Origin of the sequence: Sphingoaurantiacus capsulatus (genome assembly GCF_042648405.1) — a bacterium.
Classification (GTDB): domain Bacteria; phylum Pseudomonadota; class Alphaproteobacteria; order Sphingomonadales; family Sphingomonadaceae; genus Sphingoaurantiacus; species Sphingoaurantiacus capsulatus.
This window is the reverse complement of sequence record NZ_JBHRXV010000006.1, coordinates 53,823-109,853: the sequence shown is the minus strand read 5'-3', so window position 1 is coordinate 109,853 and position 56,031 is coordinate 53,823. Positions and strand designations below refer to the sequence as shown.

Here is a 56,031-nt window from a genome sequence, read left to right as displayed (position 1 = left end):
CCGAGATAGCCGACCGTCTCCACCTTCGGATGATTGCGCAGATAGTCGCAGACCGCCTTGGCGTTCTCGCCCGCGCGGCTCATGCGCAATTCCAGCGTCTCCAGTGATCGCAGCAGCATCCAGGCGGTGTGCGGGTCGGTGATGGTGCCGATGGTGTTGCGCATCATGCGGATCGGCAGGATCGACGCCTTGCTGCCCGTCACGCCGCCCGCCACGAGGTCGCTGTGCCCGCCGACGTACTTGGTCAGCGAATAGAGCACGAGGTCGGCGCCCTGCTTGCCCGGCTGCGCCCACAGCGGGCCGAGGAAGGTGTTGTCGATGATGATCTGCGGCAGGTGATCGCCGTCGCCGAGCACCGCGGCGCGCGCGGCATGCACCGCTTCGACGTCGACCAGCGCGTTGGTCGGGTTGGCCGGGCTTTCGAGGTAGATGGCGCCGACGCGACCCTTGGCCTTCGCCGCCTTCATCACCTCCTCGATTTCCGCCTGCGTCGCGCCGGCGGGGAAGTCGAGCCAGGTGATGCCGAACTTGCCGAGGATGCGGCCGATCAACGTCTCGGTCGCGGCATAGAGCGGCGCCGAATGGACGACGACGTCACCCGGCTGCAGCAGCGCGAGGAACACGGTGGCGATCGCCGACATGCCGCTCGAAAACACCAGCGCGTCCTCGACGTCTTCCCACAGCGCCAGCCGATCCTCGAGGATTTCCTGGTCGGGGCCGTTGAAGCGCGAATAGACGAGGCCCTCGGCACCGCCCGGGCGCACGCCGGTGATGCCCTCGAAGAAGCGCTTGCCGTGCGCCGCGCTCTCGAACACGAAAGTCGAGGTCAGGAAGATCGGCGGCTTCAGCGCGCCTTCCGACAGCGCCGGGTCATAGCCATAGCCCATCATCATCGTCGATGGGTGCAGCCTGCGCCCGCCGATCTCGGTGGACTGATGCTTCATGCGACGCGCCGGCGCGCCGGCCAGCTCGTTCTCGGTCTTGTCGGCGGACATGGAATACTTTCAGGTCAGGGGCCGGGCGTCTGACGCGCCCGCAATGGCCGATCCTTTAACCTAGTCGGCAGGCGCTGCCAAAGGCGGCTCCGACGGATGCAGGCGGTCGGCAATCGGGACCGCCACAGCGAGCGCGAGTACGAGAATGGCGAGCAGCTCGACCATCCTGCGTATGCCGGTGCGATGACGTTCCATGCGACATAGTGAAACGCCATCCGCGCAGCCCCGCCTAGGGGAGGCGCGACGAACACCCTCTGAACATCGACGAACCGAGCCCTATGCTCTGAGAGTCGCGCCGACTTTGCCCGCCGCCGCGACGATCTTCGCTGACAGCGCTTCCAGCTCCTCGTCGGTGAAGCTGCGCTCCACCGGCTGCAGGACCGCCGACACCGCGAGCGATTTGCGGCCGTCGCCCATCTCGAAGATGTCGAACAACGCTGCGTCGATGACCGCCGCCTTGTCCGCGCCGCGCACCGCGCGCAGCAGCGCGTCGGCCGAGGCACCGGCCTCGACGACGAAGGCGAAGTCGCGAGTCACCGGCTGCAGCGGGTTGGGCTGGTGTGCCGCGCGCGTGCGCTTACCGGCACCCCGCGCCGGCGGCAGTGCGTCGAGGAAGATTTCCGCGACGATGGCGCCGCCGCGCAGGTCGAAATGCTTCGCCACGCGCGGGTGCAGCTCGCCGAATTCCGCCAGCGCCTGCTTCGGGCCGAGGCAGAGCCGCGCCGAGCGGCCCGGATGATACCAAGGGCTGACATCGCCCATCACCTGCAGCCGCTCGACCGGCGCGCCGGCGGCGGCCAGCGCCGCCAGCACTTCGGCCTTGGCGTCGAACGCGTCGAACGGCGCGGCCTTGCCGGTGCGCCAGTCGCGACCCGTGCGCTCGCCGGCGAGCACGAGGCCCACCGTCGGCCGCTCGCCGTCGGCGAGATAGCGCCGCCCCACCTCGAACAGCCGCAGGCTCGACTGGCCGCGATCGAGGTTGCGTTTGGCGGCGCCGAGCAGTCCCGGCAGCAGCGACGGGCGCATGACGGCGAGGTCGGCGGAGATCGGGTTGTCGAGCGTCCAGGCGCCGCCACCGAAGGGTGCGGCCTCGTCTGGCGCGACGAAGCTCCACGTCACGGCCTCGTTGGCGCCGCGCGCCGCGATGGTGCGACGGACGCGCCGCTCGATCATCTGCGCCGCGGTCGCGGTCGGCTTGGCGACGCCCTCGGCGCGCGGCAGCGCGGTCGACGGCACATGGTCGAAGCCGTGGATGCGCGCGACCTCCTCGACGATGTCGGCCTCGCCATCGACATCGCGGCGCCAGCTCGGGACGCCGATCTGCCAGACCGCGCCCTTCTCGACACGGAAACCGAGGCTGGCGAGAATGTCGGCCTGCCGTGCCTCGTCGATCTCGACGCCGGCCAGACCCAGGGTGCGCGCCGGGCGGTAGCTGACGCTCTTGTCGGGCACCGGCGCCTTGCCGGCCTCGACCACCTCGGAGGCTTCGCCACCGCACAGATCAAGGATCATCTGCGTCGCCAGCGCGGTGCCGGCCTCGAGGAAGGCCGGGTCGACGCCGCGCTCGAAGCGGGCGCGCGCGTCCGAGTTGAGCCCGAGCGCGCGCCCGGTGGCGCCGATGCGCGCCGGGTCGAAATAGGCGCATTCGAGCAGCACGTCGGTCGTCGTCTCGGTCACCGAGCTATGCTCGCCGCCCATGATGCCGCCGATGTCGTGGACGGCCGCATCGTCGGCGATCACCGTCATGCTGGCATCGAGCGTGTAGGTCTTGCCGTTGAGCGTATCGACCGTCTCGCCGTCGCGCGCGCGGCGGGCGACCAGCGCACCGTTCAGCTTGGCCAGATCATAGACGTGCAACGGCCGGCCCCGGTCGAAGCTGATATAGTTGGTGATGTCGACCAGCGCCGAAATCGGGCGCAGCCCGATGGCGCGCAGGCGGCGCTGCATCCACGCCGGCGACGCGCCGTTCGACACGCCGCGGATGACGCGGCCGAAGAAGGCGGGGCAGCCTTCGGGATCGTCGGTGCGGATCTCGGTCGGGCAGGGGAACGTCCCCGCCACCAGTTCGACCGGCCGCGTCTTCAGCTTGCCGAGGCCCAGCGCGGCGAGATCGCGCGCGATGCCCGCGACGCCCATGCAATCCTGCCGGTTGGGCGTCACCGACACCTCGATCACCGGATCGTCGAGCCCGGCGAGCGTCGCATAGGGCGTGCCCACCGGCGCGTCGGCGGGCAGGTCGATGATGCCGTTATGCTCGTCGGACAGTTCCAGCTCGCGCTCGGAGCACATCATGCCGCGGCTCTCGACGCCGCGGATAGCGGCGACCTTCAAGGTCACGTCGATGCCCGGCACATAGGCGCCCGGCGCGCCGAACACGCCGATCAGGCCCGCACGCGCGTTGGGCGCGCCGCACACCACCTGCACGGGCTCGCCGCTGCCGGTGTCGACGGTCAGCACCTGCAGCTTGTCGGCCTGCGGATGCGGCGCCGCGGTCAGCACGCGCGCAATCGTGAAGGCCGCCAGCTTCGCCGCCGGATTGTCGACGCCCTCGACCTCAAGGCCGACGCGCGTCAGCCCCTCGACGATCACGTCCAGCGAGGCGTCGGTATCGAGATGATCCTTCAGCCAGGACAGGGTGAACTTCATGCGCCGACTCCCCCGCTCAGCGTGGGCACGTCGAGCGCCCGGAACCCGTAGTGGCGCAGCCAGCGCAGGTCGCCGTCGAAGAAGGCGCGCAGATCGTCCATGCCGTATTTCAGCATCGCGAGGCGGTCGACGCCGGTGCCGAAGGCGAAACCCTGCCACTCGTCGGGGTCGAGGCCGCAGGCGGCGATGACCTTCGGGTGGACCATGCCGGAGCCCAGCACCTCCATCCAGCCGTCCGACCCGCCGATGGCGCGCTGGCCGTTCTCGATGCGGTAGCCGACATCGACCTCCGCCGACGGCTCGGTGAAGGGGAAGTAGCTCGGACGCAGGCGCAACTGCACGTCGTCGCGCTCGAAGAAGGCCTTGAGGAAGGTCTCGAGCGTCCATTTGAGGTGGCCGAGCGTGATGCCGCGGTCGATCACCAGCCCCTCGATCTGGTGGAACATCGGCGTGTGGGTGGCGTCCGAATCGGAACGATAGACGCGGCCTGGCGCGATGATGCGGATCGGCGGCTTTTCGCTCAGCATCGTGCGGATCTGCACCGGCGAGGTGTGGGTGCGCAGCAGCATCCGGCCACCTTTTCCTCCCCCGATGGGGGAGGGGGACCGCGAAGCGGTGGAGGGGGCACCNAGGGGGACCGCGAAGCGGTGGAGGGGGCACCCAGCGCGGCACTGTCCCCTCCACCGCTCTGCGAGCGGTCCCCCTCCCCCATCGGGGGAGGAGAGGGGAAGTAGAAGGTGTCGTGCATCGCGCGCGCCGGGTGCGTCTCCGGGATGTTGAGCGCGTCGAAATTATGCCACTCGTCCTCGATCTCGGGACCGGTCGCCACCGCGAAGCCCATGTCGGCGAAGATCTCGGCGAGTTCGTCCATCACCTGGCTGATCGGGTGGACGCTGCCTTGCGCGCCGGTGCCGACGGGCAGCGACATATCCAGCCGCTCGGCGGCGAGGCGCGTGTCGAGCGCGGCATCCTCCAGCGCGGTCTTGCGGGTGGCGATGGCGGCGGCGAGGTCTTCGCGCAGCCCGTTGAGCGCCGGACCCTGCACCTGCCGCTCCTCGGGGGTCATCTTCCCCAGCGTCTTCAGCAGCTCGGTGACCGCGCCCGACTTGCCGAGCGCGGCGACCCGAAGGGAATCGAGAGTATTGAGATCGCGGGTGCCGTTGATCTCGTTCAGAAAGCGGTTTCGAATTTGCTCGATATCGCCGGACACTCGACGTTCCCCTTTTAGGTCCAGTGCCTCTTGGGGCATCTGGCAACCAACGCTGTGCGTGTTGCGTACACTATGCGCCGAAACGACGAGGGCGCGAGCCGCCGAAGCAGCCCGCGCCCTCGTTCCAATCGCCTGTAGGTGTTTAGGCGGCCTGGCCGAGCGCGGTCTGCGCCTGCGCGGCAATGGCCTTAAACGCCTCCGGCTCGTGCACGGCGAGGTCGGCGAGGACCTTGCGGTCCAGCTCGACGCCGGCAAGCTTCAGCCCGTGCATGAACACGCCATAGGTCAGGCCCTGCTCACGCGCGGCGGCGTTGATGCGCTGAATCCACAGCGCGCGGAAGTTCCGCTTCTTCACCTTGCGGTCGCGGTAGGCGTACTGGCCCGCCTTCTCGACAGCCTGGCGAGCGATGCGAATCGTGTTCTTGCGACGGCCGAAATAGCCCTTCGCCTGCTCAAGGACCCGCTTGTGACGGGCGCGTGCGGTTACACCGCGCTTGACGCGTGCCATGTCGGGGTCTCCTTACTTCAGGCCGTAGGGCGCCCAGGCCTTGACACGCGCGGTGTCGGCCTCGGCGAGCACGGTCGTGCCGCGGTTGGTGCGGATGTACTTGCTATTGTGGCTGATAAGGCGGTGGCGCTTGCCCGCCACACCGTGCTTGATCTTGCCGGTGGCGGTGAGCTTGAAGCGCTTCTTCACGCCGCTCTTCGTCTTGAGCTTGGGCATTTTCGGTCTCCTTGAGAGCGATTGCAGATCGCCACGGCAGCCCACACTGGCCGGGCGATCCCTCGATCGGAGCGGGGCGTATAGCTACGACCGCTTCAAAAGGCAACTGAGTCGCCCGCTTAGTGGTGTCTCATTTTGAAGTTGGCGCCTCGATAAGATTGGTCGGGCTGCCCAGCCGGTCCCACGCCTCTTCGTAGAGCGGCAGTGCGTAGGACTTGGGCGGCAGCCAATAGGATGCCGTTCCCGTACTTGGACTAACACCCCGATGCGCGGCAGCCTTTACCTCGCTTAGTGTGAGCACAAAGCACGTCGGCGAAGCGGTGTTTGCATTGATCGTGATGACCCACCACGGCGAGCGGAGATTATCTAGCGATCCGCCAAGCGGCACCGGCACCTTCTTCGATAGCGCCTTTGATTGGATCGGCAGGAGCCGTGTTTCGTCATCGCTGGCGGCGTACAGATCGGCGCCTCTCGCATTGCGGACGGTTGGCATGACATGCCAGCCTCGACGAGATAGCTCCCTCGCTACATGGTAGAGACCCGCGTTGCCGGTGAGCTGATGCCGCAAGTTATTTGCTCCTATGACGGGCACTTCTTGTATGGGCTGCGCGGTTTCCGCGCTCTGCGAATTACCGAGCAAGGAGCGGAGTTCGCCGCGTCCCGCCCAGGCCTAGCTTGAACCCATCGCTGAACAACAGCATGTGGACAAGGAGACCCGCCATGGCGACCCAGCCGATCTTTGCCGATGAAGCCGCCCGCTGGGCGGCGGTGCAGCGCCGCGACGCGGCCGCCGACGGCCAGTTCTTCTATTCGGTGAAAACCACGGGCGTCTATTGCCGTCCGTCCTGCGCCGCCCGCCCGGCGCGGCGCGAGAATGTCGCCTTCCATGCCGATCCGGCAGCGGCAGAGGCGGCGGGCTTCCGTGCCTGCAAGCGCTGCCGTCCTGACGGCGTCGCCCCCGCGCAGGCGCGCGCTGATGCCATCGCCAAGGCCTGCCGGCTGATCGAGGCAGCGGAGGAGCTGCCCGATCTCGATACGCTGGCGGCGGCGGCGGGCATGAGCCGCTTCCACTTCCACCGCAGCTTCAAGACGGTCACCGGCGTGACGCCCAAGGGCTATGCCGCGGCGCTCCGCACCGAGCGGGTGCAGGAGGCGCTGGCCGCCGGTTCGTCGGTCACCGCCGCCATCTACGACGCGGGCTACAACGCCAACAGCCGCTTCTACGCCGATTCGGCATCGCGGCTCGGCATGCGGCCGAGCGCCTATCGCGACGGCGGGCGCGGCATGGCGATCCGCTTCGCGGTCGGCGACTGCTCATTGGGCACCGTCTTGGTCGCCGCCACCGACAAGGGCGTCTGCTCGATCCTGCTCGGCGACGACCCCGATACGCTGGTCCGCGACCTGCAGGACCGCTTCGGCGCGGCCGAGCTGGTTGGCGGCGACGCCGACTTCGAAAAGACCGTCGCGCAAGTGGTCGGCCTGATCGACGCGCCGGGCGCCGGCCTGTCGCTGCCGCTCGACGTTCGCGGCACCGCCTTCCAGCAGCAGGTGTGGGAAGCGCTCCGCCGCATCCCCGCCGGTCGTACCGCCAGCTATGCCGAGATCGCACTGGCGATCGGCCGCCCGGCGGCGGTGCGCGCGGTGGCGCAGGCCTGCGGCGCCAACTCGCTCGCCATCGCCATCCCCTGCCACCGCGTGGTGCGCTCGGACGGCGACCTCTCCGGCTATCGTTGGGGCGTCGAGCGCAAGCGCGAATTGCTGAGCCGCGAGCGGGCGGCGGCGTGACGGCCCTCGATTGGGCGCGCATCGAGGGCGACCTCGATGCGCAGGGCCATGCGCTGACCGGGCCGCTGCTGACGCCTGAGACCTGCGAGGCGGTCGTCGCAATGTACGACGGCGACGACCGCTTCCGCTCGCGGGTGGTGATGGCGCGGCACGGCTTCGGGCGCGGCGAGTATAAATATTTCGCCTATCCGCTGCCCGACCTGATCCAGCGGCTGCGCACCGCGCTCTATCCGCGCCTCGCGCTGATCGCCAACCGCTGGAACGCCGCGATGGGGATCGGCGTGCGCTTCCCCGATACGCACGCCGAGTTCCTCGATCGCTGCCACGCCGCCGGGCAGCTTCGCCCGACGCCGCTTCTCCTACGCTACGGCCCCGGCGACTATAATTGCCTGCATCAGGACCTCTACGGCGAGCATGTCTTCCCGCTGCAGGCGGCCATCCTGCTGTCGCGGCCCGGCGAAGACTTCGAAGGCGGCGAGTTCGTGCTGACCGAGCAGCGCCCGCGCATGCAGTCGCGCGCCGACGTGGTGCCGCTCACCCAAGGCCAGGCAGTGATCTTCGCGGTCAACCAGCGGCCGGTACAGGGTACGCGCGGCACTTACCGAGTGGCGCTCCGCCACGGGGTCAGCAAGCTGCGCTCAGGCACTCGCCACACGCTCGGGATCATCTTCCACGACGCGACCTGAGTCAGACGGGGGGGAACAGCAACCATGTCGTTGCCGTTCCTACCCGAATGGCAAGCGACCCGACGACCGTTCCGGCTGAGACGCCGCCCCCGCCGCCCCGCGAAAAGCGCGACTGGCGGGAAAGCCTTACTTGGCCGGTAAAGCTGCTGCTCGGCATCCTGCTGGCGATCTTCATTGCCTGGCTGGTGCTCTACATTACCAAGGGCCGCTTCCTGAAGGACACGTTCGTCAGCATCGCCTCGGACTATACCGAGCGGCAGGTGCGCGTCGGCGGCGACTTCAACCTCTACCTGAACCCCTTCCACATCCAGTTCCTCGCCGAGGACATCACGGTGTCGAACCCGGCGTGGGCGAAGGACAAGCAGCTGTTCGACGCCGACCGCGTCGCGCTGCAGCTCAACATCTGGCGGCTGATCTTCGGCCAGCGGCGCTTCAACTATCTCGACCTGCAGGGCGCCGAGATCGGGCTGGAGCGGCAGGAGACGCGCAACACCTGGACCTTCCGGTCGGACAGCAACGAGCCGTTCGAGCTGCCCGACATCGTCCGCGCCGCGATCACCGGCACGCGCATCCACTATATCGACCGGCCGCTGGCGCTCGACGCCAACATCGCGGTCGGCGACGTGGCGGCGGCAAAGAGCGTGTTGCAGCCGCGTATCCCGTTCAAAGGCGGTGGCACCTCGCACGGCGCCCGCTTCACGACGAGCGGCGCGCTGACCTCGCCCAACGAGACGCTCGCCGGCGGCGCCAACAAGCTCAACCTCACCGTCAACGTCGGCGACAGCCGCATCGACGTCGTCGGCACCCTGCCGGGCGCGACGGTGCTGGAGAACGCCAAGCTCGACCTGACCGCGCAGGGCGGCAACCTCAACACGCCCTTCTCGCTGCTCGGCGTCGTCATCCCCGATACCCGCAAGTTTCGCGTCACCTCAAAAGTCACGCCGGTCGGCGACGAATGGCGCTTCACGCAGATCAACGGCCGCTTCGGCGATTCCGATCTGCATGGCCGCATGACCATCAAGATGAACGCCGACGAGCGGCTGTTCATCGACGCCGACCTCAACAGCAACAGCCTCGACATTCTCGATGCCGGGCCGTGGATCGGCTATTCGCCGGATCGCCTCGATGCGATGGGCGGCAAGGGCGCGATCACGCAGGAAGGCGGCCGCCCGCGCGTGCTGCCCGATGCGCCGCTCGCGTCCGAAAGCCTCGGCCGGTTCGATGCCAAGGTCCGCTTCAAGGCGAAGGCCGTCCGCACCGGCACCATCCCGATCAGCAATCTCGAGATCGACCTCGGCCTCGACAAGAAGCTGCTGACCCTGAAGCCGGTGGCTTTCGACATTGCCGGCGGCCGCCTCACCGGCGATATCGATCTCAACGCGCGCAAGTCGCCGGTTATCACCGACTATGACATCCGCCTGACGCCGGTGCGCCTCGGCCGCCTGCTGCAGGGCTTCGACATCGAGGATTCGGGCACCACCGGCACCGTGAAGGGCCGCGTCCAGCTGCGCGGCTATGGCGATACCGTGCGTGAGTCGCTCGGCAGCTCGACGGGCCGTATCGCGATGATCCTGCCGGAAGGCACGTTCTGGATCCGCAATACCGAGCTCGTCGAGCTCGACATCTTCCAGTACGTCACCAAGGCGCTGGCCAAGCAGTTGAAGGACCCGACCGAGATCCGCTGCGGCCTGCTGGCCTTTACCGTCACCAAGGGCAACGCGGCGGCCGATCCGATCTTCATCGACACGCAGCGGTCGGTGATTCGCGGCAATGGCAGCTTCAACTTCGCCCAGGAATCGCTCGACCTGTCGATCGAGGCGGATTCGAAGAAGTTCAGCCTGTTCTCCGGCCAGTCGCCGATCGGCGTCGGCGGCTATTTCGCCGCGCCGAAGATCAACATCATCTCGCCCGAGCTCATCAAGCGCGGCGTCGCCGGCGTGGCGCTCGGTGCGGTGGCGGCGCCGATCGCGGCCATCGTCGCCTTCGTCGATGTCGGCGAGGAAAAGGACACCAACTGCGGGCCGATCCTCGCCGGTGCCCGCACCCCGGCGGTGCGCGCCGCCGACAAGGCCGCCGAGGGCAAGAAGACCGACGCGCAGAAGGAAGCCGAGAAGATGGCCGAGGAGCGCGCCGAGGCCCAGGAGAAGGCCGCGAAGAAGGCGAAGAAGGACGCCGAGGAGCGCGCCGAGAAGGCCCGCGAGGCGGCGAAGAAATAGGCTAGCCGTTCAGCAGCTTCAGCGCCGCCGGGATCAGCTCGGCGTCGCCCGCCGCGACGACGCTGCCGTCGCTGCGGCGGTCGAGCGGACGGCCCTGCCAGTCGACCATCCTGCCGCCCGCGCCCTCGATCACCGGCACCAGCGCCGCGAAATCGTAGAGTTGCAGCCCGGACTCGACGACGAGGTCGAGATGCCCCGCGGCCAGCACGCCGTAGTTGTAGCAGTCGCCGCCGTAGATCACGTCGCACACGTGCGGCCGTAGCCGCTCGAACGCCGCGAACGGCGCCTCGCCGAACGCCTGCGGCGAGGTGGTGCCCACCCGCGCCTCGGCAAGGCTCGCACAGGCGCGCGTCCGCACCGGCAGGCCGTTGAGCAACGTCGGCCGCCCCTCGGCGCCGACCCAGCGGTCGCCGATGATCGGTTGGTCGATGACGCCGAGCACCGGCTTGCCGTCGTCGAGCAGCGCGATCAGCGTGCCGAACAATGGCCGGCCGGTGATGAACGCGCGCGTCCCGTCGATCGGGTCGAACACCCAGACGTAGCGAGCATCCTCGCGCACCCGCCCGAACTCCTCGCCGATGATGCCGTCCTGTGGGCGCTCCGCCTCGATGATCGCGCGCATCGCCGTCTCGGCGGCGCGGTCGGCGGCGGTGACGGGGGACAGGTCGCCCTTGGTCTCGATGTCGAAGGGCTGGCGGAAATAGGGGCGGACGGCGGCGCCCGCCGCATCGGCCAGCCGCTCGGCGAGGATGAGGATGTCCGCGTCGATCACAGGCCCAGTTCCTTCAATATGGCGTCGCGATGCTCGTCGAGCCGCGGCGCCTTCGGCCGGGTCGTCGGGTCGGGATAGGCGGACAGCTTCACCGGGTTGCCCGCGGCGGTCAGCGGCGCGCCGTCGGGAAAGCCGGTCTGGATGACCATGTTGCGCGCCCGCACCTGCCGGTGGTTGAGCGCCTGCTCGGTATCCTGCAGCGGCCCGCTCGGGATGCCCGCCGCCTCGCACAGCGCCAGCGCCTCGCCCGCCGTCAGCCCCGCCAGCCGCGCCTCGATCACCGCCGCCACCTCCTCGGCATGGTCGGTGCGCGTGGCATTGGTCGCAAAGCGTGGATCGTCCTTCAATTCGGGCGCGCAGATCGCGTCGCAGAGTTTGCCCCACAGCGCGTCGTTGCCGGCCGCGATCACCACATGCCCGTCGGCGCAGGCATAGGCGGCGAAGGGCGTGATCGACGGATGCCGCGCGCCGAGCGGCCCCGGCGCCACCCCGGTCACCGCATAGCGCGCGATGGCGTTCTCGAGGATGGCGATCTGCCCGTCGAGCATCGCCACGTCGACGAACATCCCCTCGCCGGTCGCCGCGCGGTGGTGGACCGCCGACAGGATGCCGATCACGGTGAACAGCCCGGCGGTGATGTCGCCGACCGAGGTGCCGACCCGCGTCGGCGGCCCGCCGGGATGGCCGGTGATCGACATGATCCCGCCCATCGCCTGCACCACCATGTCATAGGCGGCCTTGTCGCGGTCGGGCCCGGTATGCCCGAAGCCCGAGGCGGCGGCGTAGATCAGCCGCGGAAAGCGCGCATGAAGCGCCGCCCAGCCATAGCCGAGCTTCTCCATCACCCCCGGCCGGTAATTCTCGACGACCACGTCGGCCTTCGCGAGCAGCGCCTCGAACGTCTCCCGGTGCGCGGCATCCTTCAGGTCGAGCGCGATCGATTGCTTGCCGCGGTTGATCGAGCTGAAATAGGCCGACTGGCCGGCGGCATTGAACGGGCCGATGTGGCGGCTGTCGTCGCCCTTGCCCGGCTGCTCGACCTTGATGACCCGCGCGCCGAGGTCGGCGAGCACCATCGTCGCGTACGGCCCGGCGAGCACGCGCGACAGGTCGACGATCAGCAGATCGGAAAGTGGACCCGCAGGCTTTGCCTCGCTACCACGGGCATCTGAATTTTCGGGGGAATCGCTCATGCAGCTCTACATGTCGCACACGTCGCCCTATGCGCGGAAGGTGCGGGTTTTCGGCCTGGAGCTGGGGCTGGAGGCGCAGCTCGACGAAGTACCCGTTGATCCGACCGAGGATCCCGAGGCGCTGGTGGCGGTCAATCCGGTGTCGAAGATTCCGGCGCTCGTCACTGACGACGGCATGAATATCCACGACAGCCGGGTGATCTTCGCCTATCTGGCGAGCCTCGTCCCGCCGACCGACCTCTACCCGCAGCCCGCCGACCCGCAGCGCTGGCCGGCGATGACGCTCGCCGCGCATTGCGACGCCATCCTCGACGCCGCGGTGGCGTGGCGGCTGGAACAGCTCCGCCAGCCCGGCGAACGCTCGATCTTTTGGCAAGGCCGCTGGAAGGCGCAGATCGAACGCGCGCTCGACGCGCTGCCCGACCGCATCGCCGCGCTGCCCGCCTACCGCCCCTATGCCGAACTGCTGACGGCGGTCGCCATCGGCTACCTCGAATTCCGCCACAAGAACCTGGGTTGGCGGGGCGGCCGCCCGGCGCTGGCTGAAATCTACGACCGCTGGTCGAAGCGCCCGTCCTTCATCGCGACCCGGCATCCGAGCGCCTAAGCTCCATCCGCACATCTTTCCGTCATACCGGCGAAAGCCGGTATCCAGTCCAACGGTCGGTCTGGATACCGGCTTCCGCCGGTATGACGGTGATGCTGGAGTGATCGAAACGCGTAGGCGGACGAACCGCCTCTACGAAACCGGCTCCGGCGGCTTCGGCTCCTCGGGCAGCGGGATGAACTCGCTCTCGCCCGGCACTTTCCCAAACCGCTGCGCCGCCCAATCCGCCTTCGCCTGCTCGATCCGCTCGGGCCGCGACGACACGAAATTCCACCAGAGGTGCCGCTCGCCGACCGGCGCGCCGCCGAGCATCATCACCCGCGCCGCCGTCACCGCCGTCCACGCCGCCTGTACGCCCGGCTCGACGATCAGCATCCGCCCGGCCTCGTACCGCTCGCCGCCAACCTCGATCTCGCCGACCGCGATATAAAGCGCGCGCTCCTTATGCTCGTCGGGCAGGTAGACCGTCGCCCCCGCCTCGGCATCGACGTCGATGTAGAACATCGGCGAATAGGTCTTCACCGGCGACACCGCATGGAAGGCGCTGCCGGCGATCAGCGTCCGCCGCGCCCCGTCGATGGTGATGCTCGGCAGCGTCTCGGCGGGATGATGGTGGAAGCTCGGCGCCACCTCCTCCGCCTCGTCGGGCAGCGCCACCCACGCCTGCACGCCGTGCATGCGCTGGCCGTTGGCCCGCGTCTCGTCCGATGACCGCTCCGAATGGACGATGCCTCGCCCCGCGGTCATCCAGTTCACCGCACCCGGGCGGATCGGCTGATGATAGCCGAGCGAGTCATGGTGCATGATCTCGCCCTCGAACAGATAGGTCACCGTCGCGAGGTTGATGTGCGGATGCGGCCGCACGTCGAAGCCGTGGCCGGCGGCATAGTCGACCGGCCCGAAATGGTCGAAGAAGATGAACGGCCCGACGGTGCGGCGGAACGGCGCCGGCAGCACGCGGGCGACGACGAAGCCGCCGCCCAGATCACGCCGCCGTCCCTCGATGATGCGTTCGATCATTTCAGCCTTTGCTTCAGCGTTTTCAGCGTGGTTGCGTTGTAGGGCGGCTTGAAGCCGGCCAGCTTGGCGATGTCCATCTTCGGCTGCTTGTAAACCGCCTTTATATGGCTGAACGCCTTGAAGCCGTCATGGCCATGGTAATTGCCCATGCCCGATGGCCCGACGCCGCCGAACGGCAGGTCTTCCGACGAGATGTGCATGATGACGTCGTTGACGGTGACGCCGCCCGAGATGGTGCGGTCGAGCACCTGCCGCTGCTCAGCCGCGTCCTCGCCGAAATAATAGAGGCCCAGGGGGCGGTCGCGGCCGTTCACATAATCGACCGCGTCGGTGAGATTCTTGTAGGTCTTCACCGGCAGCACGGGGCCGAAAATCTCGTCCTGCATCACCTTCATGTCGTCGGTGACCTTGCGGACGATGTGCAGCGGCATCTTGTGGGTGTTCTGCGCGCTGAAATCCTCGTTGCCCGGATTGACCACGATCACCTCGGCGCCCTTTTCGCGCGCGTCGGCGATGTAGCTTTCCAGCCGCTCGCGGTGCCGGCCGTTCACCACCGAGGTGTAGTCGGGGTTGGCCAGCAAGGTCGGGTAGAGCCTCGCCGCGCTCGCCTTCAGCCCCTCGACGATCTCGCCCTCCTTCTCCTCGGGGACGAGCATATAGTCGGGCGCGAGGCAGATCTGCCCGGCGTTCATCATCTTGCCGGTGGCGATGCGGTCGGCGGCCTGCGCGATGTCGGCGGAGCGGCTGACGATCGTCGGCGACTTGCCGCCGAGCTCGAGCGTCAGCGGCACCAGATTTTCGGCCGCCGCGCGCATCACATGCTTGGCGATCGAGGTCGCGCCGGTGAAGATCATGTGATCGAACGGCAGCTCGGTGAACGCCTGGCCGACCTCCGGCCCGCCGACGACGAACGCCAGTTCGGTCTCATCGAAATATTTCGCGGCAAGGCTCGCCATCAGCTCGCTGGTCGCCGGCGTGAACTCGGACGGCTTCACCATCGCGCGATTGCCGGCGGCGAACACCCCGGCGAGCGGCCCGAAGGTCAGATTCACCGGGAAATTCCACGGCGCGATCACGCCGATCACACCCTTCGGCTGATATTCGACCCAGGCCTTGGCGCCGAGCAGCCCCAGCGGGAAGTCGAGCTTGCGCTTCTCCGACCGCATCCAGCCTTCCAGATGCTTGATGCCGTGGTTGAGCGGCCCGACCGAGGCCATGATGTCGGTGAGCAGCGTCTGCTCGGTCGAGCGGTGGCCGAAATCGTCGGAGACGGCACGGGCGAGCGCATCGCGGTTGTCGAGCAGCAGGGTCTTCGCGCGCTGCAGCCGGTCCTTGCGGGCCGCGGCCGACACCGGCAGCTCCGCCTGGAACGCCGCGCGCTGCTTTTCCAGAAGCGCCTTCATGTCCTGCGCCGACGCCGGCGCCTCCTTCTTCTTCGTCGCCATCGCCGATCCTCCCCTGATCTTTGAGGGCCACTCTAATCCCGCTGAGTGACACCGCAAAGCTAGCGGGTTTCACGAGGGGACGGCTCTGCTAGGGTCGCGCCGGGACACGGGGAGCGGGACATGAAGATCAAGGCCTTGGCACTGCTGGCAGCGATGACGGCGACGACGGCGATGGCGCAGACGGCGCCGCACGAGCGGCAGGCGCGTGACATCTACGAAAAGGTCATCGCTTTCCGCACCGCCGCCGGCCACGGCCAGATGCCGAAGATGACCGACTATCTGGTCGGTGTGCTGAAGGCGGGCGGGGTTCCGCAAGCCGACATCGCCATCCTGCCGCTCGGCGAGACCAATGCGATGGTCGTGCGCTTTCCCGCTGCCGGCAAGCCGTCGAAGAAGCCGATCCTGTTCTCCGCGCACATGGATGTCGTCGACGCCCGGCCGGAGGACTGGACCCGCGATCCGTTCCGGCTGATCGAGGAGAACGGCTATTTCTTCGGCCGCGGCACCAGCGACAACAAAGCCGGCGTCACCGCGCTGGTGTCGACGATCGTCCGCCTGAAGGCCGAGGGCTTCAAGCCGAAGCGCGACCTCGTCTTCGCCTTCATCGGCGACGAGGAAACCTTGATGGCGACGACCAAGCTGGTCGCGGCGCACCCCTGGGTGAAGGACGCCGAGTTCGCCATCAACACCGACGCCGGCGGCGGTGCGCTCGACGAAAGCGGCAAGCCGGTCATCTATCTCGTGCAGGGCGCCGAGAAGACCTATGCGACCTTCGAGCTGACCGTCCCCAACCCCGGCGGCCACAGCTCGCGACCGCGCAGCGACAATGCGATCTACGATCTGGCCGCGGCGCTGGCCCGGCTGCAGGCCTATCGCTTCCCGGTGATGGCAAACGCGCTGACCCGCGACTATCTCGGCGCCGTCGGCAAATCGATGCCGGGCGAGGTGGGCGAAGGGCTGCGCGCCTTTGCGGCGAACCCGCAGGACCAGAAGGCCTCGGACTATCTCGCCACCCAGCCCGAGTTCGTCGGCACCACCCGCACCACCTGCGTCGCGACGATGCTCAATGCCGGCCATGCCGAAAACGCGCTGCCGCAAAAGGCGACGGCGACGGTCAACTGCCGCATCTTCCCCGACGTGAAGGTCGCCGACGTGCAGGCAGAACTGGCGCGCGTGGTCGCCAACCCCGCCATCCAGTTCAAGGTGCTCAACGACCCGCAGCCGAGCCCGGTGTCGGAAATGCGCCCCGACGTGATGGCGGCGATCACGCGGGCGATTCACGTCGATTATCCGGGCGTGCCGATCGTGCCCTATCTCGAATCGGGTGGCACCGACGGCAAGATCTACCGCATCGCCGGCATCCCGACCTTTGCCAGCTCGGGCCTGTTCACCAAGACGTCGGACATGTTCGCGCACGGGCTCAACGAGCGGCTGGCGGTGCCGGCGTTCTACAAGGGGCTCGGCCATATCTATCGGGTGACCAAGGATTTGGGCGGCCGCTGACGGCACTTAAGCGGGCGGCGGCGGTTATGGTTGGGCCATGCCGCTGCCGCAACAAGTGCCGAGGACCGATCCGGATGCGGCGCTTCTCGCGCTGCTCGGGGCCTTGCAAGGCCGTGGCTATCATTTCGTCACGCCGACGCCCGCAACCCACGCGCGGGTCATCGCCCGCCCGGGCCGGCGCGTGGCGCGTGGTCTGACGGACATTTTCGGCTGGAGCGTGCCGTTCGACGCGGGGCTGCTCGACGCCGACCTGCTCGACCTGCTGATCGCCGCCGACATGATCGAGGCGGCGGGGCCGCGCCAGCGCTCGCGCTGCCGGGTGTCGACCCTGCACGGCCGCTATTTCCTGCACGCTGCCTATCCGACCGATTACCGAGACGCGGTGTTCTTCGGGCCGGACAGCTACCGCTTCGCCGATTTCGTGCGTGACAATCTCGGCCCGTGCGGCGGGGCGCGCATCGTCGATATCGGCACCGGCGCGGGGGTCGGCGCGATCGTCGCCGCCGGAATGTGCCCGCAGGCGCGGGTCACGATGACCGACATCAACCCCCAGGCGCTGCGCTTCGCGCGGATCAACGCCGCGTTCGCCGGGGTCGATGCTGAGTTCGCCGAGGGCAACGGGCTGTCCGCCGTCGAGGGCGATATCGACGTCGCCATCGCCAATCCGCCCTACATCGTTGACCCGGAAGGCCGGGCCTATCGCGACGGCGGCGACATGCACGGCGGGCGGCTGTCGCTCGATCTCGCCTGCGAGGCCGCGCACCGCCTGAGCCCCGGCGGCCGCCTGCTTCTGTATACCGGCAGTGCCATCGTCGAGGGCCGGGACGCCCTGCGCGAGGCGCTGGCCGAGGCGATGCCGCGAGCGGGTTGCACGCTGACCTATCGCGAACTCGATCCCGATGTGTTCGGCGAGGAGATGGAGCAGCCCGGCTACGACGATGTCGATCGAATCGCGGTGGTCGGCGCGGTCGCGACCAGGGTGAACTGAACAAGCATGAGCATTGGCGCGTTGCTTACCTGAAACAATTAGGTGCACGCCATGCTTCGTCTCATCCTCGCCCTCGTCGTCCTTGCCGGGCTCGCTTTCCTCGCGCAGGCCACCGGCCTCGTCGCGTTCGGCACCAGCGGCGCCTTGCGGGCGCCCTCGGTCGACCTACGCGTCGATGGCGGCGAGGTGCCGAAGGTTCAGGTCGAAGCCGCCAAGGTGAAGGTCGGCGTCACCGAAAAGACCGTCGAGCTGCTCAATGTCGATGTCGGCATGCGCGAAAAGGCCGTCGCCATCCCCAAGGTCGAGCTGAACAAGGCGACCACCGACGACGGCAGCGCTACCCGCTAGCCGGCACCCGCTAACGCGTGCGCCGCTCGCCTCGTCGAAACCTCGGGAACGGTCTCCCCGCGGGCCCGGTTGGTCGGTCATTCGACCACAATGGGAGAGTGAGCGATGGCGAATGACGACGACCGCATCTCGGCGCGTGGTTTTGGATCGATGGACCCGGATCGGCATCGCGAGGTGTCGCGGCGCGGCGGCCAGATAAGCCGGGGCGGCGGGTTCGCCGCCAATCCCGAATTGGCGCGCGAAGCGGGGCGCAAGGGCGGCCTCGCCGGCAGTCATCGCCTGGATCGTGACGAAGAATAGCCGCTAGCTGAAGCGGCGGCGGACGGTACCCAGCAGCTTCACCACTTCATGACGAAGCTCGTGGCCAACGATGAACAGCATCGCCAGCCACAGCAGGATGCCGGCGCCGATCGCGCTCAGCATCTCGCCCACCGGCAGCGTTGCCGGCCAGCCCCGCCATTGCATCAGCAGCGCGGCAGGCAGGGCGGCCGCTGCCGCGACGGCGGCGCTCCCCGCATAGCAGCGATAGATGTCGGCGAAGCGCGACCCGATCGCGCCTCGGATTTCGCGCACGAACAGCAGATGCTGCGCCAGCGCCTCGGCGATGCGTGAGGCGGCAGCGGGGGCAAGGCCCTGGCTGGCGCCGGCGATGAACAGGCCGAGGCCGATGACGCCGCGCGTGCCTTCGAGACGGGGCAGCACCCGCTCATGCTTGGTGACGATCAGCACTTCCTGCCGCGCGACCAGTCCGGTCTGCACGATCGCGGCGAGGCAGAGCAGCGCCAGAACCGGCGCGGCGGCGGCCCAGCGCTCGCCATAGACCATGACGATCACCGGCGTCGCCAGCACGCCGAGCCCGGCATACATCGGCCAGAACAGCCCGGTCGCGGCGCGCACGGCGCGCAGATAGACATGGTCGATACGGCCGATCTGGTCACGGCTGTCGACCATCGCCTTCATGATGACGCGCTGCACGCCGTACATCACGCCGGTGTTGAAGCTTTCGATGATCCCCGAGGCGCGGCCATAGAGGCCGACCATCGCGACGCCCGCCAGCTTGCCAAGCGCGATATCGGGCAGGCGCGAGAAGATGTTGGCGAGCGCCATCGTCGCAAGGATGTTGGAGCCATAGGCCCAGACGGCGCGCCAGCGCGACAGCGTCGGGCGGACGGCGAGATCGCGCCCGGCGAGCAGGAAGGCCGCGGCAGTGGCGACCACCTGCCCGATCACCGAGCCCCAGGGCATGCTGGCATAGGAGAAGCCCGCATAGGCGAGCGCAACGGAGGCAATGGCGCTGACCAGCACGCGCGACAATGCCATCGCGGTCAGCAGGTCGAAGCGCCCGCGCTTCTGCAAATGCCCGCTCGCCAGCGTCTCGACCGGCACGAAGATCGCGTAGAGGCTGAGGATGCGTAGCGCATGGGTGATGCGCGGTTCGTCGAGGAAATCGGCGAGCAGCGGCGCGCCGGCATAGAGCAGCACCGCCAGGCCGAGCGCCTGCAGTACGGCCATGCTGTGCACGGTGCCGAGCGTCGCCCGGTCCATGTCCGTCTCGCGGATGATGAAGCTCTGGAAGCCGAGGTTCTGGAAGGCGGTGAGCAGGGTCAGCGCGGCCAGCGCGACGCCATAGACGCCCATCTCCACGGGCGTCAGCAGCCGCGCGACGATGACCGACGCGACGAACTGGACGACGAAGAAGCCGAAGCTGCCGGTCAGCGACCAGGCCATCGACTTGCGCACCGACATGCGCGGCAACTCCCCCTGTACAAGGCGGGCTTAGACGCCCGCCCTGGTAGGAGCAAGCATCAGCCGCCGACGATGGTGCCGCCGTTGGGGTGCAGGATCTGGCCGGTGAAGTAGCTGCCGTCGTCGCAGGCGAGGAACAGGAAGCTCGGCGCCACCTCCCAGGGTTCGCCGGGGCGGCCCATCGGGGTGTTCTCGCCAAAGGTCTTCAGCTTCTCCTTGCTGGCGCCGCCGCAGGGGTTGAGCGGCGTCCAGATCGGCCCCGGCGCCACGCCATTCACGCGTATGCCCTTCTCGGCGAGGTTGCCCGACAGCGCGCGGGTAAACGACGTGATCGCGCCCTTGGTCGACGAATAGTCGAGCAGCTCCTCCGAGCCTTCGAAGCTGGTGACCGAGGTGCAGTTGATGATCGAGCTGCCCTTCTTCAGATGCCCGACCGCCGCCTGCACCATGAAGAAATAGCCGTAGAAATTGGTCTGGAAGGTGCGCTTCAGCTGTTCCTCGGTAACGTCGCGGATGTCCTTGTCAGGATGCTGCTCGCCGGCGTTGTTGACCAGCACGTCGAGCCCGCCGAACGCCTCGACATGGCGGCGGACGATCTCCTCGCAGAATAGCTTGTCGCCGACATCGCCGCGCAGGATCAGGCAGCGCCGGCCCTCGTCCTCGACATGGTGCGCGGTGATCGCGGCGTCGTCATCCTCCTCGAGGTGGACGATGGTGACGTTGGCGCCCTCGCGGGCGAACAGGATGGCGACCGCGCGGCCGATGCCGCTGTCGCCGCCGGTGACGATCGCCGATTTGCCGGCCAAGCGGTCGGAGCCTTCGTAGCGCGGCATGAAATCGGGCTTCTCGTCCATCCGGCGCTCATGGCCGGGCAGCCCGTCCTCGTTGATCTTGGCATGTTCGACGCTCATGGCACGCTCCTGACTAAGGTACGTGCCGCCAACGATCCGAAGAACTTATAAGTTGCCGGGAAATCAGCCGATCGGGCGGGCGTCGGCCAGCTGGTTCACCGGCGAGCGCTGGCAATCGGCGACAATGACCGGATAATCGAGCATGGTGAGCTTCTCGAGCACCGCCGGCTGCGCGGCGCGGCAATCGGCGACCGTCTCGAACGGCACGGTGACGCGCTGCACGGTCTGGCACTGGCTGTTGTCGTCGGCGCAGCCGAGGATCGCCATGATGATCAGTGCTTCTTTCATCGGTACCCGCCTCGTGCCGGAGATACGGAGTCAACAGACGGATCGATGCAGGGTTCCTTAAACGGAACCGCGTTGCGACGAGCCGATTCAGGCCTATCTAGGGAGCACATGCAGCCCTCCCCGTCGTTCACCACTTTGCGTCGCTTCCTGCCCTATCTCTGGCCGGCGGAATCGCCGGGCCTGCGGGTGCGGGTGGCGGTCGCTTTGGTACTGGTGCTGCTCGCGAAGGCGATCACCTTGGTCATGCCCTTCGCCTACAAGGGCGCGATCGACGAGCTGGCGAAGGGCGTCGACGCCGGCATCGCGCTCGCGGTCGGGCTGGTGGTCGCCTACGCCGGCGCGCGCTTCGGCGGGGTGCTGTTCGACAATCTGCGCAACGCCGTGTTCGAGCGCGTCGGCCAGACCGCGGCGCGCAACCTCGCGCTCGACGTGTTCGCGCAGATCCACCGCCTTTCGCTGCGTTTCCACCTCGAGCGCCGCACCGGCTCGCTCACCCGCATCGTCGAGCGCGGGACCAAGAGCGTCGATACGATGCTCTACTTCCTCCTCTTCAACATCGCCCCGACGATCATCGAGCTGACCGCCGTCTGCATCATCTTCGGGGTGAAGCTCGGCTGGCCGCTGGTGGTCGCCACCCTGGTGATGGTCGCCGTCTATATCCTCTACACCCGCATCGTCACCGACTGGCGCAACCGGGTGCGGCGGCAGATGGTCGACCATGACAACAAGGCGACCGCGCGCGCCGTCGACAGCCTCCTCAACTATGAAACCGTCAAATATTTCAGCGCCGAGCAGGTCGAGCACGACCATTACCGCGGCGCGATCACCCGCTACCGCGACGCGGCGGTGAAGAACGAGACCAGCCTCGCTGCGCTCAACGTGGGCCAGTCGCTGATCACCAATTTGATGATGGGCGCCGCGATGGCGTGGACGGTGTGGGGCTTCGCGCAAGGGCGGCTGACCGTCGGCGATGTGGTGCTGGTCAACACCCTGCTCGCGCAGCTCTTCCGCCCGCTCGACATGCTCGGCTGGGTCTATCGCGAGATCAAGCAGGGCCTGATCGACATGGAGCAGATGTTCACCCTGCTCGATACCGAGGCCGAGATCGAGGATGCCCCCGGCGCGCCGCCGCTCGCCGTCAGCGGCGGCCATGTCCGCTTCGAGCATGTCGATTTCGCCTATGAGGCGCGGCGGCCGATCCTCCATGACCTCGACCTCGACGTGGCACCCGGCGCCACCCTCGCCATCGTCGGCCATTCGGGTGCGGGCAAATCGACGATCAGCCGCATCCTCTACCGCTTCTACGACATCGCCGGCGGCCGGGTGACGATCGACGGGCAGGATATTTCGCAGGTCACGCAAGCCAGCCTGCGCGCTGCCATCGGCATCGTCCCGCAGGACACCGTGCTGTTCAACGACAGCATCGCCTACAATATCGGCTACGGCCGCGCCGGCGCGTCGCAGGCCGAGATCGAGGTCGCCGCCCGGCAAGCGCAGATCCACGATTTCGTCATGTCGCTGCCCGACGGCTATGAAACGACGGTCGGCGAGCGCGGATTGAAGCTCTCGGGCGGCGAGAAGCAGCGCGTCGCCATCGCGCGCACCATCCTCAAGGACCCCGCCATCCTCATCCTCGACGAGGCGACCAGCGCGCTCGATTCCGCGACCGAGGCGGACATCCAGTCGGCGCTGAAGCGCGTCGCCGAGCATCGCACCACGCTCGTTATCGCCCACCGCCTCTCGACGGTGGTCGACGCCGACGAGATCATCGTCATGGATCAGGGCCGCATCGTCGAACGCGGCACCCACGCCCTGCTGCTGGCGCGCGACGGCCTCTACGCCGCGATGTGGCTGCGCCAGCAGGCGGAGGCAGAGGCCGAAGCGATGGAAGCGGCTGAATAGGGGCGGCCGCGAGATCGCAGCATTTGAGAAGCAAGCCGGCCCCGCCTATCATGCGCTGGGGGGCTCATCATGCGGTTGATGGCGATAGCATTGTTGACGGGGTTGCTGATCGCGGCGCCGGAGCCTGCGCACGCGCAGCGCCTGGATCCGTCGGCCATCGTAACGCCTGCCGAGCGAGAGCATCTGCCCGAGCTGTTGTCGATCATGGCGGAGTATAGCGGTGGCGACAGCGCCGCGCGGCTCCTTCCCCGCCTCGAAGCTGTGCTGGCCAAGCTCATCGCCCCGACGCCGCTGCGCGGCTACGTGCAGTTCACGCGCGCCGACATGCTGATGCAGGGCGACAGCGACAGCCTGCAAGTCATGACCACCGCCCGTCAGTCGATCGACGAGGCCATCCGGCTGCTGCCGGCGGAGGCGGTTCCGAAGTACCTTGGCGCGATAATCCATACCTATGGGGGCAATCCTGCGCGTGCCGCTGATCTCTGGCTGACGGTCAGCCGGGACGATCCTGCCCTGGCCGCAAGCTCCGACCGCGATCTCATCGAGGCCCTGGTGGGCCGGCTTCGCGACGGCGGCGATACGCGGCGGGCTGATCTTCTCGCCGCCCGCCTGTCCGAAATCGGCTTTGTGATGGGCGACGCTGGCGATCAGGCCGCGTTGGCGATGTCGAGCCTTCGCGCCAAGATGCGCGCCGGCGACGTCGCGGGGGCACAGGCGCTGGTGCCGTCGCTCTATCATCCCGATCAATTCGCCATGCTGCTCGTCGACAAGGAGTTCACGCGCCTCTGGCCTGCCATCGAGAACTGGGCGGGCGCGCGCCTTGAGCGGCAGTGGGCAATGTACGCCGCCGAACGGAAGCGCGATTGGGAAGCAAGCCGCGCACTCGGCGCGGCGCGAGGCTATGCGGGGTATCTTCGCGCGGCGGGCGATGACGCGGCGGTGATCGACCTTTTCCTGCCGATCCTCAGCGACCCCGCGCTCGATGATCCCGAGGATGATGCGCCGTCGCTCGCGCCCCTCGTCGCAACATCGCTGGCGGTCAACGGCCGCTTGGACGACGGGCTGGCCTTGCTCCGCAAGCTCGCCGAGCAACGGGTCGAAGGACGATGCCAGCCGGCTGAACTACACCGCGAACGGCGCCCGCCTCCTGTTGGATTTCGGACGCACGGAAGCCGCGCTGGCCGCCATCGAGCCGGTGATCGCGGAGGCCGAGGCTCTCGGCCCGGCGGTGAATGAGGGGGCCAGGGTGGCGATGCATGGTGTCAGGGCCTGCGCGCTTCACGAACTCGGTCGATCGCAAGATGCGTCTTCGGCTAATATCGTCACCGCCGCGCAACAGCGGCTGCCGGCATCTTACATGGCGCTTCTGGCTTGCACGGGCCGTCTCGCCGATGCGCGAAGCTTTCTCATGTCGCTGCTGGCTAATCGTGATCGCCGCAGCTTCCCGTTGATCTATCTACAACCGGTCAACCAGGTGCGCCGCGCCACGCCGAGCGTGCTCCGCACCCAGGCTTTCCGCGAGCGGCTGCGCAGCGACGACCAGTTGATGAAGGCCGTCGCGCGCCATGGTCGCGTGCTTGATTTCGTAGTCGAGGCTCCCGCGCCGGAGCGCCGCTAGAGCGCCGCCAGCAATTCCCGCACGATCATCACGCCGAGCGCCACCCACGATAGCGTGAACAGCAGGAAGCGCAGTGCCACCTTGTTGAACGTCGCCTGCACCAGCGAATGCAGCACGCGCAGGCCCAGATAGGCCCAGGCGCACCACACGTGCAGCTGGTCGGCATGACCGATCACCACGATATAGAAGGCCATCGCATAGAACAGCGTCGGCGCTTCCCAGAGGTGATTGTAATTGTCCGCCACCCGGCGCGCGTCGCTCGGCAGGCTGTTCAAGGAGCCCGGGTGCATCGCCGCCTGCGGATCGACCTTCGCCGCGTTCATCGCCGGGATGCGCTTGGCGTACATCCAGATGAACATGACGAGGCTGAGCACCGCCATGCCGAGCACGGCGTGCAGAACGGAGATATCATTGGGACTTAGGTTCACGGCATCCTCCCCCGATTAGCCAGAGGGCCGGATGCTGGACCCCTCCCGCCGCTTGTGCAAGCGGGAGGGGCCTATGCACTTCGCTAGATATTGCGCAGCGCGTACTCGCGGTTGCGGTTATATTCGTCGTTGCTGATGTTGCCGTTGTTGTCGGTGTCCATCAGCCGCTTCAGGTCGCGATCGGCCAGCTGGCCTTCGGCGCGATCCAGCGAGTTGTCGCGATTGGTGTCATAGCGGGCGATGACGCGCTGCTGCAGCGCGACATCGTTGCGGACGTCGCTGTCGATCTCCGCCCAGCCGGCGCCGCCATAGCCGCCCGCGGTGCGGCCGTTGCGGTCGCGCAGCACGCCGGTCGCGTCGGCGATCACGCCGACCGCGGCGCCGATCGCCGCGCCTTCGGCGGTCGACAGGCCCGGCACGACCGCGCCGATCGCGGCGCCGCCCGCCGCGCCGATGGCGCCGGCCCGGACGGTGCTGTTGTCGGCGATATTGCCAAGGCCGTTGTTGGTGTCGGCGCAGGCGGCGAGCGAAGCGCCGGCCATCGCTACCAGTATAAACTGCTTCATCGTTGTTCCTTCCCTCAATCGTCTCTGCGGGGTTGAACGAGTCCCATATGCGATGGTTCAATGTGAACGAGGGCTGAGGAGCGAGCGGGTTGCGGGAAAAAGAGCTTCGGCTGGCCTTGGTCTGCTACGGCGGCGTCAGCCTCGCGGTGTACATGCACGGCATCGTCAAGGAGGCGTGGAAGCTGCTGCGCGCCAGCCGATCGGTGCACGAACGCGGCGAGCCCGCCGATTCGCTCGACGACAGCGCCGTCGTCTACCGTGACCTGCTGCAGGCGATGGCGCCGCATGTGAATTTGCGCCTCGTCGTCGATATCGTCGCGGGCGCCAGCGCCGGCGGCATCAACGGCATCCAGCTCGCCCATGCCGTCGCCGGCGGCCACGACATGGAACCCTTACGCCACCTCTGGCTCGAAAACGCCGATATCGAAAAGCTGCTCGACCCCGACGCGGCCCCGGCCTCGGCGTGGAGCAAGCTCTACGCCCGCCCGCTGGTCTGGTTCGCCTCGCGCGACCGCGGCGACGACGTCGACCGCATCGCCGACCCCGTGGCGCGCGAGGAAGTGCGGCTGAAGCTGTCGCGCTTCATCCGCTCGCGCTGGTTCGAGCCACCCTTCTCGGGCGCCGGCTTCACCCGGCTGCTCTACGAGGCGCTGGAGGCGATGGAGCAGGGCAAGCGCACCCCGGCGCTGCTACCCCCCGGCCAGCCGCTCGACCTGTTCGTCACCACCACCGATTTCTACGGCTATCCCGAGCATCTGCCCTTGAATTCGCCGCCCTCGGTGATGGAAACCGAGCATCGCCTGCTGATCAGCTTCCGCGACGAGGGGCGCACCGCGCCGCGCGCCATCGGCACCCGCGCCGCGCTGACCTTCGCCGCGCGCGCCACCGCCTCCTTCCCGGGCGCCTTCCCGCCGTTCCGCGCCGGCGAACTCGACGAGGTGCTCGGCGAGATCGGCGATGTCTGGCCTGACCGCGACGCCTTCCTGCAGCGCGCCTTCGCCAAGCGGGTGGCGGCGGGGCTCGACCCGATGGACGCCTCGCTGATCGACGGCAGCGTGCTCGCCAACGCCCCGTTCCGCCCCGCCATCGACGCATTGCGGGCGCGCCCGGCCCACCGCGAGGTCGACCGGCGCTTTGTCTACATCGACCCCAAGCCCGGCGGGCATCTGTTCCGCATGAAGGGCGGGCGCAGCGACGAGCCGCCGGGCTTCTTCACCGCCATCCTGCATTCGCTGTCGAACATCCCGCGCGAACAGCCGATCCGCGACAATCTGGAATCGCTCGGCACGCTCTCAAGGCGCGTCCGCCGTCTCCGCCATATCGTCGCCGGCATGCGCGACGAGGTCGACGCCGCGATCGAGCGCGAGCTCGGCCGCACCTTGATGTTCTTCGGCCTCACCACCGCGCGGCTCACCGAATGGCGCTCGCGGGTGCAGACGGCCGCCGCGCGCGAGGCCGGCTATGCCTATGCCGCCTACGCGCACCTGAAGCTCAGCCATGTCGTCGAGCATATCGCCGAGATGCTGTCGCCCCTCGGCGACCATGTCGCGCGCGACGCCCGCGAGCGCGTCCGTTCCTCGCTGTGGCGCTGGGTCAACCGCAACGCCGTCAACGACGTCACGGCCAAACCGGGGCTGCTCGGCGGCACCACCGCCTGCATCGCCTTCCTGAAGCGCTTCGACATCCAGTACCGCATCCGCCGGCTGCGCTTCGTCATCCGCACCCTGAACCTGACGATGGCGGACCTGCCCGAAGGCCAGTCGCCCGCCGCGCTCGATCATATGAAGACCGGCCTCTACGAACTGCTGGCGCCCTATCTCGATCGCCGCACCCCCGGCTTCTTCGGCAGCGACGTGCGCGAGCCCGCGCGGGACCTGGCAGAAGACCCGCAGCCGGCGCTCGACGCGCTCGGCGACGCGCTCGGCCTGTCGGCGCTCGACGCGGCCGCCGACGCGCGGATGATCGAATTGCTGATGGCCGATGATATCAGCAAGCCGGTACGCCGCTCGCTGGTGCTCGCCTATCTCGGCTACCCCTTCTTCGACATCGCCACCTTGCCGCTCCTACAGACCGACGGCCTCGACGAGTTCGACGAGATCAAGGTCGACCGCATCTCCCCCGACGACGCCACCGCGATCCGCGAGGGCGGAGCGGCGGCGACCCTGAAAGGCATCCAGTTCAACGCCTTCGGCGCCTTCTTCTCGCGGGCGTGGCGGGAGAACGATTATCTGTGGGGGCGCCTCCACGCCGCCGAACGCCTCATCGACATCGTCGCCAGCTCCTTGCCGCGCGGCACCGCGCTGCCCGCCGGCCTTACCGACAAGCTCAAGCGCCGCGCCTTCCACGCCATTCTCGACGCCGAGCGCGAATATCTGACGCACTCTGGCGACCTGATCGATCGTTTGAAGAAGGAGGTCGATGACGCCGCCTGAACACAAGGCGTCAGCTGAACGTCGAGGCCGCATCGTCCGAGGCATCTGGGCCGCCTGCCTGCTGCTGGCCGGGCTGAACCACGCGCGCACTTTGCTGCAGCACGGAGTGCTGTGGGATTATCATGGGGTCGGTGGCGTTAGTGCCGCCTATTGGTCGAGCCTGACGGTCATCGACCCGCTTATCGCCGTCCTGCTGCTGGTTCGGCCGCGCATCGGCGTTCCGGCAGCGTTGTTGGTTATCTCGACGAATGTGGCTCACAACCTCGCCGTGACGACCCGCCGCCTGCCGGAAGGCGCGCTGTTCGGCTATGTGGCGTCGAGCCCTCAGCTTTTAAGCCAGATCGCCTTCCTGATCTTCGTTGTGGTAACATGGCGTTGGGCACGGATCGCGACCATCTCATGCAGTCGGGCGACCTGATCGACCGTCTGACGCAGCAGGTCGGGTGACGGGTGCGACGATATCGCATCGAGTCAGCGAACTTATCCACAGGCTATCCCCCGCGAAGTTCGGGTTCTACCGGAACGATCCCCAATGGGTTTTGGACCCGGCGCGGTTCAATGAGAGTAAGCTGGCATGGCGATCACACCCCTGCGTTCCGTAGCAAATGATTCGACGACTCCGCCGTCGCTTCCGCAGAACCTCGATACCGAGGCTGCGCTCCTTGGTGCGTTGCTGATCGACAACCGGCTCATCGAGGATGTGCAGTCGAAGCTGCGGCCGGAGCATTTCTTCAGCCCGCTCAACGGGCGCATCTATGAACTCATCCTGCGCGTCGCCGATCGCAATCAGATCGCCACGGCGGTCACGTTGCGGCCGATGCTGTTCGGCGACCCTGAGTTTGCCGATACGCCTTCGGACTATCTCATCCAGCTCATCAACGTGGACGGCGGCGCCAGCGCGCTGATTGCGGCGACCGACTTCGCCAATCAGATCTACGATCTCGCCCTGTTGCGCGAACTCGTCCGCGTGGGGCGAGAGATGGTGACGTCGGCAACCGATCTGAGCGAGGATATCGACCCGCAGGCGAAGGTGCAGGAAGCCGAGATGGCGCTGTACAAGGTCGCCGAGCAGGGCGAGGTCACCGGCAGCGTCAAGGATTTCAAGACCTCGGCGATGCTTGCGGTCGACATGGCGCAGCGGGCCATCAAGTCGGGCGGCTCGCTGTCAGGCATCACCACCGGACTTGAAGGTCTCAACGCCAAGATCGGCGGCCTGCACCGCTCCGACCTCGTTATTCTCGCTGGCCGTCCGGCGATGGGAAAGACCGCGCTTGCGACCAATATTGCCTTCTCGGCCGCGCAGCGGCTGATGAAAGACAAGGATTTCGGCACCTCGGCCACCGAATCCGCCGGCGCCGGCGTCGCCTTCTTCTCGCTCGAAATGTCGTCGGACCAGTTGGCGACGCGTATCCTCGCCGAGCAGTCGGGGCTGTCCTCGGAAGCGCTGCGCATGGGCAAGATCAGCCAGAATGATTTTCGCCACCTGGCCCGCGCCGCCGCCGATCTTGAAAATCTGCCGCTCTACATCGACGATACGCCCGGCCTCACCATCGCCGCGCTGCGCACCCGCGCCCGCCGTCTGAAGCGCCAGCGCGGCATCGGGCTGATCGTCGTCGATTACCTTCAGCTCTTGCAGGGCACCTCCAAATCCTCGGGCGACAACCGCGTGCAGGAAATCTCGGAGATCACCCGCGGCCTGAAGACGCTGGCCAAAGAACTGAACGTGCCGGTGCTGGCGCTCTCGCAGCTCAGCCGCGCCGTCGAGCAGCGCGAGGACAAGCGGCCCCTGCTCTCCGACCTTCGCGAATCGGGCACCATCGAGCAGGACGCCGATATCGTGATGTTCGTGTACCGCGAGGAATATTATCACGCCACGAAGAAGCCCGAGGACGGAACGGAGAAGTTCCAGGCCTGGCTGGACAAGGCCCACAAGGTCGAAGGCCGCGCCGAATGCATCGTCGCCAAGCAGCGCCACGGCTCCACCGGCATCGTCCCGATGATGTTCCACAAGATGACGACGAAGTTCAGCGACATCGTCGACGAGGGCTATCTGCCGGACCAGTACGAGTAGCGGGGCAGGGGCAGGGGCAGGGGCGGGGAAGCACCTGCATCCATCCGCTCCTGAGGCGCACTGCCCTTCCAGTAGCGCTCACCCCATTCTTAACACCGTCATCCCCGCGAAGGCGGGGATCCATTACCGCCGACGCTTCGGAGAATGGATCCCCGCCTTCGCGGGGATGACGATAGAGAGAGGGAAGGGAGCGCGCACTCGCCCTTCTACAAGCTCAGCACGGCACAACAAAAATACGCCATCTCGCTAAGACGAGGGTGAGCGCTACTATGACGGCAATGTCCGTCGCCGAGCCCGCCGCCGATTTGCCCTCGGCTTCTCACCCCGCTACTGCCGCGCCGATGCAGCCGCCGGCGCCTCTTCGCCTGACGATCGATCTCGACGCGCTCGCGCATAACTGGCGCTGGTTCGCGCGTGCCTCGGCGCCCGCCGCCTGCGGGGCGGCTGTGAAGGCCGATGCGTACGGGGTCGGGGCCAAGGCCGTCGTCGAGCGGCTGGCGGCGGAAGGCTGCCGCGATTTCTTCGTTGCCACCTGGTCGGAGGCCGCCGGGTTGCTGCCGCTGCCCGCCGGCGCGACGTTGCGTATCCTCCACGGCGTCCTGCCCGACGATCTCGCCTTCGCGGTGGCCAGCGACGCCATCCCCATGCTGGTCAGCGCCGAGCAGGTCGCCCGCTGGCGCGACGCCGCACCCGGCCGCCGCTGCGACGTGATGGTTGATACCGGCATGAATCGTCTTGGCCTCGGCCTCGACGAGCTAGCCGCGCTCGACGGGCTCGCCATCGACACCTTGCACAGCCACCTCGCCTGCGCCGACGAACCCGGCCATCCGATGAACGTGCGCCAGCTTGCCGCCTTTCGCGCGCTCGACGTGCCCGCCCGCCAGCGCAGCTTCGCCAATTCAGCGGGCGTCTGTGAGGGCGCCGCCTATCATTTCGATCTCACCCGCCCCGGCCTTGGCCTCTACGGCGGCGTGCCGCATCCCGCCGCCGCCGGCCAGCTCAGGCAGGTGGTGCGCGCCGAGGCGCAGGTGGTGCAGACGCGCACGCTGAAGGCCGGCGAGGCGATCGGCTACAACCGCACCTTCGCGGCCAAGGCCGACACCCAAGTCGCCATCCTCAACCTCGGCTATGCCGACGGCTATCTCCGCGCCTTCTCAGGCGTCGGGCAGGCGCTGGCCGGCGGCGCGGCACTCCCCGTCCTCGGGCGCGTCTCGATGGACCTCACCGCCATCGACGCGAGCGGTGCGGCGCTCACGGAAGGCGACTGGGTCGAGGTCGATTTCGACCTGCCGCGCGCCTCCGCCGCATCGGGGTTGTCGCAATATGAGTTGCTGACTTGTCTCGGCGCCCGCTATCAGCGCCGTTACCTATGATGCATCGCCTGCTCAAAGACCTGATCGGCTTCCTCGTCGGCATCGGCAGCTTCGTGCTCGGTGGCCTCGGCGCCGTCGGCCGGCTGGCGCAGTTCACCTGGCGCGCGATCAGCCGCGCGGTGCTGCCGCCCTATTATCCGTCGCGCATCATCGAACAGATGCTGACCATCGGCTATTTCTCGCTGCCGGTCGTCGGCCTGACCGCGCTGTTCACCGGCGCGGCGATGGCGCAGCAGATTTTCGTCGGCGGCGGCCGCTTCAATGCGGAGAGCACCGTCCCCGCCGTCACCGTCATCGCGGTGGTGCGTGAGCTCGGCCCGGTGCTGGGCGGCCTGATGGTGGCGGGCCGCGTCTCCTCGGCGATGGCGGCCGAACTCGGCACGATGCGCGTTACCGAGCAGATCGACGCGCTGACCACGCTGCGCACCGACCCCTACCAGTATCTGATCGCGCCGCGCCTGATCGCGGCGGTGCTGGTGCTGCCGGTGCTGGTGCTCGTCGCCAACATCATCGGCGTCTACGGCGGCTTCCTGATCGGCACCGAGCGGCTCGGCTTCAACAGCGCCAACTATCTGTCGATCACCAGCCAGTATCTCGAAACCGGCGACGTCGTGTCATCGATGGTCAAGGCGGGGGTGTTCGGCTTCATCATCGCATTGATGGGCTGCTACAACGGCTTCCACTCGTCGGGCGGCGCCGCGGGCGTCGGGCGCGCCACCACCAACGCGGTGGTGTCGGCGTTCATCCTTATCCTGCTGGCGAACCTCATCATCACCGTCGTGGTGTTCGGCTCATGACCCCGAAGATCGAACTTCGCGGCGTCTCGAAGCGCTTCGGCCGGAAGGTCGTGCTCGACAAGCTGAACCTGTCGATCGCGCCGGGCGAATCGCTCGTCGTCATCGGCGGCTCGGGCACCGGCAAGTCGGTGATGCTGAAGTGCATCCTCGGCCTGCTGCAGCCCGACGAGGGGCAGATTTTCGTCGATGGCGAGGACGTCACCCGCCTGCGCGGTCGTGCCCGCGCCGCGCACCGCGCGCGCTTCGGCATGCTGTTCCAGGGCGGCGCGCTGTTCGATTCGATGCCGGTGTGGCGCAACATCACCTTCGCGCTGACGCAGGGCCGCCGCGGCAACGCCAAGCTCCACGCCCTCGCGGTCGAGCTGCTGCAGAAGGTCGGGCTCGATCCCGCCGTTGCCGACCTCCGCCCCTCCGAACTGTCGGGCGGCATGCAGAAGCGCGTGGCGCTCGCCCGTGCCATTGCCGCGAAGCCGGAGATCATCTTCTTCGACGAGCCGACCACCGGCCTCGACCCGATCCGCGCCGACGTGATCAACGACCTGATCGTCAGCCTGGTGCGCGATCTGGGGGTCACCGCGCTGACCATCACGCACGATATGGCGTCGGCGCGAAAAATCGCGCATCGTGTGGCCATGCTGTACAACGGCAAGATCATCTGGGACGGCCCGCGGGATATTATCCACTCGAGCGGCAACCCTTATGTCGACCAGTTCGTGAACGGCCGCGCCGAAGGGCCGATCAAGACGGGCGTGCTCAATCGGTGACCCCCCGCGATGCCCTCGTCGATGCGCTGCAGCGCACCGCGAACGGCGACCGCGCGGCGCTAAAATACGTCTATGATTCGACTTCCGCGAAACTCTTTGGCGTCTGCCTCCGTATCTTGAACGACCGCGGCGAGGCCGAGGACGTGTTGCAGGACGTGTACCTGACGATCTGGCGCAAGGCGGCGGAGTTCGATCCGACCCGCGCAAGCCCGATCACCTGGGTGGCCACGATCGCGCGCAACAGGTCGATCGATCGGCTGCGGTCACGCGGGTCGCGCGACATGCGCCCCTTGGACGATGCGTTCGAGGTGGCGGATTCAAGCGACGGCGCAGACGTGATGGCGGAGCGTTCGGAGGATGCGCGGCGGATTGAAGCCGCGCTGGCCTCGATCGACCCCAAGGCGGCTGCGGCGATCCGCAGCGCCTTCTTCGAAGGTGCGACCTACCAGACCCTCGCAGCACGCGCCGGCGTGCCGGAGGGGACGATGAAGAGCTGGATCCGGCGAGGCATGTTGAGTTTGAGGAGCAAGCTGGAAGCGGCATGAGCGGCGACGGCGATCAGGACTGGACCGAGCAGGAGGCGCTGGCCGCCGAGTACGCCCTTGGCGTGCTCGACGCCGCCGAGCGTCGCACTGCCGAGGACCTGCTGGCGCGCGACCCCGCCTTCGCCGCGCTGGTCGCTCGCTGGCAGGCCGATATAGAGCCGATGGTCGAGACCGTCGCCGCCGTAGCACCCCCCGCCGACCTCTGGAGCCGCATCGATACCGCGATCGCCCCCGCCCCCCGCGCCGCCGAGCAGGTGAGCTACGCGCCCGTCGCGGCTGAAAAGACCGGCATCTGGTCGAGCCTCGCCTTCTGGCGCGGCCTCTCCTTCGCCACCGCCGGCGCCGCCGCGGTGTTCGCCGCCCTTCTGGTCTCGCCGCAGACCGCGCCAGTGCCGACGGCTGCGACGCCCGCGACCGGGTTCCAGCAGGCGGTGACCGAGCCGATGTCGGCCGCGCCGGTGACGATGGAAGGCGGCGCCGCGCTGCTCGCCGCGTCCTACGATCCGTCGAACCGCCGCTTCATCGTCACCCCGACCGGCGACTATGAGTTGAAGCCGACGCAGGTCCTCGAACTGTGGATCATCGTCGGTGACAAGGCGCCGCGGTCGCTCGGCGTCATCGATGCCGGCAATCCGAAGGCCTATGCGATGCCGGGCGATGTCCGCGCCGATCTTGCGGCCGGTGCGACGCTTGCGGTGTCGATCGAACCGACCGGCGGCTCGCCGACCGGCGGCCCCACCGGCGCCGTTATCGCCTCGGGCAAGCTCACCCAAATTTAGAAAAATTACCCGGGTAAAAATAATCTACGCGGATTTGCATCCGGGTAGAAATCCTCACCGTATCTGCTGCTGAGTATCGTGAGACGCCGGGGCGGAGCCGAACATGCCGGCCCGGCGGTTTACCCTCTCTCCCCCCTGCGGCGGGTTTTCGGAACGCCTGGTGCCCCCGGTTCCGAGCCCGCCGCACTTTCATTCAGAAGCGATAGGCGAGCGACACCTGGGCGACCGGATAGAATTTATAGTCGCTGATATCGTTCTGGATCAGCATCCGCTCGGTCTCCAGATCCGCCGCGAATCCCGCATCCCCCGACAGCGAGCCGCCTGACGAGGTCAGCGAGGTGATCTTCGGCGCGCCGTGATAGACGGCGCCCGCCTCCACCCCCAGCGACAGCTTCGGCGCGATCTCGCCCGAGTATCCGACCGTCAGGGTCGGCGCCCAGTCGCGGACGCGGTAGCTGGCGCGCAAGGTGCCAACCTGCATCGGCGTCACGCTGCGCGGGCCGATGGTCGTGTTGGTGGTCGGCGTGGCGCGCAAGGTCGCCTTGTTGCCGTTGATCCGGAAGCCGGCCGACACGCGGAAGCCATTGTTCGCCGGATAGAAATCGAGCATCGCACCGACCGAGCGGCTGCGCACCGCGCCGTCGAAGGGGATATCGTCCGACTGCGCGTCGATATCGACGATGCCGGTGCCGCCGACCATCGCGTTGGCGCGAACGCCGACCTTCGGCCCCAGCCGCACGCCGACCTCGGGGCCGACGCCCAGCGTGCCGGCGGTGATGCCGGTGGTGATCTCGGGGGTTTCCGCCGCGGCTGGCGCCGCAATCAGCGCCAGCCCGGCAGCACAGAACAGCTTACGCAACATCGACCTTACCCTGTCGAACGCAACTCACTTACGGCACCGATAGCGAACATGAACGGGAATCGTTCCGGCTACGGCGTTGCTCTCTCCGCAACACGGCGATATGTTCGCCTTCTGTTCGATTTTCCGGAGTGAAGATGGCCAAGGCCGCGACCCGCTATGTCTGCCAGTCCTGCGGGGCCGCCCATGCCAAATGGGCGGGCCAGTGCGTCGACTGCCAGGAATGGAACAGCATCCAGGCCGAGGCGACCGCGACGGTCACCGCCTTCTCCGCCAAGCACAGCCTCGCCAGCGGTGGCCGGCTGCTCGACATGACGCGGCTCGACGAGACGGTGGCGCTGCCGCCGCGGCTGCCGAGCGGCATCGCCGAATTGGACCGCGCGCTCGGCGGCGGCATCGTGCCGGCCTCAGCGATCCTGATCGGCGGCGACCCCGGCATCGGCAAGTCGACCTTGCTGCTGCAGGCTGCCGGCCGCATGGCGCAGGCGGGCAGGGGCGTCGCCTATATCACCGGCGAGGAATCGGCGGATCAGGTACGGCTGCGCGCGCAGCGGCTCGGGCTCGACAAGGCGCCGGTGGCGCTCGCCAGCGCTACGTCGGTGCGCGACATCCTGACGACGCTGGCGAAGGGCCCGCCGCCGGCGCTGCTGGTCATCGACTCCATCCAGACGATGCATTCGGACACGCTCGAAGGCGCGCCGGGGACGGTCAGCCAGGTGCGCGCCGCCGCGCAGGAACTGATCCGCTACGCCAAGACCTCGGGCTGCGCGCTGGTGCTGGTCGGCCATGTCACCAAGGACGGCCAGATCGCCGGCCCGCGCGTGCTCGAACATATGGTCGACACCGTCCTCTACTTCGAGGGCGAGCGCAGCCATCAGTATCGCATCCTGCGCGCGGTGAAGAACCGCTTCGGCGGCACCGACGAGATCGGTGTGTTCGCGATGGGCGCCGCCGGTCTCGACGAGGTCGCCAATCCCTCCTCGCTGTTCCTCACCGAGCGCGACCGGCCGGTGTCGGGATCGGTGGTGTTTCCCGCGCTTGAGGGCACGCGGCCGGTGATGGTCGAAATCCAGGCGCTGGTGGTGCGGATCGCCAGCGGTGCCACCCCGCGCCGCGCGGTGGTCGGCTGGGATTCGGCGCGCCTCGCGATGATCCTCGCGGTGCTGGAGGCGCGCTGCGGGCTCTCGCTGTCCACCTGCGAAGTCTATTTGAACGTCGCCGGCGGGCTGAAGGTCAGCGACCCGGCCGCCGATCTCGCGGTGGCCGCGGCGCTCATTTCGGCGCTCACCGAGCAGCCCTTCCCGACCGACACGGTGGCGATGGGCGAGATCGCGCTGTCGGGCGAAGTGCGCACCGCCAGCCACGCGGCGCTGCGGCTGAAAGAGGCGGCGAAGCTCGGCTTCCACGAGGCGCTGATGCCCGCCAACGGCAACGGCGTGCCCAAGGGGATGAAGGCGGCGCAGTTCGGTCGCCTCGGCCAACTCGTTGACCATCTGACCGGCCGCTCATAAGCCTGACATCATGACCGCGTTCGACATTCTCGTCATCCTGATGATCGGCTCCGCCGCCGTGCTCGGCGTGCTGCGCGGGTTCGTCACCGAAATCCTGTCGCTGATCGCCTGGGTGGCGGGCGTCGCGGCGCTGCGGCTGTTCTACGAGCCCGGCTCGGCGTTCGCGGCTGGCATCACCGGCACCGAGACCGGCGGCGCGATCCTCGCCTTCGTGTTCATCTTCCTCGTCACCTTCATCGGCTTCCGCCTGATCGCCCGCTTGCTCGGCGAGCGGACGCGGAAATCGATCGTCGGGCCGGTGGATCGGGTGCTCGGCCTGGGCTTCGGCGCGATCAAGGGCCTGATCGGCGCGGCCTTGCTGTTCCTGCTCATCAACCTGTTCTTCGACGTGACCTGGGGAAAGGACGAGCCCAAGCCCGACTGGCTGCGCTCGGCGAAGACCTATCCGCTGCTGAAGCTGTCGAGCGAGGCGATCGTCGACTGGGTCGAGGAGCAGCGCGCCGCGCCGGGCGTCGCCACCGCGACCGACGGCGGCGGCTATGAGGAAGCGGCCCGCGAAAGCCTCGACGCGCTGCTGAAGAGCGGCGGGCGCGAAGAGCCGGAGCAGCAATAGCTCCCACCCATTCCGTCATACCGGCGAAAGCCGGTATCCAGTTCGACGGGCCGGTCTGGATACCGGCTTTCGCCGGTATGACGGTTGTGGGGTGACAAGGGCGTCGCGCACCACGGGCAGGGATGACGCTGCTGGCCGAAACCGCTAAGCCCGCGCGCATGGACCTCCACCTCTACAATACGCTGACGCGTGAGAAGAAGCCTTTCAAGCCCGCCAATGAAAAGCGGGTGACGATGTATGTGTGCGGCCCCACCGTTTACAACCGCGCCCATATCGGCAACGCGCGCCCCGCTGTCGTCTTCGACGTGCTCGCGCGGCTGCTGCGCCATCGCTATGGCGCCGACAGCGTCGTCTACGCGCGCAACATCACCGACATCGAGGACAAGATCATCGCGTCCGCCGCCGCCGAAGGCGTGCCGATCGAGACGATCACCTCACGGTTTGCGCAGCATTATCTCGACGACATGGGCGCGCTCGGCGTCGCCCGGCCCGATATCGAGCCCTATGCCACCGCGCATGTCCCGCAGATGGTGGCGATGATCGAGCGGCTGATCGACGCCGGCCACGCCTATGCCGCCGAAGGCCATGTGCTGTTCGACGTGCCGAGCTGGCCCGATTATGGCCGGCTGTCGAAGCGGCCGATGGACGAGATGATCGCCGGCGCGCGCGTCGAGGTCGCCCCCTATAAGCGCTCGCCCGCCGATTTCGTGCTGTGGAAGCCGAGCGACGACAGCCAGCCCGGCTGGGACTCGCCCTGGGGCCGCGGCCGCCCCGGCTGGCATATCGAATGCTCGGCGATGATCGAGGCGCATCTCGGCGAGACCATCGACATCCACGCCGGCGGCATCGACCTGCAGTTCCCGCACCATGAGAATGAGGTGGCGCAGTCCGCCTGCTCGCACGGCGGCGCGCCGCTGGCGCGCGTGTGGCTGCACAACGGTTTCCTGTCGATGAACGCCGAGAAGATGTCGAAGTCGCTCGGCAATGTCATCACCGTCGACCGGCTGCTGGCGGCGGGCCACAAGGGCGAAGTGCTGCGGCTGGCGTTGCTGTCGGCACACTACCGCCAGCCGCTCGACTGGACCGACGCGCTGATCGAGCAGTACAAGAAGACGCTCGATCGCTGGTACGCGCGGTTGAACTGGCATCGCCTACGAGGGAAGAACCTCCCGCTTGCGCAGCCACCGGAAACGGTGATGGTGGCGCTTCGCGATGATTTAAACACGCCTAAGGCGATTTCCGAGGTGTCAGCCATCTTTAAGCGGGCCGGTAAGCTCATCGACGCGCAGAATGCTGAAGATGGCCGTGATCTTTCATCCGAAGCGGATTTCGTTGCAGACTACATGGACGAGATCGCCGTGCTCCTAGGTGGTGCGGTGGCCGCCGGTCGCCTGCTCGGTATTCTGCAAAGCGAACCGGAGGAGTGGCTTAAGGGGGCGACGATCGTCTCGGTCGATCCTGCAGATGCCGCTCAGCATCCACAGCTGATAACCATCGTTTCTGCACCGATCCTCCCGCACGATATCGAAGAGCATATTCAGGCCCGAAATGCAGCTCGGGCGGCCAAGGATTTCGCCGCCGCCGACCGCATCCGGCAGGAGCTGACCGACGCCGGGATCGTTCTGGAAGATGGCCCCGGAGGAACGACATGGAAACGCGCCTGAAGCTTGGCCTTGCCGCGATGCTGCTGCTGGCGGTCGCCGCCTGTGACAGCAGCACGCCCGAGGCGCCGAAGGCCGAGCAGCCTGCTGCCGAGGCGCCCGCCGCATCGGCGGTGATCCCGGCTAGCGATCTGCTGATCCGCGAGCAGAGCGAGGTGCTCGATTTCGGCTGGCGCATGGTGCCCGACGTTGCCGCCTTCCCGCCGCTGCTGGCCGCGCTCCGCAAGGAGGCGCAGGAGGCGCTTGAAGACGCGCGCGCGGGCGCCGAGGAGGAGCGCATGGCGCGCGGCCCCGATGCACCGTTCTTCGGCCATTATTGGCAACAGGACTGGAAGGTGGAGGCGGACACGCCGCGGCTGCTCAGCCTCGTCGCGAGCACCGACACCTTCACCGGCGGCGCGCACGGCATGCACTACGCGCGCGGCATCATCTGGGACAAGCAGATCGGCAAGCGCCTCGCGCTGCCCGACCTGTTCGCCGACTGGGCGAAGGCGAAGCCGGTGATCGAGAAGGCCTATTGCGAGGCGCTCGACCGCGAACGCAGCGAGCGGCGCGACGGCGTGAAGATCGGCGGCGAGTTCGACGCCTGCCCGCCGCTGCTCGAACAGACGGTGACGCTTGCCGGCTGGAACGAGAATGCGTCCGGCGGTTTGAAGGTCTATCTCGATCCCTACACCGCGGGCCCTTATGCCGAGGGCAGCTATGAGCTGTGGGTGTTCCCGCAGCCCGAAGTGTCGACGCTGGTGAAGCCCGAGTATCGCCCGGCGGAGTAGCCGCGCCTCTCGCGAGCGAGTAGAGGGCGGCAATGGCCGAGGCGCTCTACAATAATCATATCCTGCGCCTTGCCGCGGCGATCCCGCATCAGGCGCGGCTCGAGGGGCCGCAGGCGAGTGTGCAGCGGGTGAGCCCGATTTGCGGGAGCCGGATTATCGTCGATCTCGATCTCGATGAGGCGGGCCGCGTGGCGCGGTTCGGGCAGGAGGTGCGCGCCTGTGCGCTGGGGCAGGCATCCGCGGCCATCATGGGGGCGGAGGTGCTGGGCAAGACGCCGCTGGAGCTGGCCGCCGCGCGCGATGCGCTGGCCGCCTATCTGAAGGGCGAGGCGGAGACACCGGGGGACTGGCCGGGAATCGAGGCGCTGATGCCGGCCCGCCCGCACAAGGGCCGCCACGGGTCGATCCTGCTCGCCTTCCAGACCGCCGCCGATGCGGCGGCCGACGCGGCGGGGCGCTGATATGGCGGTCGCGCACGAACCGACCCTGCTGCGCGACGCCGTGGTCTATTTGGCCGCCGCGACGGTGGCGGTGCCGCTGTTTCACCGGCTGAAGCTTGGAGCGGTGCTCGGCTATCTTGCCGCCGGGCTGCTGATCGGGCCGCATCTGTTCGGCCTTGTCGCCAACCCGCAGTCGACGCTCGCCTTCTCCGAGTTCGGCATCGTGCTGCTGCTGTTCGTTATCGGGCTGGAGCTGCGCCCGGCGCGGCTGTGGCAGTTGCGCGTTGACATCTTCGGGCTGGGGCTGCTGCAGGTGGCATTGTGCGGCTTGGCCATCACCGGGCTGCTGCTGGCGGTGACCGGGCTCACCTGGCAGGCGGCGCTGGTCGTTGGCCTGCCGCTGGCGCTGTCCTCCACCGCGCTGGTCATCCAGCTCTTGTCGGAGCGGCAGCAGCTCAATACGCCGATGGGCGAGCGCAGCTTCTCGATGCTGCTGTTCCAGGACCTGTCGATTGTGCCGATGCTGACCATCGTCGCGGCGCTGAGCCGGACGCCCGATGCCGGCGCGACCTCGGGGTGGATGCAGGCGGTTTACACCGTTGCGGCGATCGGTGGGCTGGCGCTCGCCGGCCGCTATCTGATGAACCCGCTGTTCAGGGTGATCGCCGAGTTGGGCGCGCGCGAGGCGTTCGTGATCGCGGCGCTGCTGGCGGTGCTGGGCAGCGCCTTCCTGATGGCGAGCCTTGGCTTGTCGATGGCGCTCGGCGCCTTCGTCGCGGGCGTGATGCTCGCCGATTCCAACTACCGGCACGAGCTGGAAGCGGACATCGAGCCATTCAGGGGCCTGCTGCTCGGCCTGTTCTTCATCTCGGTCGGCATGACGCTCGACCTCACCATCCTTGCCGACCGCTGGGCGCTGATCGTCGCGCTGGCGGTGGGGGTGATGGCGGTGAAGACGGCCATCATCGTCGGGCTGGCGCGGCTGTTCGGATCGCCGTGGCGCGCGGCGCTGCCGATGGGGCTGCTGCTGTCGCAGGGCGGCGAGTTCGGCTTCGTGCTGTTCGGGGCGGCCGAGCGGGGCTTGCTGCTGTCGCCGGCGGCGGCCAGCCTGTTCGGCGCAGTGGTCACCGTATCGATGGCGCTGACGCCGCTGGTCATCCGACTGGGCGGGCTGGTGACGGCGCGCGAGGCGCCGGTGACGCTCGCCGGGCCAAGCGCCGCTGCCGGCTGCCGCGTCATCATCGTCGGCTATGGCCGCTTCGGGCAGGGCGTCGAGCGCATGCTGCGCGGGCGCGGCGTCGAGGTGACCTTGATCGACCTGAAACCCTCGCAGATCGAGCTGACCGGCCAGTTCGGCATCAAGGTCTATTATGGCGACGGCCGGCGCGTCGACGTGCTGCGCGCCGCCGGGGCCGACCATGTCGACATGATCGTGTTCGCCGCCGACGGCGGCTGGCTGGGGGCCGATGCGCTGCATAGCGTGCGCGAGGCGTTCCCGCAGGCGCAGCTGCTCGCCCGCGCGTTCGACCGCCGTCATCTGATCGCGCTGCGGCAGGCAGATGTCGAGCTGGTGGTGCGCGAGGTGTTCGAGTCGGCGGTGGCGATGGGGCGGCAGGCGCTAAAGGCGCTCGGCACCGACGATCCGACCATCGACGCCATCGAGACCGAGTATCGCCGCCTGGATGCGGAACGGCTCGCCGTGCAGATGTCGAGCGGCGACTTGCTCGCAGGGCGCCATCTCGTCTACCCGGCGCGCAAGACCATCAACGACGCCGTCGGCGAAATTCCCTTCGCCGGCGACGAGCAGGATGAGGCCCCGAGCAATGCGTAGCATCCATCATTTCATTTCCGGCTCTGCCGTCGCGTCCGCCTCGGGCCGCTTCGGCGACGTGTTCGACCCCAACACGGGCCAGGTGCAGGCGCGGGTGGGCCTCGGCACCGTCGAGGAGCTGGACCGCGCGGTCGCCGTCGCCGTGGAAGCGCAGCGCGGCTGGGCGGCGACCAACCCGCAGCGTCGCGCGCGGGTGATGTTCGAGTTCAAGCGGCTCTTGGAAGCCAATATGGACGAACTGGCGCATCTGCTGTCGTCGGAGCACGGCAAGGTGATCGCGGACTCCAAGGGCGACATCCAGCGCGGGCTCGAGGTCATCGAGTTCGCCTGCGGCATCCCGCATCTGTTGAAGGGCGAGTACACGCAGGGCGCGGGTCCGGGGATCGACGTCTATTCGATGCGCCAGCCGCTCGGTGTGGTCGCCGGCATCACCCCGTTCAACTTCCCGGCGATGATCCCGATGTGGATGTTCGGGGTGGCGATTGCGTGCGGCAACGCCTTCATCCTGAAGCCGAGCGAGCGTGATCCGAGCGTGCCGGTGCGCCTCGCCGAGCTGATGATGGAAGCGGGGCTGCCCGAGGGTGTCCTCAACGTCGTGCAGGGCGACAAGACGGTGGTCGACGCCATCCTCGATCATCAGGACATCAAGGCGGTGAGCTTTGTCGGGTCGAGCGATATCGCCCACTATGTCTACCAGCGCGGCGTTGCCGCGGGGAAGCGGGTGCAGGCGATGGGCGGCGCCAAGAACCACGGCATCGTGCTCCCCGACGCCGACCTCGACCAGACGGTGGCCGACCTCGTCGGCGCCGCCTTCGGCTCGGCGGGCGAGCGCTGCATGGCGCTGCCCGTGGTGGTCCCCGTGGGCGACCAGACCGCACAGGCCTTGAAGGATCGGCTGCTGCCCGAGATCGAGAAGCTGCGCCTCGGTGTCAGCACCGATGCGGATGCGCACTACGGCCCGGTGATCAACGCCGCCCATAAAGCGAAGGTCGAGAGCTATATCGAGATGGGGGTGCGAGAAGGCGCCGAGCTGGTGGTCGACGGCCGGGGCTTCAAGCTGCAGGGGCATGAGGACGGCTTCTTCGTCGGCCCGACCTTCTTCGACCGCGTTACCCCCGACATGCAGAGCTACAAGGAAGAGATCTTCGGCCCTGTCCTGCAGATGGTGCGCGCGCAGAGCTTCGAGGAGGCGCTCGCGCTGCCGACCAACCACCAGTACGGCAACGGCGTCGCCATCTTCACCCGCAACGGCGCCGCGGCGCGGGAGTTCGCCGCGAACGTCGAGGTCGGCATGGTCGGCATCAACGTGCCGATCCCGGTGCCGGTGGCCTACCACACTTTTGGCGGCTGGAAGCGCTCCGCCTTCGGCGACACCAACCAGCATGGCCCGGAAGGCATCCGCTTCTTCACCAAGGTCAAGACCATCACCCAGCGCTGGCCCGCAGGCGGACCCGTCACCGACAGCAGCTTCATCATCCCGACGATGCGCTAAACTGAAAGCCAAGAGACCATGAGCGAAACGCCCCCCGACCGTCTGTCGACCAACCCCAAGGACCCGCATTGCGACCCTGCGCTTCTCGAGCGCGGCGTCGGGATTCGCTTCAATGGCGTCGAAAAGACCAATGTGGAGGAATATTGCGTCAGCGAAGGCTGGATCCGCGTGGCCGCCGGCGCCAGCCGTGACCGTCATGGCAACCCCATGACATTGAAGCTGAAAGGCACGGTGGAACCCTATTTCAAGGACACCCCCAAAGCCGAAGAGTCGGCCGACTAACCTAGGCTATTTGGACACGAGAACGGCTTCATGTAGATGAACAGGACCGCCGGGGCGCTTATCGGCCCCGGCCGGCCTAGTTGTTGTCGCGCTGCCAGACGGAACACCCATGACTCCATTCGGACCCCGCTCGGTCTATGTGGTCGACGATGATGTCGCCGTGCGCGAGGCGACACATACGCTGTTGGCCACGGCCGGCTATGAACCCCAGGCCTTCGTGTCGGGCCGTGAGTTTCTCGACGAGGCCGACCTTCATGGCGGGGGCTGCGTCCTTCTCGACATCTGCATGCCGGGGCCGAACGGGCTCGACGTGCAAGCGATGATGGTGAAGCGCGGCTCCAACCTGTCGGTGATCATGGTGACCGGCCACGGCGACGTGGCGACGGCGGTGCTGGCGATGAAAACGGGCGCCACCGATTTCCTCGAAAAGCCCTATCGCCCGGTGGCGCTGCTCGACGCGGTGAAGCGCGGCCTGCGGGTGTCGGCGGCGCAGGTCACCGACATTCAGGATTCGAAGAAACGTATCGCGCGGCTGACCCCGCGCGAGAATGAGGTGCTGCACGGGCTGATGGCCGGCGGCTCGAACAAGAGTATCGCCCGCCAGTTGAACGTCAGCCCGCGCACCGTCGAGATGCACCGCGCCAATCTGATGGAGCGGCTGGGCGCCCGATCGCTGCCCGAGGCGCTGCGCGTGGCCCATGAGGCGGGATTCAGCGGGGCATAGGGCCTGCCTTCCGAGTTCGCGATGGCCGGGATCGCCGTCTGAGCCGCTTTGGGTAGGAGCGGGAGCGGCGGCGGGCCAAGTGGCCCGACGAGCGACGGCGACACCCCCAAAGCGGCTCAGACGGCGACCGCTCCGCGGCACGGCGTCATTCGCCGCCCGGACGTCGTCGTGTCGTCGGTCACGATGCTCAAGCATCGCTCTCCTCCTAACTCCTCGCCGGACAACGAAGCCCGCCGTGTCACGGCCGTCGCGAACTCGGAAGGCAGGCCCTTGGTTCGCTCGCTTACGGCTTCACCTTGGGCGCTGGCTTCGGCTATAGCCCCGACATGACCGATCAATTCGCCCTCACCGAGGACCAGCGCGCGATCCAGGAAATGGCGCAGCGCTTCACCGCCGACGCGATCACGCCCTTCGCGGCGGAGTGGGACGAGAAGGCTTTCTTCCCGCGCGACACCATCAAGGCCGCCGCCGAACTCGGCTTCGGCGCGATCTATGTGTCGGAAGGATCGGGCGGCATCGGGCTCGGGCGGCTCGAATCGGCGCTGATCATGGAGGCGATGGCCTATGGCTGCCCCTCCACCTCGGCGTTCATCTCGATCCACAACATGGCGAGCTGGATGATCGACTGCTTCGGCAGCGAGGCGGTGAAGGCGAAATATCTGCCGAGCCTCGTGACCATGGACAAGATCGCCAGCTATTGCCTGACCGAGCCGGGCTCGGGCTCCGACGCGGCGGCGCTGAAGACGCGCGCGGTGCGCGAGGGTGATCATTATGTGGTCAGCGGATCGAAGGCGTTCATCTCGGGCGGCGGCGCCAACGACGTCTATGTGACGATGGTGCGCACCGGTGAGGCGGGGCCGAAGGGCATCTCCTGTCTGGTCATCGACAAGGACACGCCGGGCGTCAGCTTCGGCGCCAACGAGCGCAAGATGGGCTGGAAGAACCAGCCGACCAGCCAGGTGAATTTCGACGGCGCGAAGGTCCCGGTCGAGAATCTGGTCGGCGCGGAAGGGCAGGGCTTCGCCATCGCGATGGCCGGCCTCGACGGCGGACGGCTCAACATCGGCGCCTGCTCGCTCGGCGGCGCGCAGCGCGCCATCGATGAGACGCTCGCCTACACGCGGCAGCGCAGCCAGTTCGGCAAGGCGATCGCCGACTTCCAGAACACCCAGTTCCGCCTCGCCGACATGGCGACCGAGCTGGAGGCGGCGCGCATCCTGCTCTACGCCGCCGCCGCCAAAGTGAGCGCCGGCGCGCCCGACAAGACCAAGTTCGCGGCGATGGCGAAGCGCCTCGCCACCGACACCGGCATGGCGGTGGTCGACCGGGCGCTGCAGCTGCACGGCGGCTACGGCTATCTGCAGGATTATCCGATCGAGAAGCTGTTCCGCGACCTGCGCGTCCACCAAATCCTCGAGGGCACCAACGAGATCATGCGGATGATCGTCGCCCGCGAGATGATGCGAACGGCAAACTGAAGCCGCTACTCGCCCTCGCCGCGCTGAACGGCCTGCTCGGCGTCCTCGTCGGCGCGTTCGGCGCGCATGGCATCACCGACCCGCAGGCGAAGGCGTGGATCGCCACCGGCGCCACCTATGGCCTCACCCATGCCGCCGCAGCGTTCGCGGTGGCGGGTCGGTCGCAAGGCAGCGCCTGGGCGATGACGGTGGGTGCGCTGATCTTCTCCGCGTCGCTCTACGTCATCGCACTGGCGGGCGTTCGCGCGCTCGGCATGCTGGCGCCGGTCGGCGGCACCTTGATGATGATCGGCTGGGCGTGGCTGATCTGGAGCGTGCTGCGCGCCAAATAGACGAAGGGCGGGGATCGCTCCCCGCCCTCAAGCTCTCCCAAGCTTTTTCGGTATCAGTTCTGCGGCTGCGGCTCGCCCGAGAAGCCGCCGCGGCGGCCGGTCTTGGGGATGGCTGAGACGCCCGACAGCGACGGCGGAATCGGCGTCGCCGAGCCGCCGCGGTCGATATGCTCGCCCGCGATCACGCGCTTGATCTCGTCGCCCGACAGCGTCTCATATTCGAGCAGCGCGCCGGCCAGCGTGTGGAGCTGGTCGACATTGTCGGTCAGCACCTGCTTGGCCTTATCATAGCCGCCGGTGACGATGCGCTTGATCTCCTCGTCGATCGTCTGCGCGGTGCGCTCCGAAACGTTCTGCTGGCGCGATACCGAGTGGCCGAGGAACACCTCTTCCTGGTTCTCGCTGTACTTCAGCGGGCCGAGCACGTCGGACATGCCCCATTGGGTGACCATGTTGCGCGCGAGGTCGGTCGCCATCTGGATGTCTCCGCTCGCGCCCGACGAGACCTTGTCGTAGCCGAACACCAATTCCTCGGCGACGCGGCCGCCCATCGCCACCGAGAGATTGGCGTGCATCTTGTCGCGATGGAGCGAATAGGCGTCACGCTCCGGCAGGCGCATCACCATGCCGAGCGCGCGGCCGCGTGGGATGATCGTCGCCTTGTGGATCGGGTCCGACGCCGGCTCGTGCAGCGCGACGATGGCGTGGCCAGCCTCGTGATAGGCGGTCATGCGCTTCTCGTCCTCGGTCATGACCATCGACTTGCGCTCGACGCCCATCATGACCTTGTCCTTCGCCTCCTCGAAGTCGATCATCGAGACGAGGCGCTTGCCCTTGCGGGCGGCCAGCAGCGCGGCTTCGTTGACGAGGTTGGCGAGGTCGGCACCCGAGAAGCCCGGCGTGCCGCGCGCGATGACGCGGGCGATGACGTCGGGGGCCAGCGGCACCTTGCGCATGTGCACCTGCAGGATGCGCTCGCGGCCTTCGATATCGGGACGGCCGACGACGACCTGACGGTCGAAACGGCCCGGACGCAGCAGCGCGGGGTCGAGCACGTCGGGGCGGTTGGTCGCCGCGACGATGATGATACCCTCGTTGGCGTCGAAGCCGTCCATCTCGACGAGAAGCTGGTTGAGCGTCTGCTCGCGCTCGTCGTTGCCGCCCCCAAGGCCCGCGCCGCGATGGCGGCCGACGGCGTCGATCTCGTCGATGAAGATGATGCAGGGCGCCGACTTCTTCGCCTGCTCGAACATGTCGCGCACGCGGCTGGCGCCGACGCCGACGAACATCTCGACGAAGTCCGAACCCGAAATGGTGAAGAAGGGGACGTTCGCCTCACCCGCGATGGCGCGGGCGAGCAGCGTCTTGCCGGTGCCGGGCGGGCCGACGAGCAGCGCGCCCTTCGGAATCTTGCCGCCCAGGCGGTGGAACTTGCCCGGGTCCTTCAGGAAGTCGACGATCTCCTGAAGCTCCTCGCGCGCCTCGTCGATGCCGGCGACATCGTCGAAGGTGACGCGGCCGTGCTTCTCGGTCAGCAGCTTGGCGCGGCTCTTGCCGAAGCCCATGGCGCCGCGGCCCGCGCCGTTCTGCATCTGGCGCATCACGAAGATCCAGATGCCGAGGACGAGCACGAAGGGCAGCATGTTGATGAGGATCGCCGAGAACAGCGAACGCTGCTCCTCCGGCTGCGCGCTGAAGCGCACGCCGCGCTCGCGCATCGTCGAGATCAGTTCGGGGTCGCCCATCGGCGGCACGGTGGTCTTGAATACCTGGTCGTTCGACAGCCGGCCCATGATCTGCTGGCCGCGCATCTCGACCTGCTTCACCGAGCCTTCCTCGACCTTGGCGAGGAAGTCCGAATAGACGAGGTCGGTCGCCTGGCTCGACGAGCTGGAGGACGGGTTGAACACCGACACCACCACCACGAGCACGAGCAGGATGGCCACCCACATGCCGAGGCTCTTCATCCACGGATTGGGCGGGCGTTTCGGTTGGTCGGCCATCGTCGGTTTCAAACCCTTCTGTCGCGAACGTCCAACATAGGAGCGCCGAGGTTAACAGCAATGCTTGGCGAGCGTTCTAGCGGCTTTCCGCGCCCGATCGTCGCGGGGGTGCCGCCGCAAAACGCCAGATTCGGCCCCCTTCGGCCCGGATTCCGCCGAGCGTGGCGGTTTCGCCGGCCTGTAGCGCTGCCAGCAACCGGTCGATCTCGGCGCCGCGCGACTCGGGGGCGGCGAGCGTTTTGAGCGCGCGGATCAGCAAGCGGCGCTGCAGTTCGCGGGGCAAATCGGCGGCATCTAGATGCAGTTCACCGGCCGTTTCGGAGGCCCGCCCTGCCCAGGCGAGATCGGCGGTCCACGCCAGCGCGGCCTCGGCCTCGGCAAGATGCGCGGCGCTGGCGGCGAGGCCGGCAGCGTCGAGATCGGGGAGGGCGGCGAGCCAGCGGCGGGCGTGGGTGCGGTCGAAACGGGCGTTGTGGTTGGAGGGGTCGTCGGCCGCGGTCAGCCCCGCGGCGAGGACCACCGCCGCGAGGTCGGCGCGGCGGGCGTCGAGCAGCGGGCGGAGGAGGGTGACGCCGGTGGGGAGGCGGCGGGTGACGCGGACGCCGGCGAGCCCGGCGAGGCCGGAACCGCGCGCGAGGCGCAGCAGCAGGGTTTCCGCCTGATCATCGGCATGATGGGCGGTCACCAGCCAGACGATGCCGTTCGCCACGCACCAGTCGCTCATCAATGCATAGCGCGCGTCACGGGCGGCGGCTTGCAGGTTGCCGGTGGGCTTGGGCCCTTCCCAAGGCAGCGTCGTATGCGGCACGCCGAGGTGGGCGCAGATGGCCGCGACGCCGGCCGCCTCATCCGCTCCTTCGGGACGCAGGCCATGATCGACGGTCAGTGCGCGTACCCGCGCGCCAAAAGCGGCGTGGGCGAGCAGCAGCAGCGCGAGGCTGTCGGGGCCGCCCGAGACGGCGACGGCGAGCGGCTCCTCGTCGCCGAGCGGCCGCCCGATCAGTCGTTCGACGTCGCCGGCTAGGCCGCGCACTTGGCGGCAGTGCGCGCATTGGCGAACTGCGGCTTCAGGGCGGGCTTCATGTCGGCGCCGTAGACCTGGTTGGCGAGGTCATAGACCTTGCAGGCCTGCGGGGCGCGATCCATGCGGACCAGCACGTCGCCGAGCCAGTAGAGGCTTTCCTGCGCGCGGTCGCCGGTGGGCAGTTTCTGCTGATTGTCGAAGAATACCCGCGCGGCGCGTTCGAAGTCGCCCTGCGCGATCAGGCTGCGGCCGACCCAATAGTTGGCCATGCTGACGCGCGTCGACTTGGGGTATTTGGCGACGAACGCGGTGAGGTCGGTGACCGCCTTGGCATTGTCCTTGGCGACGACGCTGGCATAGGCGGCCTGATAGGCGGCCTCGGCATCGCCCGCCGGGGTGGTGGTGGCGGGCGTCGCCTGCTTCGGCGTCGCGGTGGCCGGGGCGCGCGGGGCGGGCAGGATCGGGGCGCTGTCAGCGATGATCGCCGGGCTGCCGGGCGCGGTGCCGGCGGTGGTCGCGGCGCCGCCGCCTTCGAGCTGGGTCAGCCGATATTCGGTATCGGTGCGGAATTTGGTCAGCGCTTCCTCGAGCTGGCGCGTCTTGAAGGTCGCCTGCTCGACCTGGCCGGTCATCGATTGGAGCTGGCGCTCCAGCGCGTCGACGCGGGCGGTGAGGTCGGTGATCGGCGAGCTTGCGGGCACGCCGGTCGGCGCCGCCGCGGCCGGGTCGGTCGGCTGGAATTCGGGCTCGAAATAGCGCTTGTCGCCGCCCGGAAAGACCTTCCGCTGCACGGCGCGCATCTCGGATTCGAGCTTGTCGATCCGGCGTTCGGTCGGGCGCAAATCCTGCGCCGCCGCCGGCATCGCCACGGCGATCAGCCCGACGCACATCAATGACTTCAGCATGGTGCGGACCATGGCCGTCTCCCGCTCGATCTACTTATCGGTTGGGCTTCTGCCCTCCCGCCGACTCGCTGACAAGCTGAACGCGCCCGGCTGTACCTGCGATGAAGCGCCTCAACGCCCCCGCGACAGCGCCCTACCGACCACGCGAGAGCAGCGACGCCGGCGCCAAGCTGACGTCCTGCACCATCTCTTCCGGCCCGCCGAGCGACGGGATCGCGCGGCCGTTGACGGTGATGCGTAGCGCGCCGGCGCGGCCGGTCCACAGCTGCAAATCCTCTCGGCCGGGCGGCAGCGCATAACTCTCGCCCGCCTTCAGCGTGCCCATCTTCACCGTCTGCTGCGCGGCGTCGTAGACCTTGATCCACACTTCGCTGTTCGCGGTGATGACGACGGGGCCGGCCGCGGTGGCGGCGAGCGCGGGGTCGATCGGCTGCGGGCCTGCCGCCGCGGTCGGATCGACGGGCGGCACGCCGATGTCGCCGGTCGGCTCGGCGAGCGCCGGGTCGGTGGCGTTCGCCGCATATTCCTCTTCGGGGGCGGGCTCGACCGGTGCGGCCATCTCGGCGGGCGCGGGCGGCATCGGCTCGCGGTTGAACATGCCGTTGCCCCAGGCCCAGACGCCGGCGACGACGATGACGACCGCCAGCAGCGCGCCGGCGATGACGCCGCGCGGCGGCACGCGCGATTCGTCGAGCGGCTCCAGCGGCATGGTCTGCGGGACGTGCGCGACCTTGTTGGTCTCCGCCTTGAACTGCGCGGCCATTTCCTCGGGCGGCAGGCCGACATAGCGCGCGAAGGTCTTCACGAAGCCGATGCTGTAGGTCAGCGCCGGCAGGCTCTCATGCGCGTCGCCCTCGATGGCGGCGAGGTGGCGCACCGGCACGCGTGTGTCGCGGGCGATGTCGGTAAGCTCGAGGCCCTTTTCGGTGCGCGCGCGCCGCAGCCGTTCACCGACCCGCGGCGAACCTACGTCGAACACGTCGCCCAGCGGCGCCTGATACTCTTCCACCACGATAATCCCCGCCTTTGACCCGGAAACCTAAGCCTCGCGCCCGGTCCCGTCCCTGTCAACGCCGAACGCCGCGCCCATCGCGCCGTCCGTCTCTAGTTTCGTATGATTCCCTGTGCATCCGCCGCTTCGGTCAGCCTGGCGCGAATGTCGCTGCACCCGCTGTCGAGCCAGCCCGCCATCGCCTCGCGCAGCGGCAGAATTTCCGCCGAGCGCACCATCGCCTTGATCGGGCCGACGGCGGCCGGGGTGATCGACAGCCGCTCGATGCCGATCGCCATCAGCGCGAGGCTCTCCAAGGGCCGGCCGCCCATCTCGCCGCACACCGACAGCGGCTTGCCCGCTGCCTTCGCCGCGGTGGCCACCCGGCGCAGGAAGCGCAGCACAGCGGGCGACAGCCAGTCGTAGCGGTCGGCGAGGCGCGGGTCGGCGCGGTCGGCGGCGAACAGGAACTGCGTCAGGTCGTTGGTGCCGACCGACATGAAGTCGATGCGCGGGAACAGCGTGTCGAGCATCTCGGCCAGCGCCGGCACCTCGAGCATGACGCCGTAGCGGATTTCCTTCGGGGTCGGGCGGTTGGTGCGCGCGAGATAGGCGCGCTGCTCCTCGACCAGCGCCTTCGCCGCATCGAACTCCCAGGGCTCGCTGACCATCGGGAACATGATGTGCAGCACCCGGCCGGCGCCGGCATCGAGCAGAGCGCGCGCCTGCACCTTCATCAGGCCGCCGCGATCGAGCGCGAGCCGTAGCGCGCGCCAGCCCATGGCGGGGTTCTCTTCCTCATGCAGCTCGTCGCGCATGTAGGGGACGGCCTTGTCGCCGCCGATGTCGACGGTGCGGAACACCACCGGCTTGTCGCCGGCAGCCTCCAGCACGTCGCGATAGAGGCGCGTCTGGCGCTCGCGGCGCGGCAGGGTGGCGGAGACGAGGAACTGGAATTCGGTACGGAAGAGCCCGATGCCGTCGGCATTCACTTCCTCGAAGCCGGGCAAGTCGGCGCGCAGGCCGGCGTTCATCATCAGCTTGACGTCGATGCCGTCCTTCGAGGTCGCCGGCAGGTCGCGGATCTTGGCATATTCCGCCTGCCGCCGGGCACGCAGCGAGCTGACCGCCTGGAACTGCTTCACCACGTTCGCCGTAGGGCGGATGAACAGGGCGCTGGTGGTGGCGTCGACCAACAGCGGATCGCCCTCGACCACGACACGCGTCAGGTCCTTCAGGCGCCCGAGCATCGGCACGCCCATGGCGCGCGCGACGATGGTGACGTGCGAGGTGAGCGAGCCTTCCTCCAGCACCACGCCCTTGAGGAAACGCCGATCATATTCGAGCAGCTCGGCGGGGCCGAGGTTGCGTGCGACGAGGATGGCGTCCTGCTTCAGGCCCAGTTGCGCGGCGGTGCCGAGCTTGCCGGCGACGATGCGGATCAGCCGGTTCGACAGATCCTCGAGGTCATGCATGCGCTCGCGCAGATAGGGATCGTCGATCTTCTGCATGCGCTCGCGGGTGCGCTGCTGCACACGCTCGATCGCCGCCTCGGCGGTGAGGCCGCTGTCGATCGCCTCGTTGATGCGCCGCGACCAGCCCTCGTCGTAGGCGAACATCTTGTAGGTCTCGAGGATGTCCTCATGGTCGCCGGGGCCGGCGAATTCGGCCTGACCGACCATGCGATCGATCTGCTCGCGCATGCGAACGAAGGCGTCATAGACGCGCTTGCGCTCATATTCGATGTCCTCGGCGACGGTATGCTCGACGATGACGCGCGGCTGGTGGAACACCGCGATGCCGCGGGCGAGACCGTCGACCAGCTTAAGGCCATTGAGGCGCACCTGGCCGCTGCTCTGCGCGCGCACCTTGGCGATCGACAGGTCGTCGATCAGCCCGGCGCTGGCGATCAGCTCCGACAGCACCATCGCGGTGGTCTGCAGTGCCTCGATCTCGACATCGGCATAGTCGCGCGGGTCGACATGCTGGACGGAGAGCACGCCGACCGCCGCCTCGCGCCGGATGATCGGGACGCCGGCGAAGCTGTGGAACAGCTCCTCGCCGGTTTCCGGCAGATAGACGAACGCCGGGTGATTGCCCGCCTCGGCGAGGTTCAGCGGATTGCGCGTCTCGGCGATGGTGCCGACGAGACCCTGGCCCATGCCGAGCTTGGTGACGTGCACCGCAGTCTGCGCGAGGCCCTTGGTCGCGTAGAGTTCGAGAACGCCGTCGCGCAACAGGTAGATCGAGCAGACTTCCGAGTTCAGCGCCTCGGCGATGATCTCGGTAACGCGGTTGAGCTTGGCTTGCGCGCCGGTGCGCGACGCCATGACATCGTGGAGCCGGCGCAGAATCTCGCGCGCGGCGACGGCGGCGGTGATCGCCGCCGGGTTCAACCCGCCCGCTCGGCGAGCGCGGTCGCCGCCTCCGCCACCAGGCTGCCGATGATATCGGCGGCCGGTTCTTCCTTCGTCACCATGCCGACCGACTGGCCCGCCATCAGCGAGCCGCCCTCGACGTCGCCATCGACGACGGCGCGCCGCAGCGCGCCGGCCCAGTAGTGCTCGATCTGCAGCTGCGCCTCGGCAAGCTCGACGGCGCCGGCATCGAGCTGGCCGACCATCTCGCGCTGCTTCGCCGTGAACGCCTCGGTCCCGGCGTTCTTCAGCGCGCGCACCGGGATCACCGGCAGGCGCGGGTCGAACTGGACGCTGGCCAGCGCGTCGCGGGCAGACGCCCGGATGAACGCGCGCTTGAAATTGGCATGGGCGACGCTTTCGGTCGCGCAAACAAAGCGCGTGCCGAGTTGCACGCCCGACGCACCCATTTCGAGATAGGCGGCAATCGCGCTGCCGCGGCCGATGCCGCCGGCGATGAATACGGGCAGTTGCGGCGACATTTCGGGCAGGATTTCCTGCGCCAGCACCGAGGTTGACACCGGGCCGATGTGGCCGCCGGCTTCCGAGCCTTCGATGATCAGCGCATCGGCGCCCGAGCGCGCCAGCTTCTTCGCCAGCGCCAGCGCCGGGGCGAAGCACATCAGCTTGGCGCCCGCCGCCTTGATTGCCTCGATCGCCGCGCCCGAGGGGAGCCCGCCGGCCAGCACGATGTGGCCGACCTTGTGCTTGGCGCACACCGCGATCAGCTCAAGCATCTGCGGGTGCATGGTGATGAGATTGACGCCGAAGGGCTTCGAGGTGAGCGCCTTGGTGGCGGCGATCTCCTCGTCGAGCCGCGCCGGGTCCATCGCGCCGCAGGCGATGACGCCGAAGCCGCCGGCGTTCGAAATGGCGGCGACGAGGTTGCGCTCCGACACCCAGGTCATCGCGCCGGCCATGATCGCATAGCGCGTGCCAAGGAATTCGGCGCCGCGGGCCATCAGCCGGTCGAGGTGGGACACGCTCACGCGAAATCCTCCCCGGAACGGGGAGGGGGACCGCCGCAGGCGGTGGAGGGGCGGCGCGAAGCGCCGGCTGTGCCGGCGTCCCCTCCACCAGCTTCGCTGGTCCCCCTCCCCGTTCCGGGGAGGATGTGGAAGGTCACCCTCATGCCGCGTCCAGGCCGTAGGCGGTGTGGAGCACGCGGACGGCGAGCTCGGTATATTCCTCGGCGATCAGCACCGAGACCTTGATCTCCGACGTGGTGATCGCCTGGATGTTGATGCCGCGCGAGCCCAGCGCCTGGAACATCGTCTGCGCGACGCCGGCGTGGCTGCGCATGCCGACGCCGACCACCGAGATCTTGGCGACATTGTCGTCGGTGATCAGGCGGGAATAGCCGATGTCGGCCTTCGCCTTGTCGAGCACGTCGAGCGACTTCGGCAGGTCGGTGCGCGGCACCGTGAAGGTCACGTCGGTGTTGCCGGTGTCGTGCGCGATGTTCTGCACGATCATGTCGACGTTGACGTTGGCCTCGGCGAGCGGCCCGAACAGCGCGCCGACCGAGCCGGGGCGGTCGGGCACCTCGACGACGGTGATCTTCGCCTCGTTGCGATTATAGGCCACGCCAGTGATGAGCTGCTGTTCCACGACTTCGTCCTCGTCCACGACGAACGTGCCGGGCGTGTCGTTGAACGACGACAGCACCTGCACGCGTACCTTTTCCTTCATCGCCAGCTCGACCGAGCGGGTCTGCAGCACCTTGGCGCCGACGCTCGCCAGCTCCAGCATCTCCTCATAGGTGACGCGTTCGAGCTTGCGTGCCCTGGGCACGATGCGCGGGTCGGTGGTGTAGACGCCGTCGACGTCCGTGTAGATGTCGCAGCGCTCCGCCTTCAGCGCCGCCGCGACCGCCACCGCGCTGGTGTCCGAGCCGCCACGCCCCAGGGTGGTCACGCGGTTGCCGTCGGCCAGACCCTGGAAGCCGGGGATCACCGCCACTTCGCCGCGTGTCATTGCTTCGCCGACCGGCCCGGTTTCCATGCCGAGGATGCGCGCCGAGCTGTGCGCGTCCGAGGTGTGGATCGGCAATTGCCAGCCGAGCCAGGAGCGGGCGGGCACGCCCATCGCCTGCAGGGTGATGGCGAGGAGGCCGCTCGTCACCTGCTCGCCGGCGGCGACGACGACGTCATATTCGCGCGGGTCGTGCAGCGGCGAGGCCTCGCGGCAGAAGCCGACCAGCCGGTCGGTCTCGCCCGCCATCGCCGACACCACCACCGCCACCTCGTTACCCGCCTCGACCTCGCGTTTGACCCGCGATGCGACGTTCCTGATGCGCTCGATGCCGGCCATCGACGTGCCGCCGAATTTCATCAC

At 68.0% G+C, this 56,031-nt stretch carries 54 protein-coding genes and 1 pseudogene (2 of these 55 running past the window's edge); 30 read left to right on the top strand and 25 right to left on the bottom strand.

All coding sequences use genetic code 11. The annotated features are described in order from the left end of the window. From ACFOMD_RS08870 to ACFOMD_RS08840, 7 genes and pseudogenes are all read right to left on the bottom strand, one after another. Positions 1–995, bottom strand: partial view of a cystathionine gamma-synthase family protein gene (locus ACFOMD_RS08870; protein ID WP_380860015.1) — the 5' portion only. 322 nt of this gene lie to the left of the window's left edge; 995 of the gene's 1,317 nt are visible here — the first part of the coding sequence; its start codon is at positions 993–995; its stop codon lies beyond the left edge, outside the window. 60 nt (positions 996–1,055) lie between these two features. After that, entirely contained in the window at positions 1,056–1,190 is a 135-nt protein-coding gene (locus ACFOMD_RS08865) for a hypothetical protein (protein WP_380860012.1), read from the bottom strand. An 81-nt stretch (positions 1,191–1,271) separates the two neighbouring features. Beyond that, complete coding sequence (pheT, locus tag ACFOMD_RS08860) at positions 1,272–3,641, bottom strand: phenylalanine--tRNA ligase subunit beta (RefSeq protein ID WP_380860009.1); 2,370 nt, start codon at positions 3,639–3,641, stop codon at positions 1,272–1,274. Next, a pseudogene (pheS, locus tag ACFOMD_RS08855) lies at positions 3,638–4,851 on the bottom strand (phenylalanine--tRNA ligase subunit alpha). Before pheS ends, pheT begins: the two are co-directional and overlap by 4 nt. 142 nt (positions 4,852–4,993) lie before the next feature. After that, complete coding sequence (gene rplT / locus ACFOMD_RS08850; protein ID WP_380860006.1) at positions 4,994–5,359, bottom strand: 50S ribosomal protein L20; 366 nt, start codon at positions 5,357–5,359, stop codon at positions 4,994–4,996. Positions 5,360–5,371: 12 nt separating this feature from the next. Further along, entirely contained in the window at positions 5,372–5,575 is a 204-nt protein-coding gene (rpmI, locus tag ACFOMD_RS08845; protein WP_380860003.1) for a 50S ribosomal protein L35, read from the bottom strand. Between the two features lie 130 nt (positions 5,576–5,705). Beyond that, on the bottom strand, positions 5,706–6,143 hold the full coding sequence (locus tag ACFOMD_RS08840; protein ID WP_380860001.1) for a hypothetical protein: 438 nt from the start codon (positions 6,141–6,143) through the stop codon (positions 5,706–5,708). Between the two features lie 152 nt (positions 6,144–6,295). On the opposite strand from ACFOMD_RS08840, the gene ada reads away from it, so the two are divergent. Genes ada through ACFOMD_RS08825 form a run of 3 tightly spaced genes read left to right on the top strand, consistent with a single transcriptional unit; the run spans position 6,296 to position 10,262 of the window. Further along, positions 6,296–7,360, top strand: coding sequence for a bifunctional DNA-binding transcriptional regulator/O6-methylguanine-DNA methyltransferase Ada (ada, locus tag ACFOMD_RS08835; protein WP_380859999.1), 1,065 nt, complete (start codon positions 6,296–6,298; stop codon positions 7,358–7,360). Then, positions 7,357–8,046: a 2OG-Fe(II) oxygenase gene (locus tag ACFOMD_RS08830; RefSeq protein ID WP_380859997.1), complete on the top strand. Its 690-nt coding sequence runs from the start codon at positions 7,357–7,359 to the stop codon at positions 8,044–8,046. The genes ada and ACFOMD_RS08830 overlap by 4 nt, the downstream gene beginning before the upstream one ends. 47 nt (positions 8,047–8,093) lie before the next feature. Beyond that, complete coding sequence (locus tag ACFOMD_RS08825) at positions 8,094–10,262, top strand: AsmA family protein (protein WP_380859994.1); 2,169 nt, start codon at positions 8,094–8,096, stop codon at positions 10,260–10,262. Between the two features lies 1 nt (position 10,263). Here the strand turns inward: ACFOMD_RS08825 and hisN are convergent, their stop codons facing one another. Both hisN and ACFOMD_RS08815 read right to left on the bottom strand, forming a co-directional pair. Beyond that, positions 10,264–11,034 carry a histidinol-phosphatase gene (gene hisN, locus ACFOMD_RS08820; protein ID WP_380859991.1) on the bottom strand — a complete coding sequence of 257 codons (771 nt, stop codon included), beginning with the start codon at positions 11,032–11,034 and terminating at the stop codon, positions 10,264–10,266. After that, positions 11,031–12,227 carry a CaiB/BaiF CoA transferase family protein gene (locus ACFOMD_RS08815; RefSeq protein WP_380859988.1) on the bottom strand — a complete coding sequence of 399 codons (1,197 nt, stop codon included), beginning with the start codon at positions 12,225–12,227 and terminating at the stop codon, positions 11,031–11,033. The genes hisN and ACFOMD_RS08815 overlap by 4 nt, the downstream gene beginning before the upstream one ends. Between ACFOMD_RS08815 and ACFOMD_RS08810 the strand changes: the two genes are divergently transcribed. After that, positions 12,226–12,834 carry a glutathione S-transferase N-terminal domain-containing protein gene (locus ACFOMD_RS08810; RefSeq protein ID WP_380859985.1) on the top strand — a complete coding sequence of 203 codons (609 nt, stop codon included), beginning with the start codon at positions 12,226–12,228 and terminating at the stop codon, positions 12,832–12,834. The two genes, ACFOMD_RS08815 and ACFOMD_RS08810, sit on opposite strands and share 2 nt — an antisense overlap. Positions 12,835–12,966: 132 nt before the next feature. On the opposite strand, the gene ACFOMD_RS08805 is transcribed toward ACFOMD_RS08810, so the two are convergent. Both ACFOMD_RS08805 and ACFOMD_RS08800 read right to left on the bottom strand, forming a co-directional pair. Then, positions 12,967–13,854 carry a pirin family protein gene (locus tag ACFOMD_RS08805; protein ID WP_380859982.1) on the bottom strand — a complete coding sequence of 296 codons (888 nt, stop codon included), beginning with the start codon at positions 13,852–13,854 and terminating at the stop codon, positions 12,967–12,969. Further along, the gene (locus tag ACFOMD_RS08800) at positions 13,851–15,299 is read right to left on the bottom strand and encodes a coniferyl aldehyde dehydrogenase (protein WP_380859979.1); all 1,449 of its coding nucleotides are present in this window, start codon (positions 15,297–15,299) and stop codon (positions 13,851–13,853) included. The genes ACFOMD_RS08805 and ACFOMD_RS08800 overlap by 4 nt, the downstream gene beginning before the upstream one ends. A gap of 120 nt (positions 15,300–15,419) precedes the next feature. Between ACFOMD_RS08800 and ACFOMD_RS08795 the strand changes: the two genes are divergently transcribed. From ACFOMD_RS08795 to ACFOMD_RS08780, 4 genes are all read left to right on the top strand, one after another. After that, positions 15,420–16,802 carry a M20/M25/M40 family metallo-hydrolase gene (locus ACFOMD_RS08795; RefSeq protein WP_380859976.1) on the top strand — a complete coding sequence of 461 codons (1,383 nt, stop codon included), beginning with the start codon at positions 15,420–15,422 and terminating at the stop codon, positions 16,800–16,802. A 37-nt stretch (positions 16,803–16,839) separates the two neighbouring features. Further along, positions 16,840–17,790, top strand: coding sequence for a methyltransferase (locus tag ACFOMD_RS08790; RefSeq protein ID WP_380859973.1), 951 nt, complete (start codon positions 16,840–16,842; stop codon positions 17,788–17,790). 51 nt (positions 17,791–17,841) lie between these two features. Continuing rightward, positions 17,842–18,138, top strand: a complete 297-nt coding sequence (locus ACFOMD_RS08785) for a hypothetical protein (RefSeq protein ID WP_380859970.1) — start codon at positions 17,842–17,844, stop codon at positions 18,136–18,138. Between the two features lie 105 nt (positions 18,139–18,243). Continuing rightward, positions 18,244–18,438 (top strand): con-10 family general stress protein, encoded by a 195-nt coding sequence (locus ACFOMD_RS08780; RefSeq protein ID WP_380859967.1) that lies wholly within the window; start codon positions 18,244–18,246, stop codon positions 18,436–18,438. Between the two features lie 3 nt (positions 18,439–18,441). Here the strand turns inward: ACFOMD_RS08780 and ACFOMD_RS08775 are convergent, their stop codons facing one another. From ACFOMD_RS08775 to ACFOMD_RS08765, 3 genes are all read right to left on the bottom strand, one after another. Then, on the bottom strand, positions 18,442–19,884 hold the full coding sequence (locus tag ACFOMD_RS08775; RefSeq protein ID WP_380859964.1) for an oligosaccharide flippase family protein: 1,443 nt from the start codon (positions 19,882–19,884) through the stop codon (positions 18,442–18,444). A 59-nt stretch (positions 19,885–19,943) separates the two neighbouring features. Next, on the bottom strand, positions 19,944–20,795 hold the full coding sequence (locus ACFOMD_RS08770) for an SDR family oxidoreductase (RefSeq protein ID WP_380859961.1): 852 nt from the start codon (positions 20,793–20,795) through the stop codon (positions 19,944–19,946). A 63-nt stretch (positions 20,796–20,858) separates the two neighbouring features. Further along, complete coding sequence (locus tag ACFOMD_RS08765) at positions 20,859–21,083, bottom strand: hypothetical protein (protein ID WP_380859958.1); 225 nt, start codon at positions 21,081–21,083, stop codon at positions 20,859–20,861. 108 nt (positions 21,084–21,191) lie between these two features. Between ACFOMD_RS08765 and ACFOMD_RS08760 the strand changes: the two genes are divergently transcribed. The 3 genes from ACFOMD_RS08760 to ACFOMD_RS08750 all read left to right on the top strand — a co-directional run bounded on the left by ACFOMD_RS08760 (position 21,192) and on the right by ACFOMD_RS08750 (position 24,603). Beyond that, positions 21,192–22,985: an ABCB family ABC transporter ATP-binding protein/permease gene (locus tag ACFOMD_RS08760; RefSeq protein ID WP_380859955.1), complete on the top strand. Its 1,794-nt coding sequence runs from the start codon at positions 21,192–21,194 to the stop codon at positions 22,983–22,985. Positions 22,986–23,054: 69 nt separating this feature from the next. Continuing rightward, complete coding sequence (locus ACFOMD_RS08755) at positions 23,055–24,221, top strand: hypothetical protein (protein WP_380859952.1); 1,167 nt, start codon at positions 23,055–23,057, stop codon at positions 24,219–24,221. Then, on the top strand, positions 24,136–24,603 hold the full coding sequence (locus ACFOMD_RS08750; protein WP_380859949.1) for a hypothetical protein: 468 nt from the start codon (positions 24,136–24,138) through the stop codon (positions 24,601–24,603). The genes ACFOMD_RS08755 and ACFOMD_RS08750 overlap by 86 nt, the downstream gene beginning before the upstream one ends. On the opposite strand, the gene ACFOMD_RS08745 is transcribed toward ACFOMD_RS08750, so the two are convergent. Both ACFOMD_RS08745 and ACFOMD_RS08740 read right to left on the bottom strand, forming a co-directional pair. After that, positions 24,600–25,031, bottom strand: a complete 432-nt coding sequence (locus ACFOMD_RS08745) for an MAPEG family protein (RefSeq protein ID WP_380859946.1) — start codon at positions 25,029–25,031, stop codon at positions 24,600–24,602. The genes ACFOMD_RS08750 and ACFOMD_RS08745 overlap by 4 nt on opposite strands. Positions 25,032–25,114: 83 nt before the next feature. Next, complete coding sequence (locus tag ACFOMD_RS08740) at positions 25,115–25,597, bottom strand: hypothetical protein (protein ID WP_380859943.1); 483 nt, start codon at positions 25,595–25,597, stop codon at positions 25,115–25,117. A gap of 89 nt (positions 25,598–25,686) precedes the next feature. Here ACFOMD_RS08740 and ACFOMD_RS08735 point away from each other — a divergent pair, with 89 nt between their 5' ends. From ACFOMD_RS08735 to ACFOMD_RS08700, 8 genes are all read left to right on the top strand, one after another. Beyond that, positions 25,687–28,029, top strand: coding sequence for a patatin-like protein (locus ACFOMD_RS08735; protein ID WP_380859940.1), 2,343 nt, complete (start codon positions 25,687–25,689; stop codon positions 28,027–28,029). Beyond that, positions 28,016–28,447: a hypothetical protein gene (locus ACFOMD_RS08730; RefSeq protein ID WP_380859937.1), complete on the top strand. Its 432-nt coding sequence runs from the start codon at positions 28,016–28,018 to the stop codon at positions 28,445–28,447. Before ACFOMD_RS08735 ends, ACFOMD_RS08730 begins: the two co-directional genes overlap by 14 nt. Positions 28,448–28,603: 156 nt before the next feature. Beyond that, on the top strand, positions 28,604–30,100 hold the full coding sequence (locus ACFOMD_RS08725) for a replicative DNA helicase (protein ID WP_380859934.1): 1,497 nt from the start codon (positions 28,604–28,606) through the stop codon (positions 30,098–30,100). Between the two features lie 341 nt (positions 30,101–30,441). Next, the gene (alr, locus tag ACFOMD_RS08720; RefSeq protein WP_380860091.1) at positions 30,442–31,473 is read left to right on the top strand and encodes an alanine racemase; all 1,032 of its coding nucleotides are present in this window, start codon (positions 30,442–30,444) and stop codon (positions 31,471–31,473) included. After that, positions 31,473–32,270 carry an MlaE family ABC transporter permease gene (locus ACFOMD_RS08715; RefSeq protein ID WP_380860088.1) on the top strand — a complete coding sequence of 266 codons (798 nt, stop codon included), beginning with the start codon at positions 31,473–31,475 and terminating at the stop codon, positions 32,268–32,270. Before alr ends, ACFOMD_RS08715 begins: the two co-directional genes overlap by 1 nt. Further along, positions 32,267–33,034, top strand: a complete 768-nt coding sequence (locus tag ACFOMD_RS08710) for an ABC transporter ATP-binding protein (protein ID WP_380859931.1) — start codon at positions 32,267–32,269, stop codon at positions 33,032–33,034. Before ACFOMD_RS08715 ends, ACFOMD_RS08710 begins: the two co-directional genes overlap by 4 nt. Next, positions 33,031–33,579, top strand: a complete 549-nt coding sequence (locus ACFOMD_RS08705; protein WP_380859928.1) for a sigma-70 family RNA polymerase sigma factor — start codon at positions 33,031–33,033, stop codon at positions 33,577–33,579. Before ACFOMD_RS08710 ends, ACFOMD_RS08705 begins: the two co-directional genes overlap by 4 nt. Continuing rightward, positions 33,576–34,358: an anti-sigma factor gene (locus tag ACFOMD_RS08700; protein WP_380859925.1), complete on the top strand. Its 783-nt coding sequence runs from the start codon at positions 33,576–33,578 to the stop codon at positions 34,356–34,358. Before ACFOMD_RS08705 ends, ACFOMD_RS08700 begins: the two co-directional genes overlap by 4 nt. Positions 34,359–34,551: 193 nt before the next feature. Here ACFOMD_RS08700 and ACFOMD_RS08695 read toward each other — a convergent pair whose 3' ends face one another. Continuing rightward, the gene (locus ACFOMD_RS08695; RefSeq protein ID WP_380859922.1) at positions 34,552–35,220 is read right to left on the bottom strand and encodes a hypothetical protein; all 669 of its coding nucleotides are present in this window, start codon (positions 35,218–35,220) and stop codon (positions 34,552–34,554) included. Between the two features lie 134 nt (positions 35,221–35,354). Here ACFOMD_RS08695 and radA point away from each other — a divergent pair, with 134 nt between their 5' ends. The 10 genes from radA to ACFOMD_RS08645 all read left to right on the top strand — a co-directional run bounded on the left by radA (position 35,355) and on the right by ACFOMD_RS08645 (position 46,022). Beyond that, positions 35,355–36,728: a DNA repair protein RadA gene (gene radA, locus ACFOMD_RS08690; RefSeq protein ID WP_380859919.1), complete on the top strand. Its 1,374-nt coding sequence runs from the start codon at positions 35,355–35,357 to the stop codon at positions 36,726–36,728. A gap of 10 nt (positions 36,729–36,738) precedes the next feature. Continuing rightward, entirely contained in the window at positions 36,739–37,341 is a 603-nt protein-coding gene (locus tag ACFOMD_RS08685) for a CvpA family protein (RefSeq protein ID WP_380859916.1), read from the top strand. Positions 37,342–37,499: 158 nt separating this feature from the next. After that, a complete protein-coding gene (gene cysS, locus ACFOMD_RS08680; RefSeq protein WP_380859914.1) occupies positions 37,500–39,005 on the top strand; it encodes a cysteine--tRNA ligase in 1,506 nt (501 codons plus the stop codon). Continuing rightward, the gene (locus tag ACFOMD_RS08675; RefSeq protein WP_380859912.1) at positions 38,990–39,775 is read left to right on the top strand and encodes a DUF4163 domain-containing protein; all 786 of its coding nucleotides are present in this window, start codon (positions 38,990–38,992) and stop codon (positions 39,773–39,775) included. The genes cysS and ACFOMD_RS08675 overlap by 16 nt, the downstream gene beginning before the upstream one ends. Before the next feature lie 32 nt (positions 39,776–39,807). Next, on the top strand, positions 39,808–40,236 hold the full coding sequence (locus tag ACFOMD_RS08670; RefSeq protein ID WP_380859910.1) for an iron-sulfur cluster assembly scaffold protein: 429 nt from the start codon (positions 39,808–39,810) through the stop codon (positions 40,234–40,236). A gap of 1 nt (position 40,237) precedes the next feature. Beyond that, positions 40,238–42,046, top strand: a complete 1,809-nt coding sequence (locus ACFOMD_RS08665; protein ID WP_380859908.1) for a monovalent cation:proton antiporter-2 (CPA2) family protein — start codon at positions 40,238–40,240, stop codon at positions 42,044–42,046. Next, positions 42,039–43,538, top strand: coding sequence for a CoA-acylating methylmalonate-semialdehyde dehydrogenase (locus ACFOMD_RS08660; protein WP_380859905.1), 1,500 nt, complete (start codon positions 42,039–42,041; stop codon positions 43,536–43,538). Before ACFOMD_RS08665 ends, ACFOMD_RS08660 begins: the two co-directional genes overlap by 8 nt. 18 nt (positions 43,539–43,556) lie before the next feature. Next, entirely contained in the window at positions 43,557–43,820 is a 264-nt protein-coding gene (locus tag ACFOMD_RS08655; protein ID WP_380859902.1) for a DUF3297 family protein, read from the top strand. 109 nt (positions 43,821–43,929) lie between these two features. Next, complete coding sequence (locus tag ACFOMD_RS08650; protein WP_380859899.1) at positions 43,930–44,544, top strand: response regulator transcription factor; 615 nt, start codon at positions 43,930–43,932, stop codon at positions 44,542–44,544. A 326-nt stretch (positions 44,545–44,870) separates the two neighbouring features. After that, positions 44,871–46,022: an acyl-CoA dehydrogenase family protein gene (locus ACFOMD_RS08645; RefSeq protein WP_380859896.1), complete on the top strand. Its 1,152-nt coding sequence runs from the start codon at positions 44,871–44,873 to the stop codon at positions 46,020–46,022. Between the two features lie 5 nt (positions 46,023–46,027). On the opposite strand, the gene ACFOMD_RS08640 is transcribed toward ACFOMD_RS08645, so the two are convergent. Further along, entirely contained in the window at positions 46,028–46,153 is a 126-nt protein-coding gene (locus tag ACFOMD_RS08640) for a hypothetical protein (RefSeq protein WP_380859893.1), read from the bottom strand. Between ACFOMD_RS08640 and ACFOMD_RS08635 the strand changes: the two genes are divergently transcribed. Beyond that, complete coding sequence (locus ACFOMD_RS08635; RefSeq protein ID WP_380860085.1) at positions 46,094–46,354, top strand: DUF423 domain-containing protein; 261 nt, start codon at positions 46,094–46,096, stop codon at positions 46,352–46,354. The two genes, ACFOMD_RS08640 and ACFOMD_RS08635, sit on opposite strands and share 60 nt — an antisense overlap. 53 nt (positions 46,355–46,407) lie before the next feature. Here the strand turns inward: ACFOMD_RS08635 and ftsH are convergent, their stop codons facing one another. The 7 genes from ftsH to ACFOMD_RS08600 all read right to left on the bottom strand — a co-directional run. Next, on the bottom strand, positions 46,408–48,357 hold the full coding sequence (gene ftsH / locus ACFOMD_RS08630) for an ATP-dependent zinc metalloprotease FtsH (protein WP_380859890.1): 1,950 nt from the start codon (positions 48,355–48,357) through the stop codon (positions 46,408–46,410). A 76-nt stretch (positions 48,358–48,433) separates the two neighbouring features. Continuing rightward, positions 48,434–49,390, bottom strand: a complete 957-nt coding sequence (tilS, locus tag ACFOMD_RS08625; RefSeq protein ID WP_380859888.1) for a tRNA lysidine(34) synthetase TilS — start codon at positions 49,388–49,390, stop codon at positions 48,434–48,436. Beyond that, entirely contained in the window at positions 49,378–50,298 is a 921-nt protein-coding gene (locus ACFOMD_RS08620) for a tetratricopeptide repeat protein (RefSeq protein ID WP_380859885.1), read from the bottom strand. Before ACFOMD_RS08620 ends, tilS begins: the two co-directional genes overlap by 13 nt. 121 nt (positions 50,299–50,419) lie before the next feature. Next, a complete protein-coding gene (locus tag ACFOMD_RS08615; RefSeq protein WP_380859882.1) occupies positions 50,420–51,295 on the bottom strand; it encodes a helix-turn-helix domain-containing protein in 876 nt (291 codons plus the stop codon). A gap of 95 nt (positions 51,296–51,390) precedes the next feature. Next, on the bottom strand, positions 51,391–53,607 hold the full coding sequence (gene ptsP / locus ACFOMD_RS08610; protein ID WP_380860082.1) for a phosphoenolpyruvate--protein phosphotransferase: 2,217 nt from the start codon (positions 53,605–53,607) through the stop codon (positions 51,391–51,393). Between the two features lie 62 nt (positions 53,608–53,669). Further along, entirely contained in the window at positions 53,670–54,656 is a 987-nt protein-coding gene (locus ACFOMD_RS08605) for an NAD(P)H-dependent flavin oxidoreductase (protein ID WP_380860079.1), read from the bottom strand. 166 nt (positions 54,657–54,822) lie between these two features. After that, positions 54,823–56,031: the 3' portion of an aspartate kinase gene (locus ACFOMD_RS08600; RefSeq protein WP_380859879.1), read on the bottom strand. 12 nt of this gene lie beyond the right edge of the window; 1,209 of the gene's 1,221 nt are visible here — the last part of the coding sequence; its start codon lies beyond the right edge, outside the window — the gene reads right to left on this strand; the stop codon is at positions 54,823–54,825.

Coding starts and splice junctions, on each gene's coding strand:
- ptsP (WP_380860082.1), bottom strand. CDS start 53,607: ATGGCGTCGCGCACCGGCGCGCAAGCCAAGCTCAACCGCGTTACCGAG.
- ACFOMD_RS08670 (WP_380859910.1), top strand. CDS start 39,808: ATGGCCGAGGCGCTCTACAATAATCATATCCTGCGCCTTGCCGCGGCG.
- ACFOMD_RS08650 (WP_380859899.1), top strand. CDS start 43,930: ATGACTCCATTCGGACCCCGCTCGGTCTATGTGGTCGACGATGATGTC.
- ACFOMD_RS08795 (WP_380859976.1), top strand. CDS start 15,420: ATGAAGATCAAGGCCTTGGCACTGCTGGCAGCGATGACGGCGACGACG.
- ftsH (WP_380859890.1), bottom strand. CDS start 48,357: ATGGCCGACCAACCGAAACGCCCGCCCAATCCGTGGATGAAGAGCCTC.
- ACFOMD_RS08805 (WP_380859982.1), bottom strand. CDS start 13,854: ATGATCGAACGCATCATCGAGGGACGGCGGCGTGATCTGGGCGGCGGC.
- ACFOMD_RS08700 (WP_380859925.1), top strand. CDS start 33,576: ATGAGCGGCGACGGCGATCAGGACTGGACCGAGCAGGAGGCGCTGGCC.
- ACFOMD_RS08780 (WP_380859967.1), top strand. CDS start 18,244: ATGGCGAATGACGACGACCGCATCTCGGCGCGTGGTTTTGGATCGATG.
- ACFOMD_RS08865 (WP_380860012.1), bottom strand. CDS start 1,190: ATGGAACGTCATCGCACCGGCATACGCAGGATGGTCGAGCTGCTCGCC.
- ACFOMD_RS08605 (WP_380860079.1), bottom strand. CDS start 54,656: ATGGCCCGCGGCGCCGAATTCCTTGGCACGCGCTATGCGATCATGGCC.
- rpmI (WP_380860003.1), bottom strand. CDS start 5,575: ATGCCCAAGCTCAAGACGAAGAGCGGCGTGAAGAAGCGCTTCAAGCTC.
- ACFOMD_RS08725 (WP_380859934.1), top strand. CDS start 28,604: ATGGCGATCACACCCCTGCGTTCCGTAGCAAATGATTCGACGACTCCG.
- ACFOMD_RS08715 (WP_380860088.1), top strand. CDS start 31,473: ATGCATCGCCTGCTCAAAGACCTGATCGGCTTCCTCGTCGGCATCGGC.
- ACFOMD_RS08775 (WP_380859964.1), bottom strand. CDS start 19,884: ATGTCGGTGCGCAAGTCGATGGCCTGGTCGCTGACCGGCAGCTTCGGC.
- ACFOMD_RS08655 (WP_380859902.1), top strand. CDS start 43,557: ATGAGCGAAACGCCCCCCGACCGTCTGTCGACCAACCCCAAGGACCCG.
- ACFOMD_RS08785 (WP_380859970.1), top strand. CDS start 17,842: ATGCTTCGTCTCATCCTCGCCCTCGTCGTCCTTGCCGGGCTCGCTTTC.
- ACFOMD_RS08765 (WP_380859958.1), bottom strand. CDS start 21,083: ATGAAAGAAGCACTGATCATCATGGCGATCCTCGGCTGCGCCGACGAC.
- ACFOMD_RS08790 (WP_380859973.1), top strand. CDS start 16,840: ATGCCGCTGCCGCAACAAGTGCCGAGGACCGATCCGGATGCGGCGCTT.
- ACFOMD_RS08695 (WP_380859922.1), bottom strand. CDS start 35,220: ATGTTGCGTAAGCTGTTCTGTGCTGCCGGGCTGGCGCTGATTGCGGCG.
- ACFOMD_RS08730 (WP_380859937.1), top strand. CDS start 28,016: ATGACGCCGCCTGAACACAAGGCGTCAGCTGAACGTCGAGGCCGCATC.
- ACFOMD_RS08815 (WP_380859988.1), bottom strand. CDS start 12,227: ATGAGCGATTCCCCCGAAAATTCAGATGCCCGTGGTAGCGAGGCAAAG.
- alr (WP_380860091.1), top strand. CDS start 30,442: ATGCAGCCGCCGGCGCCTCTTCGCCTGACGATCGATCTCGACGCGCTC.
- ada (WP_380859999.1), top strand. CDS start 6,296: ATGGCGACCCAGCCGATCTTTGCCGATGAAGCCGCCCGCTGGGCGGCG.
- ACFOMD_RS08685 (WP_380859916.1), top strand. CDS start 36,739: ATGACCGCGTTCGACATTCTCGTCATCCTGATGATCGGCTCCGCCGCC.
- ACFOMD_RS08760 (WP_380859955.1), top strand. CDS start 21,192: ATGCAGCCCTCCCCGTCGTTCACCACTTTGCGTCGCTTCCTGCCCTAT.
- ACFOMD_RS08810 (WP_380859985.1), top strand. CDS start 12,226: ATGCAGCTCTACATGTCGCACACGTCGCCCTATGCGCGGAAGGTGCGG.
- ACFOMD_RS08660 (WP_380859905.1), top strand. CDS start 42,039: ATGCGTAGCATCCATCATTTCATTTCCGGCTCTGCCGTCGCGTCCGCC.
- ACFOMD_RS08740 (WP_380859943.1), bottom strand. CDS start 25,597: ATGAAGCAGTTTATACTGGTAGCGATGGCCGGCGCTTCGCTCGCCGCC.
- ACFOMD_RS08710 (WP_380859931.1), top strand. CDS start 32,267: ATGACCCCGAAGATCGAACTTCGCGGCGTCTCGAAGCGCTTCGGCCGG.
- ACFOMD_RS08800 (WP_380859979.1), bottom strand. CDS start 15,299: ATGGCGACGAAGAAGAAGGAGGCGCCGGCGTCGGCGCAGGACATGAAG.
- ACFOMD_RS08675 (WP_380859912.1), top strand. CDS start 38,990: ATGGAAACGCGCCTGAAGCTTGGCCTTGCCGCGATGCTGCTGCTGGCG.
- pheT (WP_380860009.1), bottom strand. CDS start 3,641: ATGAAGTTCACCCTGTCCTGGCTGAAGGATCATCTCGATACCGACGCC.
- radA (WP_380859919.1), top strand. CDS start 35,355: ATGGCCAAGGCCGCGACCCGCTATGTCTGCCAGTCCTGCGGGGCCGCC.
- cysS (WP_380859914.1), top strand. CDS start 37,500: ATGGACCTCCACCTCTACAATACGCTGACGCGTGAGAAGAAGCCTTTC.
- ACFOMD_RS08825 (WP_380859994.1), top strand. CDS start 8,094: ATGGCAAGCGACCCGACGACCGTTCCGGCTGAGACGCCGCCCCCGCCG.
- ACFOMD_RS08665 (WP_380859908.1), top strand. CDS start 40,238: ATGGCGGTCGCGCACGAACCGACCCTGCTGCGCGACGCCGTGGTCTAT.
- ACFOMD_RS08645 (WP_380859896.1), top strand. CDS start 44,871: ATGACCGATCAATTCGCCCTCACCGAGGACCAGCGCGCGATCCAGGAA.
- ACFOMD_RS08770 (WP_380859961.1), bottom strand. CDS start 20,795: ATGAGCGTCGAACATGCCAAGATCAACGAGGACGGGCTGCCCGGCCAT.
- ACFOMD_RS08640 (WP_380859893.1), bottom strand. CDS start 46,153: ATGGGTGAGGCCATAGGTGGCGCCGGTGGCGATCCACGCCTTCGCCTG.
- ACFOMD_RS08755 (WP_380859952.1), top strand. CDS start 23,055: ATGCGGTTGATGGCGATAGCATTGTTGACGGGGTTGCTGATCGCGGCG.
- rplT (WP_380860006.1), bottom strand. CDS start 5,359: ATGGCACGCGTCAAGCGCGGTGTAACCGCACGCGCCCGTCACAAGCGG.
- ACFOMD_RS08620 (WP_380859885.1), bottom strand. CDS start 50,298: ATGGTCCGCACCATGCTGAAGTCATTGATGTGCGTCGGGCTGATCGCC.